55 protein-coding genes, 3 pseudogenes and 2 riboswitches (2 of these 60 cut by a window edge) are annotated in these 57,671 nt (G+C 50.9%); of the genes and pseudogenes, 19 read left to right on the top strand and 39 right to left on the bottom strand.

Translation table 11 applies throughout. The features are described 5' to 3' along the window. The 7 genes from deoD to NST44_RS09015 form a co-directional block, all read right to left on the bottom strand. Positions 1-673: the 5' portion of a purine-nucleoside phosphorylase gene (deoD, locus tag NST44_RS09045; RefSeq protein ID WP_007131765.1), read on the bottom strand. The gene continues 35 nt to the left of window position 1, outside the view; 673 of the gene's 708 nt are visible here — the first part of the coding sequence; it begins with the start codon at positions 671-673; the stop codon falls past the left edge of the window. Between the two features lie 19 nt (positions 674-692). Beyond that, complete coding sequence (deoB, locus tag NST44_RS09040; protein ID WP_340898973.1) at positions 693-1,877, bottom strand: phosphopentomutase; 1,185 nt, start codon at positions 1,875-1,877, stop codon at positions 693-695. Between the two features lie 84 nt (positions 1,878-1,961). After that, positions 1,962-3,140 (bottom strand): NupC/NupG family nucleoside CNT transporter, encoded by a 1,179-nt coding sequence (locus NST44_RS09035; protein ID WP_028405061.1) that lies wholly within the window; start codon positions 3,138-3,140, stop codon positions 1,962-1,964. Between the two features lie 193 nt (positions 3,141-3,333). Then, the gene (gene deoC, locus NST44_RS09030) at positions 3,334-3,999 is read right to left on the bottom strand and encodes a deoxyribose-phosphate aldolase (protein ID WP_007131768.1); all 666 of its coding nucleotides are present in this window, start codon (positions 3,997-3,999) and stop codon (positions 3,334-3,336) included. A gap of 394 nt (positions 4,000-4,393) precedes the next feature. Continuing rightward, positions 4,394-5,335, bottom strand: a complete 942-nt coding sequence (locus NST44_RS09025; RefSeq protein WP_007131769.1) for a sugar-binding transcriptional regulator — start codon at positions 5,333-5,335, stop codon at positions 4,394-4,396. Between the two features lie 261 nt (positions 5,336-5,596). Next, positions 5,597-6,331: a ThuA domain-containing protein gene (locus tag NST44_RS09020; protein WP_007131770.1), complete on the bottom strand. Its 735-nt coding sequence runs from the start codon at positions 6,329-6,331 to the stop codon at positions 5,597-5,599. Continuing rightward, complete coding sequence (locus NST44_RS09015) at positions 6,324-7,388, bottom strand: Gfo/Idh/MocA family protein (RefSeq protein WP_007131771.1); 1,065 nt, start codon at positions 7,386-7,388, stop codon at positions 6,324-6,326. Before NST44_RS09015 ends, NST44_RS09020 begins: the two co-directional genes overlap by 8 nt. A gap of 133 nt (positions 7,389-7,521) precedes the next feature. Between NST44_RS09015 and NST44_RS09010 the strand changes: the two genes are divergently transcribed. After that, positions 7,522-8,412, top strand: coding sequence for an AraC family transcriptional regulator (locus tag NST44_RS09010; RefSeq protein WP_007131772.1), 891 nt, complete (start codon positions 7,522-7,524; stop codon positions 8,410-8,412). Next, positions 8,409-8,777, top strand: a complete 369-nt coding sequence (locus NST44_RS09005) for a hypothetical protein (protein ID WP_340898966.1) — start codon at positions 8,409-8,411, stop codon at positions 8,775-8,777. The genes NST44_RS09010 and NST44_RS09005 overlap by 4 nt, the downstream gene beginning before the upstream one ends. Before the next feature lie 71 nt (positions 8,778-8,848). On the opposite strand, the gene NST44_RS09000 is transcribed toward NST44_RS09005, so the two are convergent. The 3 genes from NST44_RS09000 to NST44_RS08990 are packed head-to-tail and all read right to left on the bottom strand — an operon-like array spanning position 8,849 to position 10,559. Next, a complete protein-coding gene (locus tag NST44_RS09000; protein WP_340898965.1) occupies positions 8,849-9,631 on the bottom strand; it encodes a Cof-type HAD-IIB family hydrolase in 783 nt (260 codons plus the stop codon). A 23-nt stretch (positions 9,632-9,654) separates the two neighbouring features. Next, on the bottom strand, positions 9,655-10,305 hold the full coding sequence (gene rnhA / locus NST44_RS08995) for a ribonuclease H (RefSeq protein WP_340898963.1): 651 nt from the start codon (positions 10,303-10,305) through the stop codon (positions 9,655-9,657). A gap of 38 nt (positions 10,306-10,343) precedes the next feature. Beyond that, positions 10,344-10,559 (bottom strand): hypothetical protein, encoded by a 216-nt coding sequence (locus NST44_RS08990; protein WP_340898961.1) that lies wholly within the window; start codon positions 10,557-10,559, stop codon positions 10,344-10,346. 152 nt (positions 10,560-10,711) lie between these two features. Here NST44_RS08990 and NST44_RS08985 point away from each other — a divergent pair, with 152 nt between their 5' ends. Together NST44_RS08985 and NST44_RS08980 are read left to right on the top strand one after the other, a co-directional pair. Next, positions 10,712-11,659, top strand: a complete 948-nt coding sequence (locus NST44_RS08985) for a helix-turn-helix transcriptional regulator (protein ID WP_028405070.1) — start codon at positions 10,712-10,714, stop codon at positions 11,657-11,659. A gap of 82 nt (positions 11,660-11,741) precedes the next feature. Next, positions 11,742-12,275: a DinB family protein gene (locus NST44_RS08980; protein WP_340898956.1), complete on the top strand. Its 534-nt coding sequence runs from the start codon at positions 11,742-11,744 to the stop codon at positions 12,273-12,275. Between the two features lie 209 nt (positions 12,276-12,484). On the opposite strand, the gene NST44_RS08975 is transcribed toward NST44_RS08980, so the two are convergent. From NST44_RS08975 to ehuB, 9 genes are read right to left on the bottom strand one after another with little or no spacing between them, the layout of a single operon-like run. Further along, positions 12,485-13,015, bottom strand: coding sequence for a DUF2179 domain-containing protein (locus tag NST44_RS08975; RefSeq protein WP_340898954.1), 531 nt, complete (start codon positions 13,013-13,015; stop codon positions 12,485-12,487). Then, a complete protein-coding gene (gene thpD, locus NST44_RS08970; protein WP_007131780.1) occupies positions 13,012-13,920 on the bottom strand; it encodes an ectoine hydroxylase in 909 nt (302 codons plus the stop codon). Before thpD ends, NST44_RS08975 begins: the two co-directional genes overlap by 4 nt. A gap of 14 nt (positions 13,921-13,934) precedes the next feature. Next, the gene (locus NST44_RS08965; RefSeq protein WP_007131781.1) at positions 13,935-14,327 is read right to left on the bottom strand and encodes an ectoine synthase; all 393 of its coding nucleotides are present in this window, start codon (positions 14,325-14,327) and stop codon (positions 13,935-13,937) included. Positions 14,328-14,329: 2 nt separating this feature from the next. Then, complete coding sequence (gene ectB / locus NST44_RS08960; RefSeq protein ID WP_007131782.1) at positions 14,330-15,613, bottom strand: diaminobutyrate--2-oxoglutarate transaminase; 1,284 nt, start codon at positions 15,611-15,613, stop codon at positions 14,330-14,332. Positions 15,614-15,630: 17 nt separating this feature from the next. Next, entirely contained in the window at positions 15,631-16,143 is a 513-nt protein-coding gene (ectA, locus tag NST44_RS08955; protein WP_007131783.1) for a diaminobutyrate acetyltransferase, read from the bottom strand. A 37-nt stretch (positions 16,144-16,180) separates the two neighbouring features. Next, positions 16,181-17,029, bottom strand: a complete 849-nt coding sequence (gene ehuA / locus NST44_RS08950; RefSeq protein WP_340898951.1) for an ectoine/hydroxyectoine ABC transporter ATP-binding protein EhuA — start codon at positions 17,027-17,029, stop codon at positions 16,181-16,183. A gap of 12 nt (positions 17,030-17,041) precedes the next feature. Further along, positions 17,042-17,704: an ectoine/hydroxyectoine ABC transporter permease subunit EhuD gene (ehuD, locus tag NST44_RS08945; RefSeq protein WP_007131785.1), complete on the bottom strand. Its 663-nt coding sequence runs from the start codon at positions 17,702-17,704 to the stop codon at positions 17,042-17,044. A gap of 3 nt (positions 17,705-17,707) precedes the next feature. After that, positions 17,708-18,361 carry an ectoine/hydroxyectoine ABC transporter permease subunit EhuC gene (gene ehuC / locus NST44_RS08940; protein ID WP_007131786.1) on the bottom strand — a complete coding sequence of 218 codons (654 nt, stop codon included), beginning with the start codon at positions 18,359-18,361 and terminating at the stop codon, positions 17,708-17,710. 1 nt (position 18,362) lies between these two features. Continuing rightward, entirely contained in the window at positions 18,363-19,217 is an 855-nt protein-coding gene (ehuB, locus tag NST44_RS08935; RefSeq protein ID WP_050954073.1) for an ectoine/hydroxyectoine ABC transporter substrate-binding protein EhuB, read from the bottom strand. Between the two features lie 437 nt (positions 19,218-19,654). Beyond that, positions 19,655-19,801: riboswitch (cyclic di-AMP (ydaO/yuaA leader) on the bottom strand. A gap of 558 nt (positions 19,802-20,359) precedes the next feature. Between ehuB and NST44_RS08930 the strand changes: the two genes are divergently transcribed. Continuing rightward, the gene (locus NST44_RS08930; RefSeq protein ID WP_340898945.1) at positions 20,360-21,163 is read left to right on the top strand and encodes an exosporium glycoprotein BclB-related protein; all 804 of its coding nucleotides are present in this window, start codon (positions 20,360-20,362) and stop codon (positions 21,161-21,163) included. 93 nt (positions 21,164-21,256) lie between these two features. Here NST44_RS08930 and NST44_RS08925 read toward each other — a convergent pair whose 3' ends face one another. From NST44_RS08925 to NST44_RS08915, 3 genes are all read right to left on the bottom strand, one after another. Next, on the bottom strand, positions 21,257-22,150 hold the full coding sequence (locus NST44_RS08925; protein WP_138919311.1) for an IS3 family transposase: 894 nt from the start codon (positions 22,148-22,150) through the stop codon (positions 21,257-21,259). Then, entirely contained in the window at positions 22,087-22,431 is a 345-nt protein-coding gene (locus tag NST44_RS08920; protein ID WP_007128026.1) for a transposase, read from the bottom strand. Before NST44_RS08920 ends, NST44_RS08925 begins: the two co-directional genes overlap by 64 nt. Before the next feature lie 100 nt (positions 22,432-22,531). Continuing rightward, on the bottom strand, positions 22,532-23,275 hold the full coding sequence (locus NST44_RS08915; protein WP_340898943.1) for an SDR family NAD(P)-dependent oxidoreductase: 744 nt from the start codon (positions 23,273-23,275) through the stop codon (positions 22,532-22,534). Between the two features lie 241 nt (positions 23,276-23,516). On the opposite strand from NST44_RS08915, the gene NST44_RS08910 reads away from it, so the two are divergent. Further along, positions 23,517-23,876: a hypothetical protein gene (locus NST44_RS08910; RefSeq protein WP_340898942.1), complete on the top strand. Its 360-nt coding sequence runs from the start codon at positions 23,517-23,519 to the stop codon at positions 23,874-23,876. A gap of 111 nt (positions 23,877-23,987) precedes the next feature. On the opposite strand, the pseudogene NST44_RS08905 reads toward NST44_RS08910, so the two are convergent. Continuing rightward, positions 23,988-25,066 (bottom strand): annotated as a pseudogene (locus NST44_RS08905) (AI-2E family transporter). A 226-nt stretch (positions 25,067-25,292) separates the two neighbouring features. Between NST44_RS08905 and cls the strand changes: the two are divergent. Together cls and NST44_RS08895 are read left to right on the top strand one after the other, a co-directional pair. After that, positions 25,293-26,740 (top strand): annotated as a pseudogene (gene cls / locus NST44_RS08900) (cardiolipin synthase). Between the two features lie 124 nt (positions 26,741-26,864). Continuing rightward, positions 26,865-27,266 carry a VOC family protein gene (locus NST44_RS08895; protein WP_028405075.1) on the top strand — a complete coding sequence of 134 codons (402 nt, stop codon included), beginning with the start codon at positions 26,865-26,867 and terminating at the stop codon, positions 27,264-27,266. 380 nt (positions 27,267-27,646) lie between these two features. Here the strand turns inward: NST44_RS08895 and NST44_RS08890 are convergent, their stop codons facing one another. The 6 genes and pseudogenes from NST44_RS08890 to NST44_RS08865 form a co-directional block, all read right to left on the bottom strand. Beyond that, positions 27,647-28,084 carry a DUF2269 family protein gene (locus NST44_RS08890; RefSeq protein ID WP_340898939.1) on the bottom strand — a complete coding sequence of 146 codons (438 nt, stop codon included), beginning with the start codon at positions 28,082-28,084 and terminating at the stop codon, positions 27,647-27,649. A 33-nt stretch (positions 28,085-28,117) separates the two neighbouring features. Continuing rightward, positions 28,118-28,779: pseudogene (locus NST44_RS08885) on the bottom strand (FMN-dependent NADH-azoreductase). Between the two features lie 348 nt (positions 28,780-29,127). Then, positions 29,128-29,538: a VOC family protein gene (locus NST44_RS08880; RefSeq protein ID WP_028405077.1), complete on the bottom strand. Its 411-nt coding sequence runs from the start codon at positions 29,536-29,538 to the stop codon at positions 29,128-29,130. A 183-nt stretch (positions 29,539-29,721) separates the two neighbouring features. Continuing rightward, entirely contained in the window at positions 29,722-33,468 is a 3,747-nt protein-coding gene (locus NST44_RS08875) for a glycosyl hydrolase family 18 protein (RefSeq protein WP_340898934.1), read from the bottom strand. Positions 33,469-34,076: 608 nt separating this feature from the next. Further along, positions 34,077-34,445 (bottom strand): YybH family protein, encoded by a 369-nt coding sequence (locus tag NST44_RS08870; protein WP_340898932.1) that lies wholly within the window; start codon positions 34,443-34,445, stop codon positions 34,077-34,079. Continuing rightward, positions 34,393-34,743: a hypothetical protein gene (locus NST44_RS08865; RefSeq protein WP_340898930.1), complete on the bottom strand. Its 351-nt coding sequence runs from the start codon at positions 34,741-34,743 to the stop codon at positions 34,393-34,395. Before NST44_RS08865 ends, NST44_RS08870 begins: the two co-directional genes overlap by 53 nt. A 74-nt stretch (positions 34,744-34,817) precedes the next feature. Between NST44_RS08865 and NST44_RS08860 the strand changes: the two genes are divergently transcribed. Both NST44_RS08860 and NST44_RS08855 read left to right on the top strand, forming a co-directional pair. Beyond that, positions 34,818-35,594, top strand: coding sequence for a helix-turn-helix domain-containing protein (locus NST44_RS08860; protein ID WP_340898928.1), 777 nt, complete (start codon positions 34,818-34,820; stop codon positions 35,592-35,594). Between the two features lie 74 nt (positions 35,595-35,668). Continuing rightward, positions 35,669-36,481, top strand: coding sequence for a VOC family protein (locus tag NST44_RS08855; RefSeq protein WP_340898926.1), 813 nt, complete (start codon positions 35,669-35,671; stop codon positions 36,479-36,481). 54 nt (positions 36,482-36,535) lie between these two features. Here the strand turns inward: NST44_RS08855 and NST44_RS08850 are convergent, their stop codons facing one another. Continuing rightward, positions 36,536-37,150: a DUF421 domain-containing protein gene (locus NST44_RS08850; protein WP_340898923.1), complete on the bottom strand. Its 615-nt coding sequence runs from the start codon at positions 37,148-37,150 to the stop codon at positions 36,536-36,538. A 194-nt stretch (positions 37,151-37,344) separates the two neighbouring features. Here NST44_RS08850 and NST44_RS08845 point away from each other — a divergent pair, with 194 nt between their 5' ends. The 3 genes from NST44_RS08845 (at position 37,345) to NST44_RS08835 (ending at position 41,102) form a co-directional block, all read left to right on the top strand. Next, on the top strand, positions 37,345-38,577 hold the full coding sequence (locus tag NST44_RS08845) for a cation:proton antiporter (RefSeq protein WP_340898921.1): 1,233 nt from the start codon (positions 37,345-37,347) through the stop codon (positions 38,575-38,577). Between the two features lie 172 nt (positions 38,578-38,749). Beyond that, positions 38,750-38,902: riboswitch (cyclic di-AMP (ydaO/yuaA leader) on the top strand. 132 nt (positions 38,903-39,034) lie between these two features. Continuing rightward, positions 39,035-39,721, top strand: coding sequence for a histidine kinase (locus NST44_RS08840; RefSeq protein WP_340898918.1), 687 nt, complete (start codon positions 39,035-39,037; stop codon positions 39,719-39,721). Beyond that, positions 39,714-41,102, top strand: a complete 1,389-nt coding sequence (locus NST44_RS08835) for a TrkH family potassium uptake protein (RefSeq protein ID WP_340898915.1) — start codon at positions 39,714-39,716, stop codon at positions 41,100-41,102. Before NST44_RS08840 ends, NST44_RS08835 begins: the two co-directional genes overlap by 8 nt. 199 nt (positions 41,103-41,301) lie before the next feature. Here NST44_RS08835 and NST44_RS08830 read toward each other — a convergent pair whose 3' ends face one another. Together NST44_RS08830 and NST44_RS08825 are read right to left on the bottom strand one after the other, a co-directional pair. Continuing rightward, positions 41,302-41,682 (bottom strand): RidA family protein, encoded by a 381-nt coding sequence (locus NST44_RS08830; RefSeq protein WP_340898913.1) that lies wholly within the window; start codon positions 41,680-41,682, stop codon positions 41,302-41,304. Between the two features lie 73 nt (positions 41,683-41,755). Continuing rightward, positions 41,756-42,652 (bottom strand): AraC family transcriptional regulator, encoded by an 897-nt coding sequence (locus NST44_RS08825; RefSeq protein WP_340898911.1) that lies wholly within the window; start codon positions 42,650-42,652, stop codon positions 41,756-41,758. A 319-nt stretch (positions 42,653-42,971) separates the two neighbouring features. Here NST44_RS08825 and NST44_RS08820 point away from each other — a divergent pair, with 319 nt between their 5' ends. The 3 genes from NST44_RS08820 to NST44_RS08810 are packed head-to-tail and all read left to right on the top strand — an operon-like array spanning position 42,972 to position 45,331. Beyond that, complete coding sequence (locus NST44_RS08820; RefSeq protein WP_340898909.1) at positions 42,972-44,003, top strand: WXG100 family type VII secretion target; 1,032 nt, start codon at positions 42,972-42,974, stop codon at positions 44,001-44,003. A 20-nt stretch (positions 44,004-44,023) separates the two neighbouring features. Next, positions 44,024-44,497, top strand: a complete 474-nt coding sequence (locus tag NST44_RS08815; protein WP_340898908.1) for a DUF5381 family protein — start codon at positions 44,024-44,026, stop codon at positions 44,495-44,497. 24 nt (positions 44,498-44,521) lie between these two features. After that, positions 44,522-45,331, top strand: a complete 810-nt coding sequence (locus NST44_RS08810; RefSeq protein WP_340898905.1) for a hypothetical protein — start codon at positions 44,522-44,524, stop codon at positions 45,329-45,331. Between the two features lie 170 nt (positions 45,332-45,501). On the opposite strand, the gene NST44_RS08805 is transcribed toward NST44_RS08810, so the two are convergent. Beyond that, positions 45,502-46,248, bottom strand: a complete 747-nt coding sequence (locus NST44_RS08805) for a hypothetical protein (RefSeq protein ID WP_007133207.1) — start codon at positions 46,246-46,248, stop codon at positions 45,502-45,504. Positions 46,249-46,668: 420 nt separating this feature from the next. Between NST44_RS08805 and NST44_RS08800 the strand changes: the two genes are divergently transcribed. Genes NST44_RS08800 through NST44_RS08790 form a run of 3 tightly spaced genes read left to right on the top strand, consistent with a single transcriptional unit; the run spans position 46,669 to position 50,794 of the window. Next, entirely contained in the window at positions 46,669-48,735 is a 2,067-nt protein-coding gene (locus NST44_RS08800) for a putative bifunctional diguanylate cyclase/phosphodiesterase (RefSeq protein WP_245256201.1), read from the top strand. Positions 48,736-48,739: 4 nt separating this feature from the next. Beyond that, positions 48,740-50,383 (top strand): thiamine pyrophosphate-binding protein, encoded by a 1,644-nt coding sequence (locus NST44_RS08795; RefSeq protein ID WP_340898902.1) that lies wholly within the window; start codon positions 48,740-48,742, stop codon positions 50,381-50,383. Positions 50,384-50,401: 18 nt separating this feature from the next. Continuing rightward, on the top strand, positions 50,402-50,794 hold the full coding sequence (locus NST44_RS08790) for a carboxymuconolactone decarboxylase family protein (protein WP_007133204.1): 393 nt from the start codon (positions 50,402-50,404) through the stop codon (positions 50,792-50,794). A gap of 371 nt (positions 50,795-51,165) precedes the next feature. Here the strand turns inward: NST44_RS08790 and NST44_RS08785 are convergent, their stop codons facing one another. The 6 genes from NST44_RS08785 to NST44_RS08760 all read right to left on the bottom strand — a co-directional run. Next, on the bottom strand, positions 51,166-51,966 hold the full coding sequence (locus NST44_RS08785; protein ID WP_213617005.1) for an alpha/beta fold hydrolase: 801 nt from the start codon (positions 51,964-51,966) through the stop codon (positions 51,166-51,168). 27 nt (positions 51,967-51,993) lie between these two features. Then, on the bottom strand, positions 51,994-52,551 hold the full coding sequence (locus tag NST44_RS08780; RefSeq protein WP_213617003.1) for a dihydrofolate reductase family protein: 558 nt from the start codon (positions 52,549-52,551) through the stop codon (positions 51,994-51,996). 335 nt (positions 52,552-52,886) lie between these two features. Continuing rightward, positions 52,887-54,719 carry a glutamine--fructose-6-phosphate transaminase (isomerizing) gene (glmS, locus tag NST44_RS08775; RefSeq protein ID WP_007133201.1) on the bottom strand — a complete coding sequence of 611 codons (1,833 nt, stop codon included), beginning with the start codon at positions 54,717-54,719 and terminating at the stop codon, positions 52,887-52,889. Between the two features lie 134 nt (positions 54,720-54,853). Continuing rightward, positions 54,854-55,087, bottom strand: a complete 234-nt coding sequence (locus NST44_RS08770) for a hypothetical protein (RefSeq protein ID WP_138919369.1) — start codon at positions 55,085-55,087, stop codon at positions 54,854-54,856. Between the two features lie 372 nt (positions 55,088-55,459). Further along, entirely contained in the window at positions 55,460-56,800 is a 1,341-nt protein-coding gene (glmM, locus tag NST44_RS08765; RefSeq protein ID WP_007133199.1) for a phosphoglucosamine mutase, read from the bottom strand. A gap of 36 nt (positions 56,801-56,836) precedes the next feature. Then, positions 56,837-57,671 carry the 3' portion of a CdaR family protein gene (locus NST44_RS08760; protein WP_007133198.1) on the bottom strand. The gene runs 629 nt beyond the window's last position, so only the last 835 of its 1,464 coding nucleotides appear in the window; the start codon falls outside the window, past its right edge; the stop codon is at positions 56,837-56,839.

The raw sequence follows: 57,671 nt of genomic DNA, 5'->3' as shown, positions 1-57,671 counted from the left end.
TCATGTCGTTAAACGTCGTTTGGCGCTCCTCGGAGGACGTCTCTTCCCCAGTCAGCAGATGGTCGCTTACCGTCAGAATCGTCAAGGCATTGACGCCGTATCTTGCGGCAATCGTGTAGAGCGCCGTCGTCTCCATCTCCACGCCAAGCACGCCATGCTGCATCAGCTTCTCAACGACCGATTTGTCCTCGCGGTAGAACACATCCGATGTAAAAATATTGCCGACATGCATATTGAGCCCTTTTTCCTTTCCGCGCTCATACGCTCCGAGCAGCAGCGGGAAGCTGGCAATCGGCGAATAATCGTAGCCGTTAAAGTGGTGGCGGTTCATGCCGGAATCCGAGCATGCCGCCTGGGCGAGAATGACGTCGCGGACGTGGACATGCTCCTGCATTGCGCCGCAAGTACCGACCCGAAACAGATTTTTGACGCCGTACTCCCGGATCAGCTCGTTCACGTAAATAGCAATCGACGGCACACCCATGCCGGTGCCTTGTACCGATACGCGTTTGCCTTTATAAGTGCCCGTAAATCCGAGCATCCCCCGTACTTCGTTGTAGCAGATCACATCTTCCAGGTACGTGTCGGCGATGTATTTAGCCCGCAGCGGGTCCCCCGGCAGCAGGATGGATTCCGCAATCTCGCCCGGTTTCGCTCCAATATGTGTACTCATGTCCCATTCCTCCACTCATTCAATTGGTTTGCAGTTCGTTCAAAAAGCTGGTGCCGTGGTCCGGAAGCTTCACGCCGAAGTTGTCCGCTACGGTAGCCCCGATATCGGCAAAGGTACGGCGAAGCGGCAGCTCCCCGCCCCGTTCAAAGCGCGGCGAATATACGAGAAGCGGCACGTATTCGCGCGTGTGGTCCGTTCCCTTATAGGTCGGGTCGTTGCCGTGATCGGCCGTAATGATCAGCAGATCCTCCTCCGTCATCTTATCGAACACTTCAGGAAGCCGCTTGTCATAATCCTCCAGAGCCTGGCCGTAACCTTTCGGGTCGCGGCGGTGACCGTACACCGCATCGAAATCGACCAGATTGAGGAAGCTGAGGCCGGTAAACTCCTCGTCCATGGTTTGGATCATTTTATCCATTCCGTCCATATTGGACACCGTCCGCACGGCCTTGGTGATGCCTTCGCCATCATAAATATCCGAGATTTTGCCGAGGGCGATCACATCGAAGCCAGCATCCTTCAGCTCGTTCATCGTCGTTCTGCCGAACGGCTTAAGGGCATAGTCATGACGATTGGCGGTGCGCTTGAAGCTGCCAGCCTCTCCGACGAACGGACGGGCGATAATGCGGCCCAGCATATAAGGATCCTCCAGCGTGATCTCGCGGCAAAATTCGCAGATTTCATACAGCTCTTTAAGCGGAACGACGTCCTCGTGAGCGGCGATTTGGAGCACGGAATCCGCGGAGGTGTAAATGATCAAAGCACCGGTCTTGACATGCTCTTCGCCGAGCTCGGCAATGATTTCGGTGCCGCTGGCCGGTTTGTTGCCGATCACTTTGCGGCCGGTTTTCTGCTCAATGCGCTGAATGATCTCATCCGGAAACCCTTCCGGGAACACGCGGAACGGGGTATCGATGTACAGGCCCATGATCTCCCAGTGGCCGGTCATCGTATCCTTGCCGTTTGAAGCCTCCTGCATCTTGGTATAAAATGCCCGCGGCTGATCGGCTGCGGGAATGCCTTCGATCTCACGAATGTTGGACAGGCCGAGCGAAGCCATATTCGGCATGTTCAGTCCTTTGCACTCCCGGGCGATATGACCAAGCGTATCGGAACCGACATCATCGAAGTCGGCCGCATCCGGCGCTTCGCCGATCCCGACGGAGTCAAGCACGATCAGGTGAATTCGTTTGAAACGTTCCATATCCAAGCTCCCCCTTAACATAATTGATGTTCCATCAAAAGTCATACGGTTACGGTGCTTCCCATGGTTTTGTTTGTGACGGTCCTACAGGAACAGGCCCGCAATGGTAGCGGAGAGCACGCTGACCAAGGTCGCACCATACAGCAGCTTCAAGCCGAAGCGCGCAACCACATTTCCCTGCTTCTCGTTCAAGCCCTTGACGGCTCCGGCAATAATGCCGATCGAGGAGAAGTTCGCGAAGGAAACGAGGAATACCGATACGATACCGATTGTACGCTCGGACAGGTTCGTAAAGTTGCCCAGATCAAGCATCGCCACAAATTCGTTGGATACCAGCTTGGTAGCCATGATGCTGCCCGCATCCACGGCTTCTGTCCAAGGCACGCCCATAACGAAGGCGATCGGAGCGAAAATAAATCCAAGCAGCTGCTGGAACGTAATCCCGAAGATGAGGTTGAAGATCCCGTTAATCATGGCGATGAGCGCAACGAATCCGAGAAGCATCGCCGCAACCGTGATGGCGACCTTAAAGCCGTCCATGATGTACTCGCCCAGCATTTCGAAGAAGGACTGCTTCTCTTCCTCCTGAACTTCCAGGATATCTTCATCTTTATCCACCTTATAAGGGTTGACGATCGATGCAATAATAAATCCGCCAAACAGGTTCAACACAATCGCCGTTACGACGTAGCGCGGCTCGATCATCGTCATGTATGCACCGACGATGGACATCGACACGGTGGACATGGCCGATGCGCAAAGCGTATACATCCGATGCTTCGGAATACGCGCAATCTGCTTCTTGACCGAAATAAACACCTCGGATTGCCCAAGGATCGCTGACGCTACCGCATTATAGGATTCCAGCTTTCCCATACCGTTGACTTTGCTTAAGATCAAACCGATATATCGTACGATAAACGGAAGCACCTTAATATATTGAAGTATACCAATCAACGCGGAAATAAACACGATCGGTAGCAGCACATTGAGGAAGAAAGGTCCGGCACCTTCATTGGCAATCCCGCCGAACACGAATTCAATCCCTTCCCCTGCATATCCAAGCAGCGCCTCGAAGGTATTGGCGATCCCTCTAACAAGATACTCACCGACGCCCGTATTCAGCAAAATAAATCCGAGAATCAGTTGAAGCAGAATCATGACGGCCAGCGGACGATAGCGGATGTTCCGCTTATCGTTGCTTATGATGAACGCCAGACCGAAAACGACCAGCAAGCCCAATATGGCGATTAAATATTTCATCGTCGTTGTTCCCCCATAGGTGATTTTTTTGTAGAACATTACAGATTGCCTGAAACACCAATTCTAGCAGCTGATCCTTAATAGAACGTGTTCAATAAGTCGAGTTTTCAGCGGAAGGTCCGGCAGAGTTCAAGATTCGATGCCGAGTTACTTCTTGATTCATTTCGTGATCTAAAGACTTTTTGAACAACCTCTAATAGGATGACGTCGATTGTCCGCCCTCCATAATTTTAACGCCCGAGCTCGCGCCGATGCGCGTTGCGCCCGCTTCAATCATTCGCTCCATGTCTTCTCTGCTGCGAACGCCGCCGGAAGCTTTGACGCCTGTGCTCTCGCCTACCGTTTTCCGCATCAGAGCCACGTCCTCCGGTGTCGCGCCGCCGGTCGAGAAGCCTGTCGAGGTCTTCACATAATCCGCGCCGGCTTTAACCGCCAGCTCGCATGCCCGCACCTTTTCTTCATCCGTGAGCAGGCTTGTCTCGATAATGACCTTGACCAGCGCCTTGCCTGCCGCCGCATCCACCACGGATTGAATGTCGCTCTGCACCAATTCGTTATTGCCGTCCTTCAGCGCGCCGATGTTAATTACCATGTCCACTTCAGTGGCTCCGTTGGCAATCGCATCCTTCGTTTCAAAAGCCTTGACGGCCGAAGTTGTCGCACCCAGCGGGAATCCGATGACGGTGCATACCTTTACCTTCGTTCCTGCCAGCTGCTCGGCGCAAAATTTAACCCAGCCGGGGTTGACGCATACCGAAGCAAATTCATACTTCTTGGCCTCTTCCGTTATTCTCCGAATCTCTGTCTCGGTTGCGTCCGCCTTGAGCAGCGTATGATCAATCATTCCTGCAATATTCATTGCTGAAAACACTCCTTTTCGTCATCATTTTCAACCCTCTGTAAAGCGCTATCATTCTATCAAAAACCTATCAACGGGAACCATCATATCACAGCTCTGAACATATGTAAAACACCTTATGAAATTATGTTCATGCCGATTTATGGCAATGATCTTTATCATTGTTCGCCACTCGATGATCATTCCATTCAGGAATTTTCTTACACAGGAGTCTGCTTATTATGCTCTATACCCTGTTCGGGTAAACATAATCAGACTAACCACCCGCTTGATCAAATGGAAGGCGCCAGACGCAGCAAAAAACCTTATGAACCGGAGCTTAGCCGCATAAGCCTTCTTCCCCGTTCATAAGGTTTTCTTTACGAGCTATTCATTTAACGAGCTTCCCTATCGTTCAATCCGTTCCGAGCAGTGCCTGCGCCGTAAATTGATCCGTAACGAGCGTGTTCGCGTAGCCTCCGACCAGCGCCGCCCGAATCGCGGCCAGCTTCTTCCTTCCGCCGGCGACAAGGATGGATCTCTCCTTGTCCCGAAGAGCCTCCAGATCGATCCCCACCGTCCGGTTGTTGATCTCTTCGCTGCATATCCGGCCCTTCGCATCAAAGAAGCGGGAGCAGATATCCCCGGCGCCGACGCGCGCAAGCAGCTGCTGCTCCTCTTCGCTAAGATAGCCGAGCCGGAAGAGAAGCGCATCCTCATGGACGGTGCCGACCGTAAAGATCGCGATATTCGCCTGTTTGCCAAGCTGAATGATACGCTGAATATGACGGTCCCTCTCCACCATTTCCTTCAGCTCCACGCTGTCGAAAATGACCGGAAGCGGTAAATACCGGGCCAGCGTATGATACGCCTCAGCAAACAGATGAACCGTCTCGGCGGCATACGTATTGACCTGCGAATGGCTCACGCCGCCCTTCAGCTGCACCACCTCGACACCGCGGACCGGCTTGTCCCGCAGCTGAAGCGCGACCGCGTGCATCGTCGTTCCCCAGGTCACGCCGATAATGTCCGAGTCCTTCACGATTTCATGCAAATAGTCGGCGGCTTTCCTGCTGATATGCTTCTGAATCTCCCGATATTCATTGATCGGCGAATAGCTCACCAGCACCTGATCCAGCTTGTACCGCTTCTTGACGCGTTCGCCCAGCGCATCCAGATCCTCCTGCGGATCCACGATCGATATCTGCACATATCCCTGCTCCTTGGCATGCTGAAGCAGCCTGGAGACCGTCGGACGGGAGACGCCCAATCTTGCCGCAATGTCCTGCTGGCTGTAATCCGATAAATAATATAATCTTGCCGCCTCGATGCTGAGGCGCTGCTTGTCCTGTTCCATGCTCCAACCCACTTTGCTCGTGTCGTTTACGAATTTTCGTACATTATACAGCGTTCCGGAGCAAATATCGATATCGGTTTATCTTAAGTGCATGAATGATTAATGACGTAAATCCGGATAGTTCCATCAATCGCCCCTATTGCAGACAAGAATAAAGCACCTGGCGGGGGCCTTATTCACCGGGATGCCCGAGAAATAACGCGCCCTAGCAGGTGCCTCTGCATATTGCCATTAGATCCATTGGATTTTGGCTGCTGGATGTTATGTCGTATGGCTATATTCCAGCGGCGATACACGCCCATAGGAGGTTTTCGACCCTTGCAGCGGCGCCGCCCAATGCACGGCATTGGTGATCACCTGCTGAATTTCCGGCTGATAGTAGGTCGGGAACGCCTCATGACCCGGCCGGAAATAGAACAGCTTGCCGCGCCCTCGTTTATAGCAGCAGCCGCTGCGGAACACCTCGCCGCCTTCGAACCAGGAGACAAAGACGAGCTCATCCGGAGCCGGAATTTCAAAGCGCTCGCCGTACATCTCCTCCTTAGGAATCTCGATATATTCCCCAAGTCCGCTGACGATCGGATGGCTCGGATCGATCACCCACAGCCGCTCCTTCTCCCCGTCATCCCGCCATTTGAGCGCCCCGGTATTCGTGCCGAGCAGACGCTGGAAGATCTTCGATGCGTGGCCCGAATGAAGGACGATCAGCCCCATGCCGTCCAAGACGCGCTGGCGCACCTTCTCCACAATATCGTCGCTCACTTCCCCATGGGCCACGTGGCCCCACCAGAGCAGGACATCCGTTGACGCCAGCACGTCATCCGTCAGTCCATGCTCGGGATCGTCGAGGACGGCCGTGCGCACCTTCAGCTCACCGTCCTTCTCCAGAAAATCCGCGATCGCCTGATGAATCCCCTTCGGGTAAATGCTTGCGATCGCCTCATTATGCCGTTCATGTCTGAATTCATTCCATACCGTTACGTTGATATTAGCCAATTGCTGAAACCTCCTTGGTTATCGGTATCCACCGTTCCTCCGTGAAGGACTGGATGATCGCGTCGATCGTTCTCTGATTGATGTATCCGTCCGTCATCGTCGCGTCCAATCCGTCTCCCTTCCCGTTCACGACATTGAAAAATGCCTGCATCTGATCCGCCTGATATTCCCTCGGAATGTCGACCTTCCGGAAGCCGGTATCCCCTTCATCCGCCAGATTCACGTATAAGCTGTCCGCTTCCTCCAGGTTATAGACCAGCGCTCCCTTCTCGCCATAAATCTCAAGCTGCTGGTAATTGCCCCGGCCGTAAGCGAATCTGGAGATCGTCATCGTCGAGGAGATGCCTCCTTCCATACGGGCAAGGACGTGGCAGTAATCATCGACGTCGACCGGGCCTTGTCCCCCGCCTTCCGGAAGCTCCCTCTGCCGGATGATCGTGCCGGCATCGGAGAACACCCGCTCCACATCCCCGACAAGGAACCGCTCCATATCGAGTATATGCGATCCCAAATCGCCTAAAGCACCCGATCCGGAAAATGCCTTCCGAAACCGCCACACCAGCGGCAGCTGCTCCGGGATCGCCCAGCTCTGCAAGTATTGGCTGTACACATGGCGGATCGCGCCAAGCTTGCCCTGCTCGATCAGAAACTTGGCATAGCGGACGGCGGCCTTATACCGGTAGGAGAAGCAAATCATATGCGGCAGTTCGTCCTGAAGGAGCAAATCCTTAAGCATCGCCGCTTCCCTGGTGTCCAAAGCGACGGGCTTTTCGAGCGCAAACGGCTTCCGGTGCTTGATCGCCGCATAAGCGATCGTATAATGATTGTGATTCGGCGTTCCGATCGTAACGGCATCCACGTTCGGATCGGCCAGCAGCGCTTCATGATGCAGATACCGGCGCGACTCCGGCACGCCGAGCTGGTCGCCCTTCGCCTGAAGCGCCTCCTCGCTGCTGTCGCAGATCGCCCACACTTCGGCATCAGGACTGGCCAGAATACCGGCGATATGGGCGCCTGAGATTCCGCCTAAACCGATCACGCCTATTCTGAGTGTCACGGTGAACCATCCTCCTGTACGTCCTTCGTTTCATTCACCATGAGTATAGGCTGTGTTACAATGAACGGGAATGTGTGAAAGTTACTCTTTTTGTACAAAAACGACTTCGCGTCATTGGAAAGGGTGCATTTCCATGCTGGCGATGAATGCCGATTACGTGCCGAGAATCAAGCTGATGGGCTTTGTCTCATACAAAAATCCCTGGATCCATTTCAAACGGAACACGCATGAATACATCCTTTATTTCATCAAGAAGGGCGAGCTTCATATTCGGGAGAACGGAATCCCTTACATCCTGCGAAAAGGCGATTTGCTCGTGCTGGAGCCGCATGTCGACCATGAAGGAATCGAGAAGCATACATGCGATTACTACTATATCCACTTCGAGCATCCCTGCATCGAGGCCGTGCCGGAGCAGCCGCTTTCGCTGCTGGCCGAGCAGTGGATCATGACAAACAGCCAGGCCCCTGGCGGCGGAAACGGGAGCAGGAAGCTATATTTTCCGAAGAACTGCTCCTTGACGCAGAAGAAGAGTCTCCATCATATGGTTCACGCGCTGGGAGAAATGCTGCAGCTCTATCGGCGGAAGCATTTTAACCGCACCATGACCGCCTTGAAATTCATGGAGATGCTGATCGAGCTGTCGCGCCACAGCCTGTTCGATGAGCTGGAGCAGAACAGTCCGTATACCAAAACCTACATGAAAGTGCATGCCCTTCTGGATTATATTCATGAGCACTACGCCGAGAAAATCACGAGCGCCGACATCGAGCAGCGTTTTGAATGCAACTACGACTATATGAACCGAGTATTTGCGAAGCTCACGGGCCATACGATCATGCGCTACGTGAACCAGGTCCGCATCAACCATGCTAAGGAACTGATCGAGGCCACCCATCTGAGCTTCGGGGAGATCGGATATTTAACCGGCCTGGACGACCCGTTCTATTTCAGCAAAGTATTCAAAAAATATGTAGGGATCTCCCCGAACCAATATTACAAGCAGGTGCATGAGGCGGAATGACAAGCGAGGATGGGGATAACTTTCTGGGCGAGCCGCCCATTCGCTTTGTTATCCTTGCACTTTTCCACATTTGTTCACAAATCCGGGATAACTCCCCCCTCCAAAAGCGCCTGGGCGCTCAAATATCCATAGCATCCGTGGATGATGTTCATAACTCTGTGTATAACGAACTTTTTAGCGATGTTATGCACAGCGGAATTCAAGTTCCTCTCCGCGAGGCGCAACGTTTATCCACATGCTGTGGCATGGATTTTTTCGCATCATACGCCGTGACGGCCATTGGGCCGATGGAGTATCCGTGTTGGAACGATGAGACGGCTGCAGAAAAACAAAAACTTGGGATGCGGCAGTTCTCTTGTATCTGATCCAGCTGTCCCGAATATGAGCATATCTATATAAAAAAGCCAAGGACAGCTATCCCCTGCCCTTGGCTTCCTTAAATTAATCCCGCATGCCGCAGCCCATGGCGAATGCCGCCTTCGTTCACATGCTTGGTGACGAAATCGGCCAGCGGCTTCACCTCTTCGTGCGCATTGCCCATGGCGATGCCGAGCCCGACGTACGACAGCATTTCTTTATCGTTCAACCCGTCCCCGAACGCTACGGCTTCGGCCGGGGTAATTCCAAGATGCTTCAGCACCGCTTCAATCCCCTTCGCTTTCGAGCCGCCTCCCGGAATGACGTCCATCGCCACCCGATGCCAGCGCACGAAGTTCAGGTTACCGAACGGAGCTTCGGCCGACGTGTACAGCGATTCCTCGTGAGCTTCGCAATACAGCAGCGCTTGATACACCTTCGCTTCCTTCCAGTAGCTGCTTCTGTAGCCGGGCACCTCGACCCGCAGATCATGGAACGATTCGGCAACGAACGGATGCTCCTCGTAGTTGGCATACCCTGCTTCGGCCCCCTGCATCACGATTGGATGGTTGTTCGCAAGCGCGGTGCTTTCCAGCAATTCCAGCGTTTTTTCCGGAATCGGGTGCTCATGCACGACTTTTCCTTTGTACACGACATAAGAGCCGTTAAAGCTGACAAAGGAATCGATGCCGAGCGGCTTCGCATAGTGCTGAAAATAATAAGGCGCCCGCCCGGTTGCAATAAATACATCGATGCCGCTCTCCTTCAGCTGTGCAATCGCCTCGATCGTATCCTGCGGAATTTCCTTCTCTTCATTAACAAGTGTTCCGTCAATGTCGAAAAAAACGGCTTTATACGTCATTGTATGGCCTCCTCCTGATGTCTCTATTTACGCCCGTAGTCGGCTTTAATTTCTCCCCAGCTCTTGGTCTGCCACTTGAGCAGCTTGTTGGAATACGTATTGTTACGCAGCCAGCTTTCGGCGCGATCCACCAGATCCCAGATTTCCTTGGTGGAGGCGTCCCTCGGCAGCGTCGACACCACCTTCTTCTGCTTCACCCATTTGATCGCGTTCAGGGAATCGCTGTACACCGTCTTGCTGCTGCCGATCTTCTTCAGATAGGCCAGGGCGTGGACGATCGCCAGAAACTCGCCGAGATTATTGGTGCCCTTCGCAATCGGCCCGCAGGAGAAGAGGATGTCCCCCGTTCGGGTATCTACGCCTTTATATTCGACCGGTCCGGGATTACCCCGTGTTCCCACATCAACCGAGATGCTGTCATAGTCGATCTCGCCCGGATCCTCCGCCGCCATGGACCGGCTGCGCTTATATCCCGCGCTTCCCTGTCCGGCCGAGGATTGTCCCCAGTAGTTTTTATATCCTGCGGCAAAGGCTTGCTCCGCTTCGCTTCTAGATTCGAACGCCTTGAACTTTGCGCCCGTATATTGATTCACCTGCTGCTGGCACTCGGCCCAGCTTGTATAAATGCCGGGAACTTTGCCGACCCAGACCACGTAATATTTTTGCTTTGCCATGCTAAACCTCCATCCTGCTTGCTAACCTCTCTAGCGTACTATACCACAACCCGTAACCCAATAAAAAAAGCGCCATCGTCTCCGATCCGCTTTTTATGCTTGATCTTATTCAGCTGCTCCTGCTTGCCCGGCTTCACTCTCACATGCTGGGACAGTGCGCCGAAATCCTCGTTTGTCTTTCTCATCATGACGGCACTCCATGTGCCTGCGCGTTCCGCCTTGCGGCGCGCCTTCTGCGTCTTGGTACGGGCCATGCGCGTTCACACTCCTTGGTCTTATCTGCTTGCACCTTTATTGTACGTGAAATCCGTGCGGAATGGAATCATCCAACATGTTTACAACCTTGCTATGATATAATACGGAATCAATGGAGAATGAATCCGTATTCTCTTGAAAGGATGGTCTCATGAAGCTGGAACGGCTCATATCGATGATCTACATGCTCCTTAATAACGAAATTTTATCGGCGTCCGCCCTGGCGGAAAAATATAACGTATCCCAGCGGACCATATACCGGGACATTGACGCCATCTGCGCGGCCGGCATTCCGGTCGTATCGTACCAAGGCGTGAATGGCGGCTACGGCATCATGGAGCAGTACAAGATGGATAAAAGCCTGCTCGGTTCCTATGACGTCAGCGCCCTGATCACCATCCTGCACAGCATGTCGACCGTGTTCGAGGATGAGCGTGCGCTGGATACGATCCAACGGCTGCAAACGATCGATCGTTCCGGAAACACAGGGCCCCAGGGGCTTTCGATGGACATCGGCAGCTGGCGCACCCATAACGAATCGCTGAGGCTCCTTCGCGGCGCCATCACCAACCGGCAGACCGTGGCCTTCCAGTACATCAGCGCCAAGAACGAGCGCATCCACCGCAAGGTGGAGCCTCTGCGCCTCATGTATAAATTCGGTGCCTGGTACCTGTATGGATACTGCCGGACGCGGCAGGACTATCGGGAGTTCCGCATTTCCAGAATGTCGGAGCTGACCTCCTCGGCGGAGCCGTTTCAGCGCAACCATGCGGAGGAACACACGCAGGGACCGGGGCGCCAGGCTTCGTCAAGGGACGAAGAACGCCGCGCCTGGGAATCATCGCCCGATGCCCGGGAGGTCGTGCTGCATGTATCGCCTAACGCCCTCGCCAGAGCCATGGATCAATTCTATGACGTGCACCGTGAATTTCTGGAGGACGGTACGCTCCGCCTGACGTTCAAAGTTGAACAGCCGGAATCTTGGTGGTTCTGGTCAACCCTGATGAGCTTCGGGGACGATATCGAGATTATCGAGCCTGCCGAGCTTAGAAGCATGATGAAATCCAAATTGCAAAAAATGCTGCAACGCTACTCGTAAAGTATGACAGTCCGCTGTCATACTTTTTTGTTTACACTGGATTCAAGAACGAAACCCAAGCGTTAAAGGAGAGATGATTGAAATGACATATCCCGTAAAAATGTATCAATACCATGCATGGGCGAACCAAGCGATTTTCAACCGGCTGCTGGAGCTGCCCGGCGAGCTGTACAACCAAAAGATCCACAGCGTCTTCCCGTCCGTAGCCGCCGCATTGATTCATATCTATACCGTCGACTTCAGCTGGCTGAAGGTTTTGACAGGCTCGGATATGAAGGATGCATTGACGGAAGCCCATCAGATGGGCGGAGAGCTGGAAGACCTCGGCGCCGAGGAGCTGCAGCTGCGGTTCATCGAGCTGTCCGATGGTTATCTGTCTTTTTTCCGCGGCCATCCGGATCTCGAACAGCTGATCACCTTGGATAATCCGTATGCCGGCATTCGGGACACCCGCCAGTCCGAAATCGTGCTGCATGTAGTGAATCACGGCACGTATCATCGCGGCAATATTGCGGCCATGCTGCGCCAGCTCGGAAGCTCCTCCACCATGACGGATTATGCGTTTTTCTGGTATCAGGAGGAGGCCGCGGTTCACCCGCCGTTCGTCAACCGCTGACTTCAGTGGAATGAGACGAACGCCAATCCGTTCAACGAGGCATTTCGCCTTCGATCCCGCAAGCACGCCGAGGGCTGGATACCGATTTTTTGCCGCCCGGCTGCAGCTCCCTATCGCCCTTCCCGAAAGAAAGCCCGCTTTTTGGAATTTCGGATTCCAGAAAGCGAGCTTTTCGCTTTGAAGCACATACTCTCTTCGGACCTCATGAATTACGGTCTCCGTCCCTCGGTCAACCTGACCCAGAAGCCGCCCTTAAAGTTCTTCGGCTCATGGGAAATGATGAAGGCCTGCGGCGAAAGCTTGTTCAGCGTCTCCATCAAGCGCCGCTCGTTCTTTCGCTTCACAAGTACCTGCAACACCAGACGTTTGCCATCCTTGCCGTCCGCCTCCCAGGAGGTGACGCCGTAGCCCTTCTCTCGCAGCTTCATTGCCAAATCCGTCTCCAGGGAGTTGACGATGACTTGAACGACAAGGTAGCCAAGGGCCAAATATTCCTCGATCCGGCTTCCGATATAAACGCCAAGGCCAAAGCCGAGGCAGTACGCTGCCATGTTAAAGGGATTGTCTACGTTTTGAAGGACAAGGTTCAGGCCGAGCAGATAGACAAAAACCTCCAGCATGGCCAGAAGAGAGGCAATCCCTCTTCTGCCTTTGATCATCAGGATCAAGCGCAGCGAAAAAATCGAGACATACACTACGTTGATGCCGATGATCGAGCCTATGAGAGACAGGCTGATCATAAATGATCACGTGTTGCGATATACTCCGGTCTAGGCTTCTGGCCTGAATATGGCTGGACGACCTTGTTCTCCACACTGTTGTAGACCATGAAGATGTTGCTGCGCGGCATCGGCGTGATGTTGCTGTTCGAGCCGTGCATGATGTTGCAATCGAAGAGAATGACAGAGCCCGCCTTCCCGATAGGGGTATCAATTCCACTCTTCTCTACCATCCGCGTCAGACTGTCATGATCCGGTACCCCGTATTCCTGTTTCCGCAACGAATCCTTGAAGTGATTGTCCGGCGTCTTTCCGATACAGGACACGAATTCTTTGTGGGAGCCCGGAACGACCATGAGCGGACCATTGAAATGATAGTTGTCCTCAAGGGCTATGGAGCAGCTGAGCGCCCTCATTCTAGGCATGCCGTCCTCGACATGCCAGGTTTCGAAATCCGAGTGCCAGTAGAACTCCTTCCCGGTAAACCCCGGTTTATAGTTAATCCGGGACTGATGGATGTAGGTCTCGCTTCCCAGCAGATATTCCACGATCGCCAGCAAACGCGGGTGCCTTGACAGCTCCTGGAATACCGGATTGCTCTTATGCACCGCAAAAACGGATCGAACCTCGTTTCCGCCGGGCTCCCGGATCACCTCCTCGTCTTCGGACGTCCCCGCTGTTACCTGCAATTCACGGGCTTCCTTCTGATAATGGCTCAATTCCTGTCCACCGAAGAACCCCTCCAGGAACAAATAGCCGTTACGCTCATAGAAATCGGACTGCTCCTTCGACAATGCGGCGTCAGGTGTCCACTCCGAATGAACAACCGGGTCCTGTCGCTCTAAGATTCTAGGCTCCGCATGCTGCCTCGAAGGGTACAGATCCAATTCCTTATCCTGCAGGGTCGATTCTTGGCTATAGCTCATCACTTATCATCTCCTTAGTCCGTAATAGAGGATAACAGCGGGTACGTGCCTTCTTCGTCATGCACTTCGGCACCGGTAAGCGGCGGGTTGAACACACACACCATGCGCATCTGGGAACGGGCTCTGAGGTAATGCTTCTCATGTCCGTCAAGCGCGTACATCATTCCGGGCTCAATCAGGTAGGTCTCTCCCCCGACTACTTCGATTTCGCCCTCGCCTTCGACGCAGTACACGGCTTCGACATGATGTTTATACCAGATCAGGGTCTCTGTTCCGGCTTTAATCAGCGTATCATGCAGAGAGAAGCCCATCCCGTCCCTGGCCAGCAGAAGCCTTCTAGAATTCCATGTCTCCGTATCGATATCGTCCTTCGAATCCATAATGTCCTCCAAATGCTTCACAATCATCATTAGCCCTCCTCAATAGATAAACGCTTCATGCTGGTTTCTAACATTTCCAACCCCTCGTTCAATGTGCTCATCTCGATCGTCAGCGGCGGCATCAGCTTCGCCACTTCACCATGCGGGCCGGATGTCTCCATGATCAAGCCCTGCTCGAAGGCGATTTCCGACAGTCTGCCCGCAAGCTCAGGTCTATCAAAGGCAATCCCTTGAATCATTCCCCGTCCGCGAATCTCACCGCCCAGAGAACATTCCCTCGTCATGCTCTCCAGTGTCTCCCGAATCCGGCTGCTCCGGATGCCGATTTCAAGCTTGAACTCCTCCGTCGCCCAATAATCGAGCGCCTCCGCGGCGGCAATAAAGCCAAGGTTGTTGCCCCGGAAGGTGCCGTTATGCTCGCCCGGCTGCCAAATGTCGATCTCGGGTTTCATCAGCGTGATGGCCATTGGCAGGCCGTATCCTCCAATTGATTTGGACAGGCAGATAATGTCCGGCTCGATGCCGGCATCGTCGAAGCTGAAGAAGGTTCCGGTTCTTCCGCATCCCATCTGGATGTCGTCCAGAATGAGCAGTATGCCTTTTTCCTTGCACAGACGGGAAAGACGCTGCAGCCATTCATTGCTGGCGGCATTCAACCCGCCTTCCCCCTGAACCGCCTCCACGATGACTGCAGCCGGAAGCGGTATCCCGCTTCCGGGATCATCCAGGAGCTTCTCCATATATGCCATCGTATCCACGTCTTCGCCAAAGTATCCGTCATAAGGCATAAATACCGAATGGCTCAGATCGACGCCGGCCCCCTGGCGTTTGAAGGCATTTCCCGTTACGGCGAGCGAGCCTAGCGACATGCCGTGGAAGGCGTTCGTGAAGCACAATACCGTAGAGCGTCCGGTCACCTTCCGGGCGATCTTCAACGCGGCTTCAACCGCATTGGTGCCTGTTGGCCCGGGGAACATCACTTTGTGGTTCCAACCTCTCGGCTTCAGAATGACTTCCTCAAATCGGATCAGAAAGTGCTCCTTCGCGTCCGTGGCCATGTCCAGGCTGTGCGTAACTCCGTCATGCATCATATAGTCCACCAGCTTTTGGCGGATCCTTTCATTGTTATGTCCATAATTCAGCGCGCCGGCACCGGCGAAGAAATCAATATACGCATTGCCCCGGGTATCCCAGAGCCTTGCATTTTTAGCCCTGTCAAAAACAGTCTGAAAACTGCGGCAATAGCTTCTTACTTCCGACTCCAGCTTGTCAAACACCGTAAGCTTCGGCATCTCCATGACTTGGTTGTCCATATTTCCCTCCATTTTGTTTAAATGTCATTGAAAAAAGGGCCAATCACGAACAGCGGCTCATCCTCATGGATCGTTCCATCCGGGAACAGATCCGCCCCGTAACCGACGGTTACCGTGCTGGGGATCGACTTCTCTTCGGCAAAGCCGAGAAATAACCGCCGGGATGCGATATTACTGGGCGAAACGGTCGCCTCAATAAATCGGACACCGCGGCAAGCCGGTTGGTTCAGAATGCTCTCCAGCATCGTCCGGGCGATTCCCTGCCTCCGATGCGAGCTCGCCACCGCCACCTGCCATACAAACAGCGTCTCGGGATTTCGTGGCGAACGAAATGCAGAGATAAATCCGACAATCTCCCCTTCATGCTCGGCGATCATGCAGGTATCGTTGAAATAATCGCCCAGCAGGATATAGCAATACGGGGAGTTCAGATCGAGTGAACCCGTGTCGCGGACAAGCTCCCAGATCCGGGTGCCGTCCTGCGCTTCCGGTCTTCGGTAAATGATTTCGGTACGTGTCTCAACTGCCATAGGAATCACCCCCCCCTTCCTGATTCATCACCACGTTTTAATCGCGACCGGAGCGGAAGCGCTGCAAAAAGCTCCGCAGCCGTTCGCTCTTCGGATGATCGAAAATCTCCTCCGGCGTTCCCTGCTCGACAATCCGGCCATCGGCGCCGAAGATCACCCGGTCGGCAATCTCTTTAGCGAAATCCATCTCATGCGTAATCAGCAGCATCGCCATCTCGCCTTCCTCGGCGATCTCCCGGATCACGGCAAGCACCTCGCCCACCAGCTCGGGGTCCAGTGCGGACGTCACCTCGTCGAACACCATCACCTTCGGCCGCATAACGAGCGCTCTTGCTATGGCGACACGCTGCTTCTGTCCCCCGGACAGATTCGCCGGATACATCTTCAGCTTATCGGCAAGGCCTACCTTGCCCAGCATGGACACTGCACGTTCCTCCGCTTCTTCCTTGGACAAGCCGAGCACTTTGCGCGGAGCCTCGGTAACGTTTCGCAGCACATTCATGTGCGGGAACAGATTGAAATGCTGGAACACCATTCCGACATTGCATCGCATCCGGTGCAGATGCTTTTCGTCCGCCAGGACGAGCTTTCCCTTATGGTACATATGCCAGAGCAGCTCGCCGTCGACCTCGATCGTGCCTTCGGTCGGCTCCTCGAGCGTCATCAGCATCCGGCCCAGCGTCGTCTTCCCCGAACCGCTCGGACCGATCACGGCCACCTTCTCTCCGGGCTGGATCTCCAAATCGATGCCTTTGAGTACCTGCAGCTCGCCGAAGGATTTGGTGACCCCTTTATATCTCACGATCGGCTGCATACCGGTTGAAGGCTTTTCCTCCGTCCGGGACGGCAGGGCCTCCTCCTGTTCGTCGATCACAACTGCATTCATCGCTTTCCCTCCTCATTGTCCCCGCTGCAGATTCATGCGCTTTTCCAGCCTTTGAACCAGCAGCGACGCGATATAACTGATGATCAGGAATAAAATTCCGACCAGCGTGTACGGCTCGAACGCCCGAAAGGACTGGGACACGATATTTTTAGCCGTCATCATCATTTCCACCAGCGTAATCGCACACAAAATCGGCGTTTCCTTAAACATCACGATCAAATAGTTCCCCAGCACCGGGATGATCGGCGGTACCGCCTGCGGCAATATGATGCTGCGCCAGGTCTGGGCCTTCGTATAATTCAGCGCCGTTGCCGCCTCCCACTGCCCCTTCGGTACCGCTTCAATGCCTGATCGGTACACCTCGGACAAATAGGTGCTGTAATGCAGCCCCAGTCCGATCACTCCAGCATAGAAGGCGGGGATCGAGATGCCCATTAGGAGCGGCAGACTGTAATACAGAAAGAAGACTTGCACGAGCAGCGGCGTGTTTCGGATAAACTCAATGATTCCTTTGGTGATCAGCGACAGTGGCTTAAATCGGCTCCGCGCGGCAAAAGCCAGCAGCAACCCAACAATAAGCGCAACCACGAACGCACAGAGCGTTACCCATACGGTCATTTGGAGCGCCCGCAGCAGCTCCGGTAAAATATCAAATGCATAATTCCAATCCCACATAGGCTACATCCTCCCCGCCGTCAATTTCCGCTCGAGCAGCCGGACCGCCACCGCAACGAGCGTAGCGATCACAAAGTACAACAGGAGCAGCAGCGCAAGAATTTCCGTCGTCCAGGCAATATAGTTGTTGCGGAGCACCATCGCCTGATAGGTCAGATCCGCCATCGTGATGAAATAGACGAGCGACGTTGACTTAATCAGCTCCACCAGCTGGTTCCCGAACGGCGGCAGCATCCTAAGCGTTGCTTGCGGCAAAATCACGTTCAACATCCGCTGCCAGGGCTTCAGGTTGAGCGCGACCGCTGCCTCCCATTGACCTTTGGGTACCGCGAGCACCGCACTGCGGACAATCTCCGAGCCGTACGCACCGAAGTTGAGCCCGATTGCCAAAATAGCCGCCAGCATTTTCGGAAGCTCGATGCCGATGAACGGAAGGGCGAAGTACAGCCAGAATAGCTGAACAAGCAGGGAGGTACCCCGAAAGACCTCCACATAAACAGCGGCTAGCGTGCGCAGGATCCACAGCTTGGATAACCGGGATAGTCCTGCCGCAAAGGCTGCAACAATCGCAAGCATGGCGGAAAATATCGCGACCAGGACCGTAATTTCCGCGCCCTTCAACAGTGTGGGAAGGAACTCAATCCAGGAGTTCGGCATGCTATTTCCCGCAGAGCGCAGCCGCTGTCATGTCGCCCGGCAGCTCTTCCTCGGTAAATCCGAACTGCTGCAAGATTTCCAGGAGCTCGCCGGATTCTTTCATTTTTTGCAGCTCCGCATTATAGGCTTCCTGAAATTCGGTGTCCGCTTTCCGAAATGCGGTCGCGCCGTACCCGCGCACGCTTTCACCGTCAATGACCGGCTGCTCAAAGTCGGTTACGCGCTCGATGCTCTCATCGCTTGCGGAATCCAGCATTGCCTGCAGCGACGGTCCCGTCATCGTGATTGCCTGCACACGGTCCGCCTGCAGCGCACTGATTGCCGAAGCCTGATCAGGCACCTGGACAATGCGCTCGGAAGGAATGCCCGACTTCTCCATGTATCCGATCTCGACGGCACCGGTCATGACGGCGACCTTGGCATCATCATCCTTGGCAACATCTGCATAGCTTCCAAGCCCGAGCGGATTCCCCTTCTTTACCGCCAGCGCTTCCCCGATACTGTACTCCGGATCGGCGAACAAGACTGCCGAGCAGCGTTCCGGATTAATGAACATCCCGGCCGTTATCATGTCGAACCGGTCGGCTTGCAGCCCCGCTACAAGCGACCCGAATTCGGTAAGCTCCCCCCTCATTTCCTTGATGCCAAGGCGCTCCAGAATGACGCGGGCAATTTCGACCGCCTCGCCGGTAAGCTCGCCGTTCGCCTCCTTGTAAGCGTACGGCTTCTCATTCGCAAAGCCGACCGTGACATACCCACGTTCAATCGCCTGCTCCAGCGTGCTCCCTTTCTCGCCGCAAGCGGCCAAGGATACCACCATAATCAAACACCAAACCAGCACAATCACTTTCTTCAAATCCTTCCACAACCTTTCGTTAATCACATGAACTCCTATAATCCTCGATAATGACCCAAAGAATTTCTTAAACACCCGGCATCAACTCGATGAGCTTAAGTAACCAGTTGAACAATCAACGACACGCAAATAACAAAGTTTATAGATAGATTTACTGGGGATTTTTGAAGCTCTTGTCCCCGCGCACCATCATCAGGCTTCAAGGGACCGAACTCCTGCATCGCCCTGTTGCTCTAACTACAGCGCCTCTTCTAGACCACTTCAGTTGAAGACACATTACAGCCTGTCGTCCTCCTTTCACATCCCATTCAAAGTCCACGCAAAAAAGACCTCCGAACAGGGGAATTGGACACAGCTCCGCCAGCAGGGGGTCAACATAGAGAAAAAGGCCCCTATAGAGAATCAAGGGCCTTTGTTTATGAACATCGGTTATGTATAAAAGACCCATCCACTGCTGACGAGGTTAGCTGACGGACTCGGGTAAGATGGTACCCTACACTCTGAAATCAAGTGACTCGCCCCTGATAAAACTGGTTCCCCCGCTTTCCGTCATGTGCATGCCGGAAACTAAGCGTGTGTTCATGATAAAAGGAAACCCAGGAAAAGTCAAACCCGTTTCGCGCATTTTTGATCCCTTTCAGGAGTCATTTCCATGCCGGTACGAAGGTGACCTCATGCTTCCGTTAACCGAGGATTGGGGGGGCGGCAGCTCATCTCGGTATATTGCCCGGAGCGTGCAATCCGCTTAACAGCAAGGATTATCGCCACCCAGCCCCCGAAGTTCATCCCATTGATCTTTCATGCGGTTAATGATCGGTACGAAAGGTGGCAAAGGAGACTTCGTACTTCCCCGAAAAAAAAATTTTTTTCGTGCGCTGGATGACATCCTATTGCTTGTCTTTATCCCCCGCTCATTTCAGCCCGCGCCGGGCCTGTCTCAGACGGAATCGGTGGGCCCCCTACTATAGGGCAACCGTACATTCTAGCAAATAATAGGCATCCTTCTACCAGGAATACGCTATTAACCCATGCCCCCAAGGCAAAAGTTGCGTAGTATAGAACAAATCTAAAGGAGGTGCTTGAATTTGGATCGTTCTCTTAGAAAAAAGAAATTGTGCTCACCTAAAAAAATAGAGAAAAAAGTGCTTCACGCTAAAAAGAAATGCCACGATCATGGCAAAGGCAAACACGATCACGGTAAAAAGGATCTGGTGCTTGTGCGCCGCTGTCCAAGAGTTTCGCGCGGGCGGATTGGACCGGTTGGGCCTGTCGGACCGATTGGGCCGATCGGACCTGCGGGACCGCAAGGCATTCCAGGGCCTGCAGGACCACAGGGCATCCCTGGACCGGTAGGGCCGGCTGGACCTGTCGGACCTGCGGGACCTGTCGGACCTGCAGGACCTGCGGGTGTACCGGGGATACCTGGCGGAGGCGCCATCATTCCGTTCGCTTCCGGTATCCCGCTTGCCTTGACAACGCTTGTCGGCGGGTTGGTTGGAACGGTCGGACTGGTAGGCTTCGGCAATTCCGGACCAGCGGTCACCTTGGCTGGCGGAACCGTCGACCTTACCGGCGCTGGGGGAACACTGCTTGACTTTGCATTCAACACGCCGAGAGCAGGCACCATTGATGCGATCTCGGCAACCTTCAGCACTACGGTAGCGCTCTCCTTGGTTGGAACAACCGTTACGATCACAGCACAGCTGTACAGCGCCCCGGCAACAAGCAATATTTTCACCCCAATTCCAGGTGCGGTTGTAACGCTGGCTCCTCCGCTTACCGGCGTTCTTGCCCTTGGTACAGTCAGCAACGGTTTTGTGGACGGTCTGGCCATTCCAGTAGCGGCCAATACCCGCTTGCTGATGGTATTCTCAGCTACGGCTTCAGGAATCACGATCGCTACTGCCGTAGCTGGCTACGGAAGCGCTGGTGTCAGCATTATATAATTCGCCCTCGATATAATAGAGCTTCCTTGGAATATGCAAAAAGCCCCGAGTCTGAACTTAACCCTGTCAAGTAGACAGCCTAAAAAAGCAGCCTTAAGCAACCCTAGTTCGGTACTCAACCGGACTAAGGTTGTTTAGTTTTTGTTGAAAACGTTCATGGTTGTAAAAATGGATATATCGTTCAATTGCCTTTACGAGCTCTTCCTCGGTCGAGAAAGTGTCGAGTCGAAGACATTCTGACTTCAGGTGTCCAAAGAAGCTCTCGATACAAGCGTTATCCCAGCAGTTTCCCTTACGCGACATACTCACTTTAATTTTCTTACGCTTCAAAAAAGCATGGTACTCCTTGTGAGTATACTGGAAGCCCTGGTCGCTGTGGAGCAGCAGGTTGGCTACTTTGCGTTTATGTACAGCTGCTTGTACGGTCTCCAGCACAAGCTTTAAATTGTTGTGGCGTCCGATCCGAAAGGCAACCACCTCGTTGTTATACAGGTCAAAAATAACCGACAGGTACAGAAAGCGAGAGCCGATTGGCAGATAGGTCACATCGGTGACCCATTTCGTATTGGGTGCCGTGGCGTTAAAATCCCGATTCAGTACATTGGTTGAGGTAATCCCTGCCTCCCGACGGCCAAAGTATGGCTTCCTTCGCCTAATGCGCGCACGAATCCCCAGTTCTTTCATCAGCCGGTACACACGCTTATGGTTGACGTTCAAGCCAAAGGTTTTCTTTAGCCAGACACGAATCCGTGGGTATCCGTAAATGCCCTTTAGCTGAGTATGGCACTCTAGAATCTTCTCTTTCAGAGCCTGCTCATCGATCTGTTTGGGCGTTGGATTATTCTTTCTGGCTGCCCATTTGTAGTAACTACTTCGAGCGATACCTGCCAGTTCACACAGCAAGGCCACGGGGTAGTTGCTAGTTAGCGCTTCGATGGCTTGGTAGGTTTGACGTCGCTTTGCTCTTGCCCCCTTTGCAGTTCCCATAGCTTTTTTAGCAAGGCATTCTCCGCTCGCAGCCGCAGGACTTCTTCCTCCAAGGTTTTGGCCTTCTTCGGTCTCCCGTTCTTCGAACCCGTCGAGGTGCCTCTTTTTTCCTTGAGACCCTCAATTCCTTCTCGCTCGTAGTGAGCCACCCATCTTCGAACCATCCTATCATCGATGCCCAAGGTCTTGGCTACCGTCTTGTAGCCAAGACCTTCCTCCAGGAACATCGCAACAGCCTTGCGCTTAAATTCGATGTCATATGTCTTTCTTATTTCGCCCATGGAAAAAATCCCCTCCAAAGTAGACTTTAATGCGCTTTTTACACACTGTCTACTTAAAGGGGATAATATCAGTCCTCTCGGGGCTTTCTTGTGCAGGCATTTAAACCGCTGTATATCCTCCATCAACCAAAAGGGTCGTTCCTGTTATAAACGATGCATCATCACTGGCCAGAAACAAGACGGCCTTCGCTACCTCTTCCGGCTGTCCCAAGCGCCCCATCGGATGAAGGCCGACCAGATGCTGCGTAATGGCTTCCGTCCGCCCCTGGATCAGCGGGGTGTCGATATATCCGGGACATACGGCGTTAATCCGGATGCCTTTCGAAGCATAATCAGCCCCCATGGATTGCGTCAACAGCTTCACCCCGCCTTTGGCTGAAGCATAAGCGGTTACCCCGGATTTGCCGACATGGCTGTGGATCGAGCCGCAATTTACGATCGCGCCGCCGGTGCCTTGGGACAGCATTTGCTTGATCACGTACTTATCGCACAGAAAGACGCCCGTTAAATTAATATCGATCGTCCGCTGCCAATTGTCGAGCTCCAGCACATCGGCCGGTGCATCCTTCGCAATCCCCGCGTTGGCGAATAAAACATCAATGCGCTCATAATGGCTCACCGTCTGCTCGACCATGCGGATCACTTCCGATTCCTTGGTCACATCGGTCTTCACGAACAGCGCCTCATATCCGTCTTGTCTTAATTGATCCGATAGGGTTTGTCCACGATCTGAAAAATCCGCTATAACCACCTTTGCCCCTTCTTGTGCGAACAGCCGGACCGTCGCTTCACCAATCCCGCTCGCGCCGCCGGTTACAATGACAACCTTCGACTGAAATCTCATGTTTGTCCCACTCCTTGATTTGATAATTTTCGACTCAAAACAGCATGATTATGTCACACATAATGGAATTAACCTAGCGTGAGCAAATTCCCCCATATCTATTCTATTTTCATCCGAAAATAGGCCTTCTTTGAGCAGAAGGGACTACCTAATTATTTCCATTAGAATATAAACATGGACAGACTGTATAATCATTCAGTACTACATCAACATGACATCATAAGGGAGGTCACAATGTCTATTGAATACGTTCGATAAAGGCACACGGTTCATTCAGGTAACCGGCACGCTGGAGCGGGATCGGTTCACATTCCACACCTGCGAATGGAAGCTGCTCGTTGAAACCAGCCGGTATTATGAAATCAAGCCGGACAGCGGATCTGTAAAGAGATTATACAAGGAAAAGCTGCATGTCATCCTGAATGACGGCAGCCATTACAAGCATGCAGCATTGTCCTGCTCCGCTTTTTGCCTGAAAGAGCGGGAAGCCGAGATCCGGGTTCAAATATTGCACCATTTGAAGCGCCGGATACAGGAGCTTAAGCAGGATTTGCAGCATAACCTGGATGCGCTGGAACAAGCATCGGGCCAAATCACATAGACAAAAAAACAAAGCCGCAGCCGTACGATGTCCATGACAGCGTAACCCGCTGGGCTTTTTTCATAACCATCTGTGTCAAGAAGGTGTCGCCACGATTTGAAAATCAGCAGACTAAGCCTTCTCCCATTTTTCCTTAAAGAACAATTGGTACACTCTCTTTACGATAATCTTCACGATCATATAGATCGGAACGACAAGCAGGATCCCGATAATGCCGCCGATGTCTTGTCCCACCAATATTAAAATGATGATCGTAACCGGATGAATGTCCAGCTGCTTGCCGAAAATATACGGCCCGATCAAATTGTCCTGAATCTGCTGGGCGGCCAAAATGACCAGGAGCGACCATATCGCGGTTCCTGGCGACTGGATGAACCCGATAATGACGATCGGAATCGAGGATAGAATTGCCCCGATAAACGGAATAAAGTTGGCAATGACGGCCACCACCGTCAGCAGCAGCGCATACGGCAGCCCGATGATTAGAAAGCCGATGTACATCAGCACGCCAAGGGCCAGATTGACCAGCACCCGGCCGACAATAAAGCCTTTCAGGGCGTTATTGATCTCATCCAGCACGGATGCCCCCTCGTCCTTGAAGCGGTTCGGAAGAAAGCTGACCAACATTTTGCCGAATTTGCCCCCTCCTTCAGCATGTAATACAGAAGAATCGGGAAGGTAAACAGCACGATCGCGAAATTCGACACAAAGGAGAACAGGTTTATGATGTAGTTGGTGAGGAATGAGAAGCCCCGGTTCAAGTAGTCGGTCAGCTGCGTCAACGGGGTAACGTCTCCGGGAAACAGATCCTGCAGAAAGCCGCTCTGCTCCAGCTCGTGCAGCTGATCTCCCAGGGCGGCGAACAGTGCCGGCGCATTCTGTACCAGCGCAACGACCTGATCCCTCAGCGAAGGCCATACCCACAGAATAAAGCCGGTCAGGATTCCCGCGAACACGACATACAGCAGCAGGATCGCCAGCGATCGGTTCAGCTTCCATCTTTCAAGCAAATCGACCAGCGGCCGCAGCAGGTAAAAGAAGAATCCCGCCAGCATCAACGGCACGAGCGTAATCGAGAAGAACGAGAGGACCGGCTTGAAAATAAAATCGACGAGCGATCCTAAATATATGATGGCCAGGATCAGAATGACGGCAAAGCACAGTTTGAAAAATTTGTTCATTCTTATCAAATAGGGTGCTCCTTATCTCCACAAAGTTTCATTCATCGTATCATGACAGACGGCAGGGATTCAAATGGCGAGCGCGCTGTTTCGCCGCTCCCTTACCTTATGAAACAGGCACTTGACTAAAAATCAAGCGATTAATCCATACTGCGGTTATATACTTCTCCTAACAGCTCACGTATAATATGAAGGATTGCAAGGGCGAGGCTGAAGTTTAGGAGGATTTTTTGCAATGCATGTGACATCCATTATTTTGGGTCTGGTCATCGTTCTGAATATCTTGTTCGCCATCGTGGTCGTTTTCAAGGAGAGACGCGATGCCGCTTCCACGTGGGCGTGGCTGCTGGTGCTGTTCTTCATCCCGATTCTCGGGTTTGCGCTGTACCTTTTATTTGCCCAAAACTTAAAAAGCGTGAGACTGTTCCATTGGGACGATCTTCAGAAGACCGGAATCGAGAAGGTGCTGCTCTCCCAGATGGATTCCATGTATCGGGGAGACTTTTCGTTCGCGAATCGGGCCGCACAGGACAACCGGGATCTGATCCATATGCAGCTCAACGAGAATCAAGCCATTTTTACGGACGATAACAATGTCGAGATTTTTACGGACGGCCGCGACAAATTCCAGCGCCTGTTTCAGGATATCGAGGAAGCGAAGGAATACATACATATTCAGTACTACATTATCCGGCGGGATCAGCTTGGCAAACGCCTGATCGCCCTGCTGACGAAAAAGGCCCGGGAAGGCGTCAAGGTTCGCGTCCTCTATGATCAGCTGGGCTCGCGAAAATTGACGAAAGGGTTCTTTAAGGCTTTTCGGGAAGCGGGCGGAGAGGCCGAGGCCTTCTTCCCTTCCAAGCTCCGCTTCATCAACCTGCGGCTCAATTACCGCAATCACCGAAAGCTGGTCATCATTGACGGCGATATCGGGTATGTCGGCGGTTTTAATGTCGGGGACGAGTATCTGGGGTTGAACTCAAGGTTTGGTTATTGGCGGGATACGCATCTGCGCATACAAGGAGAAGCCGTCTATGCGATGCAGGTCCGCTTCATTCTGGACTGGAATCAGGCATCGCATCACCATGACATCGTCTACGAGCCGAATCTGTTCCCCAAGATCAATTCACCGGGTAACGTCGGTATTCAGATCGTAACCAGCGGTCCGGATTCCGAGTATGAGCACATCAAGAACGGGTATATCAAGATGATCACTTCGGCCAAAAGATCGATCTATATCCAGACCCCTTATTTTATTCCTGATGCAAGCCTGTTTGACGCGCTTCGGATCGCTTCGTTGTCCGGGGTCAAGGTGCATCTGATGATTCCGGACAAGCCGGACCATCCCTTCGTCTATTGGGCGACATGGTCTTATATTGGAGAGATGCTGCAAACCGGGGCGAATGTGTATTTGTACAATAACGGGTTCATTCATGCCAAGACCATCATTATCGATGAGACCATCTCCTCGGTCGGCACGGCCAACATCGATGTCCGAAGCTTCCGGCGAATTTCGAGGTCAACGCCTTCCTTTATGATGAGCTGCTGTCCCGGCGTTTGACGGAGATTTTCCATCACGATCTGCGCGTATCCAGCCTGCTCACCTTGGAGGAATATGAGAAGCGGTCCAGATGGATCAAATTTAAGGAGTCGATCTCGCGCCTGCTGTCTCCGATTTTATAGACTGCCTAAGGGTTCATATCGGAGGAAGGTTAAGTTAGCAATCCATAAGAAATTCGGGAGTATGGATACCTATATACTTGAATCAAGGAAAGGCTCCAATCTTACTTTCGAAAGGATGTTGATTATGGCGAAGTTGACACCGTACATATTCTCCGAGGATGCTAAAGCGCAGGCTGAGTTTTACACGAGCGCACTGGGAGGCGAAATCCTGTCCGTGAAAACCTTCGGCGAGCTTCCCGGCTCCAACGAAGAAATGAAGGACAAGGTTTTGCATTTAAGCCTTGTTGCCGGAGGGGTTCCCATTTACATGTCCGATTCCATGTATCAATCGCTGGATCGAGGGAATGGAATGCATCTGACCCTGGCGTTTGACAGCGATGCCGAGGCGCATGAAGCATTTGACCGGCTGTCTGAGGGCGGGAAGGTTGTCGATCCGCTGAAGCCCCAATTCTGGGGAGCGCTGTTCGGCGTAATTGAAGATAAATTCGGCGTATTATGGCAAGTGACGACCGAGGCGTCGGCCTAAACGCCGGTCCATTCCATTGAATCGGTAATACCAAAGCGGCCGCCAGTTCCTCAGAGAACTGGCGGCTGTTTCATTTTATCCATAGGGGATACCCGCTGATGCATATGTGCATGCACTCGTTCGTGTGTCCGTATACACATGTGCACTACTTGGTCGTATCCAGCTGATGCATACATACACCTACATTCGTTCATGCCCAGCATGTAACGTGTACTACATTCGTTCGCGCCCCAATTATGCATACGTGCATGTCATCCATTCGTGGTCCGTTATGCATACGTGCATGCATCCATTCGTGGTCCGTCATGCATACGTTCGTGTTCCGCTCGCGTATCATTCATCCCCCCATACATACTAAGGCTTCAACACCATCAGCAAGATCAGAATGACAATCCCCCTTGAACAATGAGGATATGGGGCAATGCCTGCGACCATAACCGTCGGTAGGTTCGCTCCAGATCGGCTTGCGATACGGTGGATGACTCTACCAGCGTATACAAGGACCGAATTCGCGGCCTGACCGCAAATTTCATGTAAAGGCCGATGACGGGCACCAGCACAAGGGCCGCAACGTACCACAGCATCTGAAATAGAACCGGCTCCATCCATCCCATCAGCAGTCCCGTGACCAGCTGAAGGATCATACCCGTATCCGTCAAACGATCCAGCCTCCGGGCAGTCCCGTGCGCGTATCTCAGCGAACCGGCACCTCCTGCGGAAGCCTGCGGGAAAACAAGAAACCGCTGCAGATAAAATGCCGGGCCGATCATGGCGATGGCCGATATCACGTGAATGATCAAAATCATCGTATAAGCCATAATCACCCTCCCATCTCATTTTCAAAGATGATTTTATGACCTGAATGTTATCCCTGTCCGAAGGTCCTCGTCCCTAATCCAGTGCAAGACCGCCGACTCTGCAGCCTGGAAAGCTTCAGCCAAAATTTCACTCCGATCCAGGACCGCGTGCCCCTGCGCACGGATAATCCTGTAGTCCGTAATACCAAGAAACGCAAACATCGATTTCAAATATTGATGCGAATATTCAACCTCGCTGTACCAGTCGCCATTCGTATATATACCTGGATAACTACGACGCTCCGGCCATCGGTCAGGAGTCCTTCCGACCCGTTCTCCGTATAACGGAATGTTTCCTTCGGGATGATAATATTATCCATATAGTCCTTGAGCTTGGACGGAATATTGAAATTATGGAGCGGCATGGCAATCACATATTTGGACGCCCATTTGAACTGCCGCAGAATCTCGGACATCCGGAGCATCAAATTCTCCTCGACATCCGTTAGCCGCTCCCCGGTCTCACGCTTAGCCCAACCGTTCAGCATATCGGCCGTAATGGCCGGCACCTCCTCACGATACAGATCAATCTGCTGCAACTCATGATCGGGGTTTAGCTCTCTGTACTTGCTTATAAAGCGGTTAAGAACCTGCAGGCTAAGGGAATGATCGCTCGTAACGAGGGGATGGGCATTGATAATTAATACTCTTTCCATAGGAATCACACTCCTGTCATCATATATCTTCATATCAATCGGCGGTTTGCGAAGCATCTCAATCGTGCTTGATTCACCTCCTGAAACCAGAACTGAAGAAGGAAAAGAGCGATATCTAGAGGAGATTAATCATTGGTGATTTATATTTGTTGTTTGTACATACAACTATAATTGATTTCCAGTTAAAAGTAAAGCCAGTAATCTGGCCTCTTTAAAATTTTTCTATGTGTGTATCTCAAAAACGAAAGCGGCAGGTACGCCCGATTATGTCTGGCGTACCTGCCGCTTCCTATGCATGCTTTGCTGTCCCGTTAGAATACAGCAACCATCAAACCTTATGGATGGTTATTATTGAACGTTGCTTGGATCCATGTACAATACTTCCCACAAATGACCGTCCGGATCCTGGAAGCTCCAGCTGTACATAAAGCCATGATCCACCGGATCATTGGAAGGCGATCCTCCTGCAGCCAGCGCATTGTTGACGATTTCATCAACCTGCTCCTTGCTCTCGGCCGACAACGCCAAGATTACCTCGGTCGTATTGGCCGCGTTGGACAGATCTTTTTTGGTAAAGGTTTTGAAATAGTCCTCCACCAGCAGCATCGCAAAGATGTTGTCGCCGATCATCAAACACGCAGCGTTCTTGTCCGTAAATTGCGGATTGAATTCAAATCCGATTTTCGTAAAGAAGTCCTTCGTTCTGTCCAAATCCTTGACCGGCAAGTTAACAAAGATATTACCACATTTCAGCGCCATATTTGATCACCTCATCCATTTGATAGGTCTATCTTAACATGGGTTCTTTAGCGGGATTTCTCTTTAATTGCTATGTTCGCACTCAGGCGGTTCACCTCTTGGTCATAGCGATGTAGATTAGGGTGCCTCTCGAACCATTCGCTCTGTCTCGAGAAGCACCCTTAATCCTTTTGGGTGAGTCATCTAGTTCAGTAATCCAAGTGCGCGAAGCGTCCTCATTACGGTAACCACCGTCTGTGCCTTGGTCACATCGGATTTCGGATCAAATTTTGTTGTGGATACGCCGTTCATGATCTTGTGTTTGACGACCAATGCAACGGCCGACTTCGCATAGGAAGAAACTGCGGAACGATCCTTAAAGCCATCGAGCACGGAGGCATCTGCATCCTTGTTCATGCGGGCATAAGCCAGCACGTTGTCTAGGATAACGGCAAGCTCCTCGCGGGAAATCGGACTGCTCGGATCAAAGATATCCCCTGCTCTGCCCTTCACCAGTCCCGCTGCCTTAGCCGCAGCAATTTCTCCGGCATAGGCGGATTTTGGATCTACATCTGCAAAGTTCGCATAGCTTTCATCCGGCAGGAGACCGAGCGCGCGGACGATGATCGCCACAATTTCAGCCCGGGTGATGGATTTATTGGCAACGAAGTTACCGCCATTATCCCCGGATACGATCCACTTCGCGGCGGCTTGTGCTGCATCCTTCGCTGCCCAGGCCGGGATCGCATCCTTGAATTTCATATCCTGCTGTGCCAGCACGTAGATGCCATTGCCGGTTTTCTTAATTTCCACGTTCACCGTACCGTCTGCATTCACCTTAAACAGCGTCGGCACCGAACGCAGCTCGTTCAGCCCCGGAATATAAACGACGCCGGTTGCTCGCTTCGTGTTAATCGCTTTGGCATCTACCGTGATAAATTCACTTACGTATAATTTTCCGTAGTGCTTAAGTTCCGTAGCTGTTTGGTCGGCATGAAGCTGCTCCAGCTTGAACAGAAGCGGTGTACTTAGCACCTCTTTCCCTTTCAGAAGCGCTTCGGCTCCCTTGAGGTCTGCCTCGGAAGGGGCTGCAACCGATACCTTTACCGGGCCGGCAACCGTAATAAGCGCAGCCGGAATCCTGTACTCGGTTCCATTTACAAGAATCGACAGGCTGGCGTTTGGTCCTTTTTTCGCAACGGCTGCAATGACCTCTTGCGGTATTTCTGCCTCTGCCTGCTTCGCTTTGTCGCCGGCATCAATTCGGAAGTAGACGGAATCCGAAGCGTTAATGGCCTGAACAGCCGCAGCTGCCTGAATTGTAATGACGGCTTTATCTCCCGAAAAAACTACCTTCGCGTCCAACTGATCCTTGCCCTTAGGCGGCTGAGGTATAGGAGATGGGGCTGAGCTTGATCCGCCTGATCCGCCGGAGCTGTCCGATCCGCCCGAGCTGCTGCCGGACGTTGTGATATTGAGCTGCTTTGATGCGCTCGAGACACGATGAATCTCATCGCCTGTACGGTCTACGGCCAGCACATGAATCTTGTAACTGTTCAGCGGCTGAAGACCATGAATCGTGTAAGCGCCTTTGCCCTCAATCGACCCGGAAAGCGCGTGGTTCACATACACCTCATAGGTGGAAGCTCCTTCAACCGGATCCCATTCAAGCTGAACGGAATTGGATGTAACGCCAGACACCTTCAGATTGCTAGGTGCTCCGAGTGCAGCATCATTCGACTTGCCGTTAATCGGCAGTTCTTTAACAAGCTGATTTGTCAGCGTATAGTTCCGGTCACCGCTAATATCCCAGCTCATGACCCCGGCGATATCAAGCGTTTTGACGAGGGATGCGGTGTACATCATTGTAGTTTCGTCATTGTACGTGATGAATACTTTGTTCTGATCATTATAGAGATAAGGCACTTTCGCATACTCGTTCCAGTATCGCTTGTAACCGTTCTTGCCGATATAATCGTTCTCAAGATGGCTGAAGTCGAACAGGGCACTCTCCCATGTTCCGACGCTTGAGCCCCCCTTGCAAGCCTGGTACTGCCCATTCGGTCCGCATCCGTCCCAGCCCTTGCCATAGTAAGGAACGCCGACAATCAATTTATGCGGAGGCACGCCGCCGTTCAAATGCCCCATCAGCCCGCCGAGCACATGATTTCTTGCTGCCGACCTGGTTGGCAGGGCCTTATCATAGAACAGCGGTGCATTATGGTGTCCTAATGTATCGGTCTTTCCGCTATAGTCGTATGTCATGATATTAATAAAATCGAGATACTGCACGGAATTCTCAAAATCGGCGTTCACCGTGAAATTGTCGCCTTGACCCGACGCGATCGTCAGCAGATAGTACTTTCCGTCTTCACTGCCTGCTGCATCCAACGCCTCACGGACTGCTTTCATGAGCAGCGTGAAGTTTTCCTTATCCTCAGGTCCCCGGGAATTGGTCTCCAAACCGCCTTCCACAGGATATTCCCAATCGACATCCAGGCCGTCAAGGCCGTATTCCCGCAGGAAATGGACCGCCGAGTTCGCGAATGCCCTGCGCGTCTCCTCCGTCCGTGCGATGTTCGAGAAATTGCCGGACCATGTCCAGCCTCCGACCGACACCAACAGCTTCAAATGCGGATTCGCTGCTTTAATCGATTCAAATGCCTTGAAGTTCTGAAAATCAAAGGTCGGATCGCCGATGACGATTTCTCCGTCATACACGTACCGGTTCTGGGCGGGAATGTTAGGATCTTCGCAGGCTCGCGCCCCGCTTCCGAACTTCTTCCAGCAGATGTCGGCAAAAGCATAGTTGATGTGCGTCAGCTTGGACACGTCCAAATCGTCAGGCTGCAGGTTGCGGGCATTGGAATCGGTACTCGCGGACCACGACGTGTAATACGTAATATTGTTATAATTGCTGCCAGGAACGACAGTCACCGCATCGCTCTCAGGAGAGGTCCACAGGCTATTTGCTCCCGTCACCTTGAAGGAATAGGTCTTTCCTTCTTCGAGCCCAGCAACCGTATACCGGTTCTGCTCGCTGGTGCCGATCTTTACGCCATCCTGGTAAATATCATAGGTTGTGGCGCCTGGAACCGGAGCCCAGCCTAGCGATACCGTCGACCGCGTCGCCGTTACAACTTGCAGCCCCTCAGGCTGAGCCAGCTCGCCCCATGTGATCGTAACCGTATTGCTGTTCGCGGACGTCTCGAGCGCGCCGTTCACCGTTCGCTGCGCCCCAACCATAAATTTATATGTCTGCCCTGCTTCAAGAGGGGAGTAGGTCGATGAGGTTGCGGTATTCTCCCAGGTTCCCCCTGCCCATGCCCCATTGACGTAAATGTCGTAGGCGGTAGCCCCCGGACTTGAGCCCCAGTCCAGCGTTACGGAGTCCTCTGTTACGTCCGTAATTTTAAGACCGCTTGGCGGCGTTAACGGAGCTTCTTTATACTCGGTGACATCCCTCGTTGTCGTGAACTCCAGCACATTGCTCTTATGCTCCTGTTTCGTATCTTCATTCCATGTAATATAGATGCGGTAGGTGGTTTCCGGGGATAAGCCTGTCACGGCCCGGGTCCAATAGTTCCCCCAAGTCAGCCATTTGCCTGTATCGGCATCCCACACCTGAATATTGTTATCGTCCTCTTTAGGTCTGAAATCCCACTCAAAAATCGCCATATTATGGGAGACGCTGACCAATCTTAGATTTTGCGGGGCTTTCGGATCCTGGTTAGCTGCTATATCGTTCATGGAGGTCGGACTCTTGCCGTACGTGGAATTTGTTACCGTGATGGGCTCCGCTGACAAATCCGCAGCAGGAACCGTTGCCGGAGGGGGAAGATCGCCCTCTGCAGCATATACTGACACAGCAGGGGCAAGCGGAGTAAGAACTAGGAGCAGGACAAGCACCCCAGTGAGCCATTTCGAAAACCTTTTGATCATGAATGGCATGACCGTTTCACCTCAATTTCTCAAATTTCGATTTGCAAAAGGATACAGCATTTTTCATAAATGTCTGTTCTGTCCGTGATGTCATCGCATAACCGGCTTGCAGACGTCATAGCCCAAGCCGTTAATCATACATGAAACGTCTCTGCTTGGCGTTCATCTTGATGACTGGTCCAGCTTCGCATGGTGATCGAAATCCTGCGATAAATGAAAGCGGTTACCGTTTTTATCTCAAAAATATGTACGGCAGACTCATCTCCCTTCTCCATGTCCAAACCTTCAACCTTTTGGCCCCGAGCCCTGCTACAGCCTCCTTCCCCGGCTTTCAGCGGTTTATTGAATTTTAAATCTATTTGTATCATGGAACCTTCCCTAGAAATTGAGAAGGGATACATTTCCATAGATTAGGGATAAAATCTTGTAATTTTATATTCTGTTAATAAATTCAAATCTCAGGAGCGTCCAGCCTCAAGGAAGCAAGGCTCCTAATCAAACGCTTTATGTACAGACCGTTCTATTTTCGGTATTAATGTCCTGGTAACAGAAAAAAGCTGTCCTAAGCAGACAAGCTACTTATAGGACAGCTCCCTTCACCTATATAGACGATTCCTCTACTTCAGCGGGCTAAGATGCTCATGCTTCAGCTTCCAAACTCCTTCCCCGGTCCGCACGAAAACATTGGTCGCTCTTCCCCTGCCGGTAGTAAACTTGCCTTGAGCATATCCCTCGTAGCGGTAGGTATAGATACAGACCGCCATCCCGGAATTCTCGGCAATCCACTGCACGTCCTCGGCATAATAAACCTCGTCCCGAACGACGTCCCAGGCATGTTCGAAGTAAGCGCGGATCTCGTCCTTCGTAACGCAGCTGCGGTCCGAGAACCAGTAAACCGCATTCTCATCCAGCAGTTTAACCACTTGATCGAAATCATGGGTGTTCGTTGCCGATATGTATGCTTCCAGCGCTTGTTGGTATCCCATAAGTGTCTTCCCCCTCCTCCTCTCTCCTCGCCAAATCTCTTCCAAAACCTTTTGCTTTCGCCTTCGGCCCAATTCGTTCCATTCGATGATAACGGCGGATGTTCTTCTTCTCCTGCCCATCTCCAATAAATATAAAGCTAGCTCTCATCATGGAACAACCTATTTTCTCTGAAAAATTCTTACGCCTCCTAATGAAATCCCAGGTCTGCATCTCTACGGATCGTGCTAAGATATGAAGCAATACGAGCTCATTATCAAGAGAAAGAATGTCAACATGATCGTCATGAGACTTGTTCACAGCTTGCCGTCCCCCATACTCCGGCACAGACCTAACGGGACGAAGTGAATCCCTCCGAATACAGGTGATTGCGTATGATGAGTATTGCCGATTTCGCGGAGCGCACAGGCATCGTCCCCAGTGCTCTTCGCTTTTATGAATCCAAAGGAATATTAGTGCCTGCAGAGCGCCAGGCCAACGGCTACCGGACTTATGGCGACCATCAAATCCACGAAGCGAAGCTGGTAAACAGCCTCCGTCAAGCGGGAATCAGCCTTAACGACATCCGAGGTTTCCTTGAATCGGATGAGGAGACACGCTCCCGGCTGCTGGAGCGCTGGCGACGGGAGGCGGAAGCCCGAATTCTCTCCGTACAGATTGCAAGCCAATATCTGAACGGAATGGAACCGGGGCCAGGCAGTCTTCATCTTGTTAGATGGGACGAACCCCTGACCCTGCTATGGCAGCCTTATGAAGTCCATAAGCCTGTTCATTCCTATTCGCTGGCTTGCGAGCATGCCCTTCAGCAACTGCGTCAAGCAGGCATCCGCCCCCAAGGAACCGGCCTGATCCGGGTCCTGGATTCCCGGGAGTCCAGCGTTCTGATCGAAGTCGGCTACCAACTGGGCCGGGATCCTAATGCAAAATGCCGTTCACAATCGCTTCCACCCGAAGCATACTTGGAAACCTTGCCTCCTACCTTGTTCGTCTCCGTCGACAGCTCTTGGGAAGATATCTTTATCTGCATGCGGACGATCCGATTTTTGGAGAAGTTCGGCTTTAAGCCTTCCGGCAAACGGATCGAGCGGCATTTTGAGGACTCGGACTCCTTCGAAATATTAATTCCCGTCATGCAGTCAACCATGGGTTGACCTTCAAGTAACTTGAAGGTTTATACTGGGTTTGTTCGTTCCCAAAACTTTCTTGCTAAGGAGGAGTTTCGTAAATGCCTGCGCTAAAGCTCGATGATTTTGATGGAGGATTTATTATTGCCCCTTGGGACCGGTTCAAGGAGCTCATCACATGGTACAGCACGCACTTGGATTTGAAAGTGACATACGAGGAAGATTTTCCGGTCGAAAAAATGGCCACCCTGACATTCCCTGCACTCGGCTGTATTCATATCAAGTCCGTAGAGCATGGGCATCCCCATTTTGCGGTGGATTGGGGCCGGAACGGAAATGTCCGTTTTTGCTTTACGGCAACCGACCTGGATGCGGTACATACATACTTTCGCAATCAGAACATCCAAGTGACTGAAATTACGGAAGGAGCCTTCGACCGCACCTTTGACTTCTACGACCCGGTCGGCAACCGATTAACAGCGATCGAGCCCGAACCCGGGACCGAGGAATGGGTTGCCAAGGCCCCTACGGCACGCTTTCCATTTCAGGCTATCCCCCGCTTTGGCGTCGATAATCTGGAGGATGCGATCCAGTGGTATGAGACGAATCTGGGCGGCAAGGTCGAACGGATTAGCGAGGACGGCACTTCCGCGATCGTGATCATGACGAACGAAGGCGCGCCGGTCTACCTTGAGACTGCCCGTCCCGATCACACCAAGGACAGGCTGACGGTCGCTGCACGGCCGTACTGGGTGATCCGAAAAAAGGCCGATTTCTTCGAAACCCATAATCGCTTGAAAGAACAGGGCTGGCATGTTACGGATTTCGCCGGGAATCCCAAGACGCTGGTACTGTTCCACACCTACGATCTGTACGGTAACCAAATTAACATATGGTGTTATGAGGACTGTTAATTGCAAGCAATTTGATAAGCCAAAAGGCACTCCCTGAAGCAGGGAATGCCTTTTTTACTGAAGCCGCTTATTATTTACGTGCTCGTTTCCTGCCTTGATTTCACTAAACAAATTAACCTCCGGATCAGGAGTCTTTGGCTCAACAGCCGGATGTCCTGTACCTGCTCCGGTAAAGTATTGAGATAGCAAATCCTCCAACTGTGATAAGGTTACCGGCTTTGCGGAATCCTGCAGTTCATAACCAAGCAGTCCGTTGGGCTCGATCGTAGCCGTTTTCACATCACTTCGTTTGGATATCCCCTGCTGCCGCAATTTCATCTCAAGCGCATCCACGGTTAACCTTAGCTTTTTCATATTCTGCAATTGAAGCTGCCCATTCTCTATAACGATAACGGCTGGTCCCTTTATCCACCTCTCAAAACGGCTCCAACGCACTTGCATAAATTCGACCAGGATGAGAACCAGAATAAAGACCAGAGCCGCTGCAAAGGTCAGAACTAAGTTTTCTTCGGCGATCGGTTGAACGATGATCGTTCCGATGGAAATCATCGTAATGGTTGTGGGTACGGTCATTTGGGAGATTGATTTTCGACCGGATATGCGGAGCACCAGCATTCCAAAAATAATTAAAATAAGGGATTTCCAGATCTCATTCCATAGCTCATTCATAGACTTGTCTCCTCAATCGTTCAATGATTCCCTTATGTTTTGGTCAACGAGTAACCATCTTATGCATGCCCTTACTCATTTTGATGGATAATATTTAACTAGTCCCTCTCTTCCCCATTATTTTGGTTTGCGAATCGCGTAATTTCGGATACAATCAATGACTGAAAAAATTATCCTGAGGCGAGGGGTGCTCTATGCATCATTTCAATGAGATCTTCGTTCAATTGTTAATTTTGCTTGCGATATCGATGGGGGTTATCGCATTGGCCAAAAAAGTAAACCAGCCTTATTCGATTGCGCTCGTTGTGGTAGGTTTGCTGCTCGGATTGCTGCATATTCCCGTTTTGGACGAAGCCGAAACTTTTATTACGCAATCCAATGTATTCCAGGCGATCATCATCTCCTTGTTTCTGCCTATCCTGCTTGGCGACGCCACATTAAAGCTTCCTTTCTCCCACTTACGGCAGCAGAGCAAGCCGGTGGTTGCTCTGGCGATCGGCGGAACCTTTCTATCTTTCCTTATTATCGCACTGGCGATGTATGGAATCATGGGACTGCCTTTACCTGTAGCTTTTACCTTTGCAGCGCTTATGAGCGCAACGGACCCGATTAGCGTAATCTCCATCTTCAAATCCCTTGGTGTTTCCAAGAAAATGGTGACCATCATCGAAGGGGAGTCGCTTTTCAATGACGGCATCGCCGTCGTGTTATTCCAAATTTCATCCGTATACTTGCTCTCCTATATAGAGATGGGCTGGGCAGGCATAGGCAGCGGGATCTGGCTCTTTCTTCAGTTTAGCTTGGGAGGGATTGCGATTGGAGCCATCCTCGGCTTTCTGTTCTCACAGCTCATTCGTTTTTATGACGATTATCCGCTGGAGATTGCCTTTTCGATGTTGTTGTTTTTCGGAAGCTACTTTATTGCCGAGCACTTTCATGTCTCGGGAGTTATCGCCGTCGTCGTAAGCGGCTTGATCTTCGGCAGCTACGGCAGCCGGATCGGGATGTCCGAAACCACGAAGATGAATATCAATTCGTTCTGGGATGTCATTACCCTGGTTGCCAATTCATTGATATTCCTTATGATCGGCCTAGAAATCAAGCATATCGATTTCACGGATAAATGGGCGCTGATTATCGCCTCCATCATTATCGTGCTGATTGGAAGAACGGTCGCTGTTTATACCAGCTTGAGCTTCCTGCGGAAATTTCCGTCATCCTGGAAAGCTCTGCTGAATTGGGGCGGCTTAAAAGGGAGCTTATCGATTGCACTTGCGCTAAGCCTGCCCGCCTCCTTCGAAGGGCGCGACGATATCCTCGTCCTTACATTCAGCGTCGTCCTGTTCTCGCTTCTTGCACAGGGGCTGACGATAAAACCGTTGGTTACCAAGCTTAAGCTGTCGAATCCCGTCAAGGAGACCGAATAACTAACTAGAGCAAGATCGAATATTTATTGAAAGTCCGAAACCTCGCGAGGGAACTCGCGTAGAATACCTAAGTATAGATTAAGCTGCATCGTTTCAATAACGTCACATGACACTTCGGGATCAAGGTTTACATTTAGATCTACCTAGCTTAGTATATACTACGATAATCTTATATTATTGATCGCTTAATCCCCACCACTTGGGGAGCGGGGGAACCAGCGAAGCCGCTAACGGCTTCAGGGGTGAATTCTTTCCAAGCCGGAAAGAACGGGGACTCTCAGACCCGAATCCGACAGCTAACCTCGTCAGCGTCTCGAGAGATAACGCCCGTGCAACTTTGACTTGTTTATTCGGAACACAGTCCAAAGCCTGGAAGCAGATTGTCTCTGCTACCGGGCTTTTTTTCCTTGGGTTCAGAAGACTCAAGCCGCTTGATCAGAAAGGAGCAGATGCATTCATGATACATCATGAAAAAATTATGGTGTGTGTTTATTATGGGCCGAACGGCGAACGGCTGATTCGGAGAGGAGGCGAGCTCGCCAAACTACTGCAATGTCCCCTCTATGTGATGAGCGTCATTCCCTCGGCTGTGGATGAACTCGATCTCGAGCAGGAAAAATTCATGGCCCTTTGGCAAACCATCTGCGATGAATATGGAGCTTCGTTCATCACCAAGCCTAATGATAATCGTCATAAAGCTTCGGACATCATCGCCGAGACCGCCAAGCATTATCAGATAACGCAGCTGGTCATCGGACAATCCGGCCAAACACGGTGGCAGGAAATCACACAGGGTTCATTCGTCAATGAGCTGCTTAATCGAATCGGCGAGACGGATCTGCACATCGTGGCTGTGCAGCGAATGGATCAACACATCGTGGAGACTCACGAGCGTGGAATTCCGGTTACGGTTGTCAGCAAAGATGGACTATATCTGATCCGTAAAGGTGAAGACGAAGGGGACGTTGTCGCGGAGGGGCTGTTCTTCAAGGAACTGAATACGGATTTCGAAACCGGTTTGTTGCGTATAAAAACCGATCGGGAATTCAAGTATTTAAAGGTAAGTCAGGGGAAAGTCGCAGACACTTCGTTTTTCCTAAGTCAAGCATCAACACCCCTTGACCATGAGAAGGATTATGGATAGTAACGCAACAACCCAACGATCCGCTCCCAGCAAAATCGAAATGTTCATCAACAAACAAAAAAGCAATATGAGCCCCCCTCAGCTCATCCTGATCGTATTTACCATCTTAATCTTGATCGGTACCTTGCTGCTCGCGCTTCCACTGTCCTCCGCCAGCGGTACATCCGTAGGACTGCTGGATGCATTATTTACTGCCACTTCCGCAATCTGCGTGAATGGCCTAGTTGTCGTGGATACCGGGAGCGTCTACTCAACCTTTGGCCAAGTCATCATTATGATATTGATTCAAACCGGCCGGTTGGGCTTTATGACCTTTGGTGTCATGGTTGCCATCGTGTTAGGGAAAAGAATCGGGTTAAAGCAGCGTCTCATGATTCAACAAACGACCCACTCCACATCGGCACAGGGACTGGTCAAACTATCCCTGTATATGGTGCTGATCTCATTTGCCTTTGAAACGCTCGGAACGATTCTCCTCGCCATTCGATGGCATGAGATCGGCTGGGGACAAGCACTCTATTATGGACTTTTTCATTCCGTCTCTGCCTTCAACAACGCCGGTTTTGCCCTTTGGTCGGACAGTCTCTCTTCCTTTGTCGGCGATCCTGTCGTCAACATAACGATTGTCTTGCTCTTTGTTATTGGCGGACTCGGGTATATTGTCGTTGTCGATCTGTTCCGCAAGCGCTCTTGGAGGAAGCTGTCCCTTCACTCCAAGATTGTCATTCTTGGAACGGGCATCCTATGCGTGTTCGGCTTTGCAGCGATTCTCGTACTGGAAAGCTGGAATCCGGCTACCTTCGGGCATTTGAACGGAGGCGAGCGGGTGCTCGCAGCATTCTTCCAGGGCATGACCCCAAGAAGCTCCGGGTTTAACACGATTGACATCAGCAGCATGCTGGCGGCTTCCCAGTTCATTATCATCATTCTGATGTTTATCGGAGCAGCCTCAGGCGGAACAGGGGGAGGCATCAAGATCAATACGCTTGTGGTACTCATACTGGCAACCATCCAAACCTTCCGTGGCGGCGGCCAAGTCCATGCCTTCCAGCGCAAAATTGCGATTGAAACGGTCTTGCGCGCACTAGCTGTCGTTATGAGTTCATTGGTAGCCGTACTTGTCGTTGCCCTCCTGCTCACGGTATCCGAGGGAATGCTGGAGGAGCATTTTCTAGAGGTTCTCTTTGAAGCGACTTCGGCCTTCAGCACAACCGGGTTGTCTATGGGACTCACGAGTGAGCTGTCTCCTGCCGGCAAATTCATTGTGATTGTCACGATGTTTGCCGGGCGGCTGGGTCCATTAACGCTCGCTTATGCGCTGGCTCAGAAAAAACGCTCCTCCAAAATCGGGTATGCGGAAGATCATGTGCTGATCGGTTAGATAACCTACAAGAATTAATAATAACCTTCCGCCTCTCTGTATCAAGGGTTAAACACACTAAAAATAGGATGCCGGAAATCGGCATCCTCCTTATTGCACTAGTATTAATCCGTTTCTTTTAATGAAGAAGGGACGGCTTCCTCGGCAGTCTGATCCGCTGAATAGCTCATCTTCCTTCCCCTTTCCCTTGACGAGAGCATCACTTCGCCGCGACGGCTTCGATCTCAACGAGCAAATCCGGCGAAGCGAGAGCTTTGACAATAACTAACGTTGTCGCCGGGGGAGGGGTAGGCAAGGAACCTGCCCCCGCCTCCATGAAGGCACCAAGCAGATTTTCATCCGTTAAATAGATCGTGGATTTTACGATATCGTTTGCATCCATATCTGCGTCGGCAAGAACTTTATATAAATTGTTGATCGCCAACTCCGTTTGTTGCCGAATATCATTGCCGGGAACTCCATCCGGACCTACACCCACTTGACCGGAGATGAACAGCATGCGCTGGAAAGACGTGACCTCAACTCCATGATGATAAATGTTTGAAGAGGCCATTCCTGGAGGATTAAATTTTCTCAACATCATCCCATCTCCCTTTTGTTCCATATTTTTGCATAGCATATTAAGGACTCGTGCTCAAAATCGGAAGAGTGCTCTAGACTTTTCTTACGGGGAACCACAGTTCAACGGAATGTAGCCCTGCTATTTCGCCGTAGATTTCCAATTCCATTCCATCCACCTGCTCATAGCCTGACGTTGGGAGCCATTCCGTATAAAATCGCCGGTACAACGTCTCGATGGTTCCACCGAACGCATCCCAAGCAATGGGTTCCGAGGGGAAGATCGCCCATGTTTGTGCAGGAATCGTTATGGTAGAATATCCATTCGTGTTACTGGTTTCGCTTTTAAAGGCACACAGCATATACGGAAAGGTATCATTTCCTGTATGTTTGTAGCTGCAAATCCCATGTACTTTGTATGAATCCGGACTCAAAAAACGGGGCAAGTTGCCGGCATTAGCAGCAAGTCGCTCTACTTCACCAGTGGCGTGGCATTGTTGCCAGAATTGTGCCGGCGTGTTCGGTGCATCACCGCCTCCTTCGCTACGAAAAACTCGTTCCATGCCAAATACCTCGAATGATTCCTTCGTTTCTATGCGATAATTCATCGCGTCTACTCCTTTGATCGTAATCAGAAAGGAGAGGCGTGGATAGGCCTTAAGAGCAATTCCGGCTTGGCGAGCCATTGCCGGCGTAACCCCATGAAGCGATTGAAAAGCTCGCGCGAAAGAAACCGGGGATTCGTAGCCGTATTTCATGGCAATATCAATGACTCTCGCCGAATCGCTATTTTGCAATTCGAGTGCGGCAAGGGTAAGCTTTCGGCGCCGAATATACTCCGCCAGTGTTACATTGGTGATGAAGGAGAACATCCTTTGAAACTGATGAGATGAACAACAAGCTCTAAGCGCAACTTCACTCAGTTCAATCTCCCCCGCCAAGTTCAATTCGATATAGTCCATCGCCCGGTTCATCCGCTCAAGCCAATCCATCTAATCCCCTCTTCTCGATCAAAGTATAAAATATAGCAATTATCGCATCGCAACTATTTGTGCACAAATAAGTTGCGTCTTGTTTGCGAACTGCGGGCTTGGTGTCAGTCATCGATGACCTGGTAGACAGTGGCCCTTAACTCATGTAAACGTATCACAAAATCCAGATGGAAAAAATAAGAATCCACCTTGATGAAAAGGGAAATGGTTCCAAGGACCTAGCGATTTTTTTACTATTCTGTTACTTGTTCCTTTTGTGTAGACGGATGACCTTTACTACAATAATTACATTAATCTGTACATTGTTGAGGTGAGTGCCGTGGGCAAAATATTAGTTCCTCCGGAAAGACTTATGGAGATATCCCGACAATTTGCACAGGCTCGGGAAATCGGGGTGCAAATTTGCAGCCACCTTACCCAGCAGATCCAAATCCTTGAAAGCGGTTGGGAAGGTACGACAAGGCAACAATTCTATCAAAACTTCCAACTGGCCCGTCAACAAATGGATAGCTTCACGGCAGCGGTGGGCTCGGTCAGCACGGAATTACATACCATAGTCAACCGCTTTACGGAGGCCGATTCCACTCAAGCTTCGTTGCAGGCAAGGACGGCCGCCGATCCGATTGATCAAACCCAGGACGTGTTAAACAACACGCTACAAGTGAGAGATAATCTGGAGAAGTGGGGAACTCTCCTTTACAGCTCTGTGGGCGCTTCCTTAGTCTTAACTAATACGGTACGATTCAGGGTAGATCCCCGAAATCCGTCCCGAGCTAAAATTCATAATGCGCCATGGGTTAAAGGCAAAGGCAACAATACGTTCTTGAAAAACCTGGCTAGAGGTATCAATCGCCAGATTGTGAACCCAGGCTTCATCATGAAAGGCATAAAAGGCTTTGATCGAGTAGCAAGCAAATTCGGTCTCAATTTTGGGTTAGGCTTTAGTCAAGCTAAGAACTTTCCTCAATGGACCAGACAGGTTATAGCTGGTGTCGAAAAAGGCAGGTATGGGATCGCTACCAAGAAAATCCCTGGGATGATCGCCAAAAAGATCTTCCCGATTAACGCAACCTTTAATGTGATCGGCGAGGCTTCCGGCCTTGTCAGCAAGTATCGTGAAGGCAAGCTTAACGGGGAAGAAGTAGCCGTAGCCGCATCCAACGTTGTTGTAAAAACAGCCGCGACCTATGGCGGCGCTGTAGCAGGCGGAGCCGTCGGTGCAATGATTGGCGGTCCGGTCGGTGCGGCTATCGGTTCCTATGTAGGCGGTACGGTTGGAGCCTTTGTCGGTGATGGCGCGGCTAAAGTGGTCGAAAAGGGAGTTCGCTGGATTAGCGGACTGTTCAAATAATTTCAGGAAGGCGCTAAATCATGAACGCAATATCTTATCGAAAATCCGTAGCATGGGGTAAATCCCTTGGCAGTTTACTGTTTGTGCTGGCCTGCCTGTTTCTGCTGTACGCGGCTTTTTTTATGGATACTTCCTTTATTCGCAAGTTTTTTTGTATCACATCAGCCATAATCGGGATTCCGTTCTTTGGAGGATATTTGGTTGTCAGCTTACCTAAGGCGCTGAAATCAGACGCGAAGCTGCTCACCTACGATCAACATTCCATTTCAGACGGTACGCGGACCGTAGCCTGGACGGAGATTACAAGCATCAGCTACAGCGGCCCTTCCATTCGAAAGTGGCTGCTTCCGAAATTGCCTGTGCTGATTTTTCATTTGAAAAACAGAGAGACCTGGACTGTGAATACGTATTATTTGTTGACCGATTCCGAAATTCAGTCTGTCACGAAGCGCCTGCGGGGGCTGATCAGCCGTAACGGAAAGGAAACGAAATAGATCTGTACTGGAGGATTTGCTTACATGAGCGAGCATACCTTTGTATTTTCATTAGAAGAGCTGGGATACGCCTTGGCCGTTCATCAAGGGGAGGAAATGGCTGCAGGACTTATGAAGGCATACTATGGAGATCTGTCTGAAGACAAATGGGAGCTTCTATTTCAGGCAGCTACACATAGCTTGATGTCCAAAGGTTTTATAGAATCGATGGATGAGGAGAATGGAGAGGTTCGTTTCACTTCCGAAATTACGCAAATGATTCAGCATTTGCTGCACAGCAATTATATGCTAAGAGGGATTACCGATCGGAATTCCAGCAAAGTACTCACGATCCATGAGCTGCAGCAGCGGTATTTGTACCACTTGTCTGACAATCATACACTTCATTTTCTTACCTGGACAGAGCCGGCGGATTGGGAAGAAGAGCTAGCACATTTCTATGGAGTGAAGCCTTCGAAAGCCGAAGGGCTGACTTTATCCGAATCCAAGGCTGTGATCACGGAAGAATTGTGGAATCGGCTGACATCAGGTGAATCCCCTGCCTCCCCTCTCAATGACGAGCTTTCATCCGGTCAGCAGCAGCTGATTGCAAAATGGCAGCAGGATTTTCAAACGAATGCCTGTACCATGGACAATCTAAGCACGATAAGAATTGGCAGCGGAAATCAGACGGCAATCGAGGATATTTTGTTTATACTTCCTTCTAATGAAGGGGTCTGGATTATACGTAACCAGGAAGCGGACAGAAATGCGGTGCCACGGATTTGCATTGAGCTGCAATCCTTCTCGGCATGCAAAAAGACGCTCGGCGCTTTTGCTGGTGCTTTGGCTTAGTCAAGCGGTAGATCTAGTACCGCTCATCTAAACGGTCTTCTATGCGGGAGCATCTTAAAACCTGACCAAGTCTTAAGTCTCCGTTGTCCCCAAATAAAAGGATGCAGCGTTTCCCTAGTAAGCGCTGCATCCTTTTTTATTGATTAGCGATATCGGTCATTTTTTCGTAATCAATGAAGGCTATTATAGTCCCCCCCTCCTTCCAGCCTTTTATTAATATCTTCATCCGAATCTACGAAACCATTTTCCGTTAATTCAACGAAAACTGTACGATCATATTTATAACTTTCTAAAGAAGAAGGATCTATATTTGCTACTTTCTCTAAAAATTCATTCACCTTTATATATTCATCATCATTAAATATCCAATACGTTGCGGAAATCGAAGGGCCGTTAAACTGATCATAGGATTGCTGAACAATCGTTTTTAATTTCTCTGCTGTAATACTTTCATCATGTCTCATGACAATTTCAACATGGATATACTCTGCTTTCGATTTTTCAAGATAGTCTTCAATCGTCATATCTTTCGTTACTTCAATAGGTTGTTTCGGATGGATATTGACCCACGAAGATGCATCTAGCCCTTGATTTTCAATCGCCTTATTAAAAACGGAGGCAAATTTATGCATTAACCGCATCTCCGGATAATTTTCAACGATGTTTTCCGAGGTATCCATTACGGCAGTAAACATGATGTCTGAATCTAATGCTTTAACATATGTAGTTACTGTATTATTGCTTTTCGTCCCCCATCGTTCCCCTATGTATTTTACTTCAAAGGATTCATTGTATTTTTCGGATAACCTTTCCTCGATGATTTTGGCAGTTTTTTTATTTAACTCGCTGCATCCTAATAAGCTTAATATGGATATTCCCATTACGACCATGCATACTTTTCTTAATAATTTCCTCATATCCCCTTGCCTTCTTTCATAAAAATATGAACTCATAATCTATTATAACAACGGAATGATTTTCGATTGATCATCAAAATGCCCCGCCTCTTTATTTATTTACTTTCTTCACCCAAAATCTAACAGAAATAATTTGACAAAAAACTTTAAGTGTCGTCTAATGTGATATATAACAGGATTGCTCATGATCTAAGTATATTTTACTGCATTTTCATGGAGCGAAGGGGGATGGGGATTGCTTTGACGAAAGTATCCTTGATCTCGGAGTCTAAAAAGAGATGTGAGAAGCTAGGTATTGATCCACGGGGGGTTCCCTCTTTTTCGACCTTTTTATCAGAAGGCGATTTGAATCTAAAACGGGCCGAATACGAAGAAATATTGTCGGTAATCAATTTTTTTGTACATAGGATGTTGGAGCTCATGAAAGGGATTCCACTGCTGATCCTGATTTCCGATGAGAATGGCTGTATTCTGGAAATGGCCGGGGATGAAGCGATCAAGAGTGTGGTTCAGCAATCGGGCATACAGATTGGCCTCGTGTTCAACGAGCAAGAAGCCGGAACTAACAGCATTAATTTGGTTTTGGATCATCGTCAGCCCATTCAGCTTGTCGGGGACGAGCATTATTATGAGTTTTTGTGGTCCTCCGCGTGTTATTCCGTCCCCTTCCAATATACAGATATCTCCAACCTGCTTGGAACCATTACGATTATGACGACGATCGATCAGCATAACCCATTTTTGCTGGCGATGCTGAGTACGGTCGTAGATTCAATCGAAAGAGAGCTCCTGCTGAAAAAGCAAAATAGACGATTGCACATATTGAACCAGGTGGTTATCGAAACAACAAGAAACGGCATCATCATTACGGATCGGGATGGGAACATAACCGAGTTTAACAAGTTTGCTGAAATTTTAACGGGTTCCAAGAAGCAGGATGTTACTAATAAACCTATTCCGGATGCCAAAACAAATGAGTTCATTAAAGAGGTCCTTCAAACGGGAAAAGAATACGAAAATATGGAATTCATGCTGCACCCTCGGACGGGCCAAGATGAGCTGGTCTGCCTGTTTGACGCCTTCCCTATTCGTGATGAGAATATGCAGGTCATGGGCGCATTTGCACAGTTTCGGGATATCACGGAGCGTTATCATACGCAAAAGCAAATCAATTATTTAGCCTATCATGACGATTTAACCGGTTTGCCGAATCGAAGATTCTTCACCAGGCATATTGATGAGCTCCTGAAGCATGGGGTGAACGAAAACAGTATCTTCGCCGTCATGTTTCTCGACCTGGACAGCTTCAAGAAGATTAATGACACGCTGGGTCATAACAACGGTGATGTGCTGTTGAAGCTGGTTGCCGAACGTCTGAAAACTTGCTGTCATGCTCCGAATCAACTGGTTTCCAGAATGGGCGGGGATGAATTCACGATCCTCCTGCAAGAGATTACGGATCATACGGAAGCCATTCATGTTGCCGAAGAGATTATAAAAGCATTTGAGAAACCATTTGCGGTAGACGGCTATGAATTCTATATAACGGCCAGTATCGGTGTTGTCTTCTATCCTCAAGACGGCACGAATGTCGAGGTGCTCATGAAGAATGCCGACATTGCTCTTTACCGGATGAAAGACGACGGGAAGAACAATTATAACATTTTCAAACCTGTGCCAAACAGCAGCGGTATTGAAAGACTTACCTTGGAGCATTCAATCCGTAAAGCGTTAGACCTAGATGAATTCGTGGTATATTACCAGCCCCAAATCGATATTCTGACTGGGAACATCATCGGTACCGAGGCGCTCGTTCGTTGGAATCATCCGACTCTCGGCTTGGTCCCTCCAACTAAGTTCATCCCGATCGCCGAGGAAACAGGACTCATTGTCCCCCTTGGGGAATGGGTGCTCAAAACCGCGTGCCTTCAGAATCAAATATGGAAGGATAAGGGGTTCCCTCCTATGAGCGTATCGGTCAATCTCTCTTCTCGCCAATTCTCAAGATATAATTTGGTAGACACCATCAAAGAGATTTTACTCGAAACCCACATCGATCCCCAATACCTGGAGCTCGAGATTACCGAGTCGATGACGATGAATGTCGATGTTGCGATCGAGGTACTCGGGAAACTGAAGGAACTAGGCATACAAATTTGCATCGACGACTTTGGGACGGGTTATAGCAATCTTTACTACTTAAAATTGTTTTCGATTGACCGGCTGAAGATTGATCAATCCTTTGTCAGGAATATTATGACGGATTCGAATGACGCGGACATTGTGGCTACGATCATAGCGATGGCTCATAAGCTTGGCATCGATGTTATCGCAGAAGGCGTAGAAACCAAGGATCAGTTGGATTTCCTGCGTAGTCAAAGCTGCCATGAAGTGCAAGGGTTTTATTATTACCCACCTTTACCCGCAGAACAAATCGAGCGGTTGTTGAACAAAACGGCGACAATAAAAACCAATTTGCAGGGGTGATAGGATGAAAAAGAGAGTGTATACCCTATTAGTCGAGCATTTTAAAAATTGGGGGATTTCTCACGTATTCGGAATTCCCGGAAAGTCCATTTCTCCGCTGATGCTGGAGCTTGAAAGCCATGGTATTCAATATGTGCTGGGTCGTCACGAAGCTGGCTCTGGGTTTGAGGCGTCAGGCTATGCACTGGCGAAAAAAACAATGGGGATCGCGATTGGTACTTCCGGCCCGGGAGGAACGAATCTGATCACAGCCGCCGGGCAGGCCAAAGAGTTCCAGTTACCGGTATTGTTCATCACCGGACAGCCATCGATGCGGGAGACTGGGCGCGCTTTAAGTCAGGATTCAAGCCAGTTTGGGGCCGATTTGGTTAAGATGTTCGAGCCCGTTACCTTGTTCAGTGCCCGCATCGAACGTGGGGACCTTCTTTACTTGTACCTTAAACATGCCCTGGAAAAAGCCTACACGGGTGAAAAAGGCCCTGTTCATCTTTGTATCCCATTTGATGTGCTGATGGAGGAAGTCGAGAGCTTCTACCTGCCTTTGCCAGACCACATTTCACCAGTTGTATCCCCCGATATCGATAAGGCGATATCGATGCTGGGCGAGGCTAAGAAGCCCGTCCTCTTTCTGGGCAAAGGCGCCGTCATGGCGGATGCCTATGAACCATTGCGGATCATGGCCGAGCATTGGGGGATTCCTGTAATGACCACGCCGGGTGCGAAAGGAGCATTTCCTACCAGCCACCCCTTATACCTAGGCGGGTATGGTCTCGGCGGTTCCAAGCATGCAACCGATTATATGAGATCCGGCATTGACCTGATGATCGTCGTAGGCAGCAAATTGTGCGATATGTCCTTGTCCGGATTTACGCCCGATATGGAGCCGGAAAAGGTTTTGCAATTTGAGTATGACCTTAAGTTCGCAGGTAAAACCATTCAGGCGCCGACGCAACTGATTCTTGGCGATATCCGCTCTAACCTGACTCAACTCATCTCGCAAAGCGGGGCATCGTCCAAAGAGCATGAGATGCTGATTGCCCGGGCACAAGCGGCAGCAGCGACCTCCCAAGCGGAATCCGTGTTGTCAGCGGGAACGGCGTTCCGAAGCTTGCGATCCGTGCTCCCGAAAGAGGCAGTTCTCTTCGGGGATGCAGGGAGTCACTCCTTTCATGCCGTACAAAACTTCGAGATCATCGAGCCCGGGACATTCTATTTCGATGAAGTGTTCATCGCTATGGGGGCAGCGATCGGCTATTCGATCGGAGCGAAAATTGCCATGCCCGATCGCCCTGTCGTCTGCGTGACCGGCGACGGCTGCATCATGATGCACGGCACCGAGATATCGACAGCCGTGAACCATGGAATTCCGGTTATTTTCTTTGTACTGAATAACGGCCGTTTAGATATGGTGGAAAAGGGAATGTCTTATAACACCGGGCGTTCGGTAGGCGCTGTCTATGAACGACCGCTGGATGTGAGCTTATTTGCCCAATCCATGGGCGCCATGGCATTCCGCTGCGAAAATGAAGCCGACATTACGAGGGCGGTTCAGTCAGCCTTGCAGTCCCATACGGCTACGGTAATCGAGGTCATGGTGGATCCGCAAGAAATCCCGCCGATTCTTACCCGATTGCTTAGTCTAGATTAACGCTTACGGAGGACGTTTATGGAGTCGAATCGCTATAATAAAGGAATCGAAGTTTTGCAACAGATGGTAAGTGAAGAACGACTGAACGCAACGGTCAAACAGATGGAAAAATTCTCACCGGATATGGCCAGGCTGATTGTCGAGTTCCCTTATGGCTCGCTGTATTCCCGTCCAGGCCTGGATCTAAAACAAAGGAGCCTGCTTACCATAGCGGCTATGCTTGCCTCAGGCGCAGCGGCTCAGCTCGATTTCCATATCGAAGCAGCCTTGAATGCCGGGCTTACGCCAAATGAGATTGTAGAGGCCGTCATGCACTGCGTATCTTACGCAGGCTTTCCCAAAGCGCTGGATGCCATGTTTGTGGTCATGAAAGTGTTTAACGAACGGGGAATTCAATACGAAGAACGATAAACCCCTGCTCCCTACTTTATTTCGGCCAACTCGATTCAACGAGAGTAAGCCTGAGAAGGATTTTGACTTAGTCGAGGATGGATGCGTCACCGTGGTTTGGCCAGGCTCAATCATTCACGGCTATTTTGACTTTACATAATGCATGGCCTACCCAAGTGTCCTTGATTTCTGCAATAACAAGAGCCCCTCTGTTAAATAACTTGAGGGGCTCTTGTGTTGCTTATCATATTATTCAGTTTAGAAAGAATAATTAACTTTCAGACACTTCACTTCTTCTGTGTTTTATTAAGTCTCTCTAACGTCGTCTCTTAATTGGACTGGGTTAAATCTTTGGAGATAAAAGCTCTGGTTTATCCCTTGCCCAAGTATCCTTAACTGTTGAAAAATTCGACCAGTAAAGGAACGAGAGCCGCAGGATCGACATTGTGATCTTGTCCCGCAAGCACCCGATCCTTCGCCTTTACGAGATGATGGGCCAATGTTTTCGCAGCTTCATGGAAGAAAGGCTCGCTGTTTGCGCCGGAAATTACCACTGTGGAGGACGTTACTCGAGCCCATTTGCTGGTTGGCAGCGGCTTGCCGATCATCACATCACGTGCGATCCTTCCATCATATGCGAGCGTATGCGCAACAGCCAGAAAATCTCTCCATATCGGACTTTCCTTCTGCGGAGCCAAGTATTCTTCCGGAATAAGCAGCGCCTGTGTCATGAAAATTTCCAAAGCTTTGTCGCGTTGTCCGGACAAGATAGCCTCGTCCAACTGCTCGACGTAATCCAGGGGAAGAGGCGGACGGCTTGCGTCAAGGATGAGGGGCGGTTCATACAGCGCCAGCTTTGGGATTTTTTCAGACAACCGATCAGCGGCCTCCAGGGCGAGAATTGCTCCGGACGATACACCATACAAATAGGCGCTCCCGCCCACGGATTCTATTAGTGCATCGATATCTTCAATCTCGCGCTCCACCGCATAGGGCGGTGTGTCGTCACTGTCTCCCCGCCCGCGTCGGTCGTAATTGATCACGGTATAATGGTTCGCCAGCAAATCTGCCAGTTGCTCTTGCGAAGGGAACTTGCGATACCCTAGAGCGCCAGTTACCAGGATCACAGCCGGACCGTTGCCGTATTGGTCATAGGCGATGGCCGTTCCATCTTTGGATATAACGTTGTTCATCAGTTCTCGCCCCTCCTTTTTCTTAAATTATTTTCGCTGGTAATGCAAGCCGACGACGCCGTTCTTGTATGTTTTGGAGCGGATCAACCGGAGGGACTGCTGCTTGTTGGCCAAAGCGAACAAGCGCTCGCCGCGGGAAGCGATGACGGGATGAACGAGCAGCCACAGCTCGTCGTAAAGTCCGCTGTGGATGAAAGATTGCCATGTCTTTACTCCGCTTTCGACGGAAATTCGATTGACCCGGCTTTTCAGTGCTTCCAGCTCACGAGCGAGCGAGGTATTGCCACTCCCAATCTGCTGCGAGTTTCTCCAGACCAAATCGACTTTGGAGCTGGAAATGACCACTTTGGAGATCTCGTTCATGCGCATGGCGATGGCCCGTTCCAGCGCATTGGAAGAATGCTCCGCCTGCTGCCAATGCTGGGCTAACGAAGCGTACGAATTTCTGCCTACGATAATCGTATCGACAGTATTGTAATATTCCAAATAATCCTCAAAGATCTCTTCGCTCAATGTCATCCACTGATTTTCATCCGACACGACGCCGTCCAGCGAAAGCTGCATTGTTAAAATCACGTCACCCATTCCTTCAATCACTCCTTGCTTTCATGATTTACGAAACAAATATATCATTTTCCCGGTCCGAGCATTTCTTATCAATTGCTATTATGTTCCAGTTTTAATCTAGGGAACCTGAAGGTACAACAAGATTCCTAGAATGCTGTTAGCCTTTTTTATATTAAACCCTCTGATTTTCTTGATTAAACAACAAAAGAGCTCAGACTAATCTGAGCTCTTTTGGTTTAGAAGTTACAATCCATGGTTTCCATATACATACTTCTTTTATTGGTTACAAGCTTTATTATTCAAGTTACAAAGAATACTTAATACATTCACACAATTACGAGCAAAGCCCACGCTTACTCTACCGTCACGCTCTTCGCCAGGTTCCGCGGCTTATCCACGTCATTGCCCCGAGCGAGGGAAGCATAGTAAGCAAGCAGCTGCAGCGGGATCACGGACAAGGCGGCCGTCAGTACCGGCAGCGTCTTTGGAATCGCGAAGGCTTGGTCGACCGACTTCAGCAGGTCAGCCACATGCTCCTCGTAGGTAATGGCCATGACTTCCGCACCCCGCGCTTTCACTTCCTTAATGTTGCTTACGGTTTTCTCCAGCACCGCTTCCTGGGTTGCAAGAGCGATCACCGGAATCCCTTCCTCAATCAAAGCGAGCGTGCCGTGCTTCAGCTCACCGGCAGCATAAGCCTCAGAATGGATGTAGGAGATCTCCTTCAGCTTCAGGGAGCCTTCCTGGGCTACCGCATAATCTTGGCCGCGGCCGATAAAGAACAGGTGCTCATGCTTGGCGATCTGCTCGGCATAGGCTTTGATCGATTCGGCATTCGCCAGCATCGCTTCCACCTGCTCCGGCAGAGCCTCCATCGCAGCAATCACTTCGGCAACAGCGTCCTCCGTCATCGTGCCGCGTACCTGAGCCAGATACAGACCAAGCAGATAGAATGCGATCAGCTGGGAGGTGTAGGCTTTTGTCGAAGCAACCGCGATTTCAGGTCCTGCCAACGTACCAAGCACGTCGTCGGCTTCACGGGCGATCGAGCTGCCGACCACGTTCGTAATCGCCAGAACATGGGCGCCGTGGCTCTTCGCTTCACGAAGGGCTGCCAGCGTATCTGCCGTCTCGCCGGACTGGCTCACAACGATGACCAGCGTCTCAGGCGTGACAATCGGCGAACGGTAACGATATTCGGAAGCCACGTCGTTCTCGACAGGTATACGTACCATTCCCTCGATCACGCTGCGTCCGACAAGACCGGCATGGTAAGCCGTTCCGCAGGCAATGATTTGGACATTGCGAATATTCGCGATCTGCTCGTTCGTCAGCTTCAGCTCAGGGAGGACGACTTTCCGTCCGCTCTCATCCACGCGGCCCAGCATCGTATCCCGATAGGCCTTCGGCTGCTCGTGGATCTCCTTCAGCATAAAGTGATCGAACCCGCCTTTTTCCGCCGTGACGGCATCCCAATCGACACGAATCATTTCCCGAGAAATAAAATTCCCTTCGATCGTCATCAATTCGACAGCATCTGCAGTGAGCAGCGCCATCTCGCCGTCATTCAAAATATATACGTTCCGCGTATATTTCAAAATCGCCGGAATATCAGAACCGATAAAGTTCTCGCCTTCACCAAGGCCGATAATGAGCGGGCTGGCTTGACGAACGGCAACCAGCTTATCCGGTTCGTACTCCGTTAGTACGCCAAGTGCAAAAGCCCCTCTCATATACTTGATCGCCTTCTGCACCGCCTTCACGATATCTCCGTCATATTCACGGGCGATGAGATGCGAGATCACTTCCGTATCGGTCTCGGACACAAAGTGATGCCCTTGCTGGATCAGCTCTTCCTTCAGCTCCAGGTAGTTCTCAACGATCCCGTTGTGTACGACCGAGAACTTCTGGCTCTCGTCCGTATGCGGATGGGAGTTGACATCCGATGGACGGCCATGCGTAGCCCAGCGGGTATGACCGATCCCGGCCGTACCGACCAGCGGCGCTGTTTCCAGCCGTTCCTCAAGATTGGCCAGACGTCCCTGTGCCTTGGCTATGCGAAGCCCTTCATTGGTGAACACTGCGATTCCTGCAGAGTCATATCCGCGATACTCGAGCTTTTTGAGTCCTTCCAGCAACACCGTTTGCGTCTTCTGATTTCCAATATATCCGACAATACCACACATTGTATGATTCCTCCGTTCGGTTTCCAAAAGTAATGGTTATGCGAAAAGAAGAATGCGCACCTGCTGTGCGGTATTACGAAAGAAGAATGATCTATTCAATTATCAATGTTCAACGATAGCTTGATAGCTTTCCCTTAAGCTATTGAACAATCATGAATGCACTCTTCTTCCACCGCGCTGTACGCACACTTGATTCGCACATTCATGTTTTTATGAAATACGATGAGCACCTGCTGATGCGTTGTAAGAACGGTCGCCCATTCCTTTTCCGCGTTCAGCTTACGGTTCTGGTGCAATCCCGGGAGGTCCCCGCCGAACAATCCGAACACCTCCACCTCGTCAGCTTGATTGTGCCGTTTCGTTATCACATCGATTCGTCATAACGATTTCCCCGCGCATTTTTCAAGCTCTGGCGCTTATGAAGCTTATGGTCTACCTCACAACCCTCTCTTTCCATTCTTGAATGACATTCTATATTATATTCACCCGAATAGGGTTTGGCAACTTTAGTGGCTAGCCTTCTCTTTCGAGCTCCACCAAGAATCGGCCTTCCAGACTACTTGAATCCATGCATCAGGAATGCGGAGCCTATACCTGCAGCATATGCAGTCATAGCAAGGCTTGCTTCCGCTTTCATGCGCTGCATCATACCAGGAATATGCGGGCCAGTTATCAGCTGTTCTAGTTCACTGGCCCTTACATAAACTGGTGTTCCACCCTTGAAAAATCCAACTTTAGCCTTAGGCTAATTCCCGCTTCACGACATCGGCAATCTGGGTTACATAGCGATCCAGCTCGTCTTTATCCGGACCTTCGGCCATAACCCGAATGAGGGATTCCGTACCGGAAGGGCGAACCAGTACCCGGCCGTTATCTCCCAAAATCTGCTCTACCTCGGAAATCGCAGACTCGATTGCCTTATTTCCTTGGTACTTCGTTTTATCGCCAACGCGCACGTTAACAAGCACTTGAGGATACTTGCGCATGCTGTTCTTCAGTTCATGCAGCGGTTTGCCGGAAGCTACGATGGTGTCCACCAGCTGAATGCCTGTCAGAATTCCGTCACCGGTTGTGTTATAGTCCAGGAAAATAACATGACCGGACTGCTCGCCGCCGAGGTTAAATCCGCCGCGACGCATCTCTTCCATCACGTAGCGGTCGCCAACGGCCGTCTTGGCCGTTTTCAGCTTCAAGCTGTCGCAAGCTTTGTAGAAGCCGATGTTGCTCATGACCGTGGACACAATCGTTCCTGCTTTCAGCTTGCCAGCACGATTCATTGCATCTCCGCAGATGCACAGGATGAAGTCGCCATCAACCTCCTCGCCTTTCCCGTCAATGGCGATCAGACGATCCGCATCTCCGTCAAAAGCAAGTCCCAGATCCGCGCCGTGGGCAAGGACGGCTTCAACCAGCTTCTCCGGATGTGTCGATCCGCAGCCATCATTGATGTTTAGACCGTTAGGCTCAGCGCCGATCGTAATAATCTCCGCACCAAGCTCGCGGAACAGCTTCGGAGCGAGCTCGTAAGCTGCGCCGTTCGCGCAGTCCAGCACGATTTTCAGGCCGTCGAAACGGTTGCTGATAGTTGTCTTCAAATACTCCAAGTATTTAAATTTCGATTCATTATCTACGCGAAGCTCGCCCAGTTCGGCTCCGATCGGACGCGGAAGCTCGTCCTTCTCCGCATCCATGAGCTCTTCAATCTTGAGCTCCGTTTCATCGGACAGCTTGAAGCCGTCTCCGCCAAAGAACTTAATTCCGTTATCTTCAACCGGATTGTGCGAGGCCGAGATCATAACGCCGGCATCGGCTTTCAACAATCTTGTAATGTACGCTACCGCAGGGGTGCTAACAACCCCTAGACGAATAACATGCGCACCGATCGACAGTAGTCCTGCCACCAATGCAGATTCCAGCATAGCTCCGGATACGCGCGTATCCATGCCAATCACGACAGTCGGCTTCTCCTTATCCCCCGTTAGTACATAGCCGCCGCAGCGGCCGATGCTGTAAGCCATTTCGGCAGTCAGCTCTTGATTGGCAATCCCTCTTACCCCATCTGTTCCAAAATATTTCCCCATGTGTTCTCTTCCCCTTTATCTACATTTCTTTATGTTTCACTCATTCGGTGTTTCTGTACCCGTATCCCCATCGTCAGCACTTCCATCTGCCGGTGGATGGGCCGGTTCCTCTTCGTTTCCGCTGGCATCCGTTCCCGAATTTACGGGCGGCGCTACGCTTTGATTCCCCTGCTCATTGCCTGTTCCGGTACTCGGCGGATCGGTCTGGTCTTTATCCTTGCCGTCATCCTTCGGCGTGGTTCCCGGGTTGGTTGTAACCGGCGTAGAGTTGTCCTTCAGCTCGATCTTCACAACCAGTCGATTCCTGTCGGCTCGATTAATGAAATCCGGAAGCGTAATTTGAAGCGGAATTTCATGCATACCCGCCTTCAACCCGGCTAGATTGGCCTGAGCCCCGATATCTTCGGGAGTCAGACTATTCAGCAGGTCGGGCGCTCCGGTAAGCGTAAGTGATATCGACTTCTCCTCGGGCTCAAGGATAACAGCTTCCAGGCCCGAAGCTACTCCCTTTAAGGTTATCGGGATTCCGCTAATGACCCGTTCGCCATGCGATACGGCCGTAACCTCAACTTCGACAGAGCTCGGCTCGATTTTCTCAAAACCTTCAGGCGGCGTCAAGTCGGCCGTAAGTACTGTTGTTCCTGATTTGTTAATTTCAGACAAATCCACAATCGCTTCGATATAGGTCTCTGCTCCTGCAAGCGCCTCTTTGCTCCCGAACAACTTGACTTCCTTGACCTTTTGATCCACCTTGGAAAGCACAAGCCCTTCGGCCAATCTTCCCGTATATTTCAGCTCCAGCGGCACCGTCACAAAGGCAGGCTCAATCGGCACTTCGGCCGCTACGCTGCTCGGCTCGATGACCGCATCC

It is taken from the genome of Paenibacillus sp. FSL W8-0919 (genome assembly GCF_038003785.1).
GTDB classification, from domain to species: domain Bacteria; phylum Bacillota; class Bacilli; order Paenibacillales; family Paenibacillaceae; genus Paenibacillus_AQ; species Paenibacillus_AQ lactis.
This window is presented reverse-complemented; position numbering and strand designations above follow the sequence as displayed.

Coding starts and splice junctions, on each gene's coding strand:
- NST44_RS08850 (WP_340898923.1), bottom strand. CDS start 37,150: ATGAATGAGCTATGGAATGAGATCTGGAAATCCCTTATTTTAATTATT.
- NST44_RS08790 (WP_007133204.1), top strand. CDS start 50,402: ATGGAGTCGAATCGCTATAATAAAGGAATCGAAGTTTTGCAACAGATG.
- NST44_RS08965 (WP_007131781.1), bottom strand. CDS start 14,327: ATGATTGTGAAGCATTTGGAGGACATTATGGATTCGAAGGACGATATC.
- glmS (WP_007133201.1), bottom strand. CDS start 54,719: ATGTGTGGTATTGTCGGATATATTGGAAATCAGAAGACGCAAACGGTG.
- NST44_RS08855 (WP_340898926.1), top strand. CDS start 35,669: ATGCCTGCGCTAAAGCTCGATGATTTTGATGGAGGATTTATTATTGCC.
- NST44_RS09010 (WP_007131772.1), top strand. CDS start 7,522: ATGCTGGCGATGAATGCCGATTACGTGCCGAGAATCAAGCTGATGGGC.
- NST44_RS08990 (WP_340898961.1), bottom strand. CDS start 10,559: ATGGCCCGTACCAAGACGCAGAAGGCGCGCCGCAAGGCGGAACGCGCA.
- NST44_RS08870 (WP_340898932.1), bottom strand. CDS start 34,445: ATGGGATACCAACAAGCGCTGGAAGCATACATATCGGCAACGAACACC.
- NST44_RS09025 (WP_007131769.1), bottom strand. CDS start 5,335: ATGGAACAGGACAAGCAGCGCCTCAGCATCGAGGCGGCAAGATTATAT.
- ectB (WP_007131782.1), bottom strand. CDS start 15,613: ATGGACAACCAAGTCATGGAGATGCCGAAGCTTACGGTGTTTGACAAG.
- NST44_RS09005 (WP_340898966.1), top strand. CDS start 8,409: ATGACAAGCGAGGATGGGGATAACTTTCTGGGCGAGCCGCCCATTCGC.
- NST44_RS08915 (WP_340898943.1), bottom strand. CDS start 23,275: ATGAGATTTCAGTCGAAGGTTGTCATTGTAACCGGCGGCGCGAGCGGG.
- NST44_RS08840 (WP_340898918.1), top strand. CDS start 39,035: ATGATACATCATGAAAAAATTATGGTGTGTGTTTATTATGGGCCGAAC.
- NST44_RS08985 (WP_028405070.1), top strand. CDS start 10,712: ATGAAGCTGGAACGGCTCATATCGATGATCTACATGCTCCTTAATAAC.
- NST44_RS08805 (WP_007133207.1), bottom strand. CDS start 46,248: ATGAGGAAATTATTAAGAAAAGTATGCATGGTCGTAATGGGAATATCC.
- NST44_RS08780 (WP_213617003.1), bottom strand. CDS start 52,551: ATGGGTGACGTGATTTTAACAATGCAGCTTTCGCTGGACGGCGTCGTG.
- NST44_RS08825 (WP_340898911.1), bottom strand. CDS start 42,652: ATGGATTGGCTTGAGCGGATGAACCGGGCGATGGACTATATCGAATTG.
- NST44_RS08830 (WP_340898913.1), bottom strand. CDS start 41,682: ATGTTGAGAAAATTTAATCCTCCAGGAATGGCCTCTTCAAACATTTAT.
- NST44_RS08895 (WP_028405075.1), top strand. CDS start 26,865: ATGGCGAAGTTGACACCGTACATATTCTCCGAGGATGCTAAAGCGCAG.
- NST44_RS08815 (WP_340898908.1), top strand. CDS start 44,024: ATGAACGCAATATCTTATCGAAAATCCGTAGCATGGGGTAAATCCCTT.
- deoB (WP_340898973.1), bottom strand. CDS start 1,877: ATGGAACGTTTCAAACGAATTCACCTGATCGTGCTTGACTCCGTCGGG.
- ehuD (WP_007131785.1), bottom strand. CDS start 17,704: ATGTGGGATTGGAATTATGCATTTGATATTTTACCGGAGCTGCTGCGG.
- deoC (WP_007131768.1), bottom strand. CDS start 3,999: ATGAATATTGCAGGAATGATTGATCATACGCTGCTCAAGGCGGACGCA.
- NST44_RS08880 (WP_028405077.1), bottom strand. CDS start 29,538: ATGGCGCTGAAATGTGGTAATATCTTTGTTAACTTGCCGGTCAAGGAT.
- thpD (WP_007131780.1), bottom strand. CDS start 13,920: ATGAGCTATAGCCAAGAATCGACCCTGCAGGATAAGGAATTGGATCTG.
- NST44_RS09035 (WP_028405061.1), bottom strand. CDS start 3,140: ATGAAATATTTAATCGCCATATTGGGCTTGCTGGTCGTTTTCGGTCTG.
- NST44_RS08890 (WP_340898939.1), bottom strand. CDS start 28,084: ATGGCTTATACGATGATTTTGATCATTCACGTGATATCGGCCATCGCC.
- NST44_RS08785 (WP_213617005.1), bottom strand. CDS start 51,966: ATGAACAACGTTATATCCAAAGATGGAACGGCCATCGCCTATGACCAA.
- NST44_RS08845 (WP_340898921.1), top strand. CDS start 37,345: ATGCATCATTTCAATGAGATCTTCGTTCAATTGTTAATTTTGCTTGCG.
- ehuC (WP_007131786.1), bottom strand. CDS start 18,361: ATGCCGAACTCCTGGATTGAGTTCCTTCCCACACTGTTGAAGGGCGCG.
- NST44_RS09000 (WP_340898965.1), bottom strand. CDS start 9,631: ATGACGTATAAAGCCGTTTTTTTCGACATTGACGGAACACTTGTTAAT.
- NST44_RS08860 (WP_340898928.1), top strand. CDS start 34,818: ATGATGAGTATTGCCGATTTCGCGGAGCGCACAGGCATCGTCCCCAGT.
- NST44_RS08975 (WP_340898954.1), bottom strand. CDS start 13,015: ATGATCAGCCTGTCTCTCATAGGCTCGATCATCGGCATCAACGTAGTG.
- rnhA (WP_340898963.1), bottom strand. CDS start 10,305: ATGGCAAAGCAAAAATATTACGTGGTCTGGGTCGGCAAAGTTCCCGGC.
- ectA (WP_007131783.1), bottom strand. CDS start 16,143: ATGGCAGTTGAGACACGTACCGAAATCATTTACCGAAGACCGGAAGCG.
- glmM (WP_007133199.1), bottom strand. CDS start 56,800: ATGGGGAAATATTTTGGAACAGATGGGGTAAGAGGGATTGCCAATCAA.
- NST44_RS08875 (WP_340898934.1), bottom strand. CDS start 33,468: ATGCCATTCATGATCAAAAGGTTTTCGAAATGGCTCACTGGGGTGCTT.
- ehuA (WP_340898951.1), bottom strand. CDS start 17,029: ATGAATGCAGTTGTGATCGACGAACAGGAGGAGGCCCTGCCGTCCCGG.
- NST44_RS08920 (WP_007128026.1), bottom strand. CDS start 22,431: ATGGGCGAAATAAGAAAGACATATGACATCGAATTTAAGCGCAAGGCT.
- NST44_RS08795 (WP_340898902.1), top strand. CDS start 48,740: ATGAAAAAGAGAGTGTATACCCTATTAGTCGAGCATTTTAAAAATTGG.
- NST44_RS08810 (WP_340898905.1), top strand. CDS start 44,522: ATGAGCGAGCATACCTTTGTATTTTCATTAGAAGAGCTGGGATACGCC.
- NST44_RS08835 (WP_340898915.1), top strand. CDS start 39,714: ATGGATAGTAACGCAACAACCCAACGATCCGCTCCCAGCAAAATCGAA.
- NST44_RS08980 (WP_340898956.1), top strand. CDS start 11,742: ATGACATATCCCGTAAAAATGTATCAATACCATGCATGGGCGAACCAA.
- NST44_RS08925 (WP_138919311.1), bottom strand. CDS start 22,150: ATGGGAACTGCAAAGGGGGCAAGAGCAAAGCGACGTCAAACCTACCAA.
- NST44_RS08800 (WP_245256201.1), top strand. CDS start 46,669: ATGAAAGGGATTCCACTGCTGATCCTGATTTCCGATGAGAATGGCTGT.